General features: G+C 41.4%; 49 protein-coding genes and 3 pseudogenes (2 of these 52 running past the window's edge). 21 read left to right on the plus strand and 31 right to left on the minus strand.

Going from position 1 to position 57,671, the window contains the following annotated elements; translation table 11 throughout:
- From glpE to ACGEDC_RS08705, 4 genes are all read right to left on the minus strand, one after another.
- Window positions 1-82, minus strand: the beginning of a protein-coding gene (gene glpE / locus ACGEDC_RS08690; protein WP_055025824.1) for a thiosulfate sulfurtransferase GlpE. It extends 227 nt beyond the left edge of the window; 82 of the gene's 309 nt are visible here — the first part of the coding sequence; the start codon lies at window positions 80-82; its stop codon lies off the left edge, out of view.
- 106 nt (window positions 83-188) lie between these two features.
- The gene (gene tdh, locus ACGEDC_RS08695; protein WP_065110303.1) at window positions 189-1,214 is read right to left on the minus strand and encodes an L-threonine 3-dehydrogenase; all 1,026 of its coding nucleotides are present in this window, start codon (window positions 1,212-1,214) and stop codon (window positions 189-191) included.
- A 10-nt stretch (window positions 1,215-1,224) separates the two neighbouring features.
- Window positions 1,225-2,418 carry a glycine C-acetyltransferase gene (locus tag ACGEDC_RS08700; protein WP_394497682.1) on the minus strand — a complete coding sequence of 398 codons (1,194 nt, stop codon included), beginning with the start codon at window positions 2,416-2,418 and terminating at the stop codon, window positions 1,225-1,227.
- Between the two features lie 272 nt (window positions 2,419-2,690).
- Complete coding sequence (locus ACGEDC_RS08705; RefSeq protein ID WP_055025827.1) at window positions 2,691-3,347, minus strand: TetR/AcrR family transcriptional regulator; 657 nt, start codon at window positions 3,345-3,347, stop codon at window positions 2,691-2,693.
- A 303-nt stretch (window positions 3,348-3,650) separates the two neighbouring features.
- Here ACGEDC_RS08705 and waaA point away from each other — a divergent pair, with 303 nt between their 5' ends.
- Entirely contained in the window at window positions 3,651-4,940 is a 1,290-nt protein-coding gene (gene waaA / locus ACGEDC_RS08710; RefSeq protein WP_394497684.1) for a lipid IV(A) 3-deoxy-D-manno-octulosonic acid transferase, read from the plus strand.
- A gap of 8 nt (window positions 4,941-4,948) precedes the next feature.
- Here the strand turns inward: waaA and ACGEDC_RS08715 are convergent, their stop codons facing one another.
- A complete protein-coding gene (locus tag ACGEDC_RS08715) occupies window positions 4,949-5,665 on the minus strand; it encodes a 3-deoxy-D-manno-octulosonic acid kinase (RefSeq protein ID WP_394497686.1) in 717 nt (238 codons plus the stop codon).
- Window positions 5,666-5,769: 104 nt separating this feature from the next.
- Between ACGEDC_RS08715 and ACGEDC_RS08720 the strand changes: the two genes are divergently transcribed.
- Window positions 5,770-6,801 (plus strand): glycosyltransferase family 9 protein, encoded by a 1,032-nt coding sequence (locus ACGEDC_RS08720; protein WP_394497688.1) that lies wholly within the window; start codon window positions 5,770-5,772, stop codon window positions 6,799-6,801.
- 38 nt (window positions 6,802-6,839) lie between these two features.
- Here the strand turns inward: ACGEDC_RS08720 and ACGEDC_RS08725 are convergent, their stop codons facing one another.
- The 4 genes from ACGEDC_RS08725 to ACGEDC_RS08740 all read right to left on the minus strand — a co-directional run bounded on the left by ACGEDC_RS08725 (window position 6,840) and on the right by ACGEDC_RS08740 (window position 9,994).
- Window positions 6,840-7,691 (minus strand): glycosyltransferase family 8 protein, encoded by an 852-nt coding sequence (locus ACGEDC_RS08725; RefSeq protein ID WP_394497690.1) that lies wholly within the window; start codon window positions 7,689-7,691, stop codon window positions 6,840-6,842.
- A gap of 33 nt (window positions 7,692-7,724) precedes the next feature.
- Complete coding sequence (locus tag ACGEDC_RS08730; protein WP_394497692.1) at window positions 7,725-7,904, minus strand: hypothetical protein; 180 nt, start codon at window positions 7,902-7,904, stop codon at window positions 7,725-7,727.
- 71 nt (window positions 7,905-7,975) lie between these two features.
- Complete coding sequence (locus ACGEDC_RS08735; protein ID WP_394497694.1) at window positions 7,976-8,845, minus strand: lipopolysaccharide heptosyltransferase family protein; 870 nt, start codon at window positions 8,843-8,845, stop codon at window positions 7,976-7,978.
- 75 nt (window positions 8,846-8,920) lie between these two features.
- The gene (locus ACGEDC_RS08740) at window positions 8,921-9,994 is read right to left on the minus strand and encodes a CDP-glycerol glycerophosphotransferase family protein (protein WP_394497696.1); all 1,074 of its coding nucleotides are present in this window, start codon (window positions 9,992-9,994) and stop codon (window positions 8,921-8,923) included.
- A gap of 149 nt (window positions 9,995-10,143) precedes the next feature.
- Here ACGEDC_RS08740 and ACGEDC_RS08745 point away from each other — a divergent pair, with 149 nt between their 5' ends.
- Window positions 10,144-11,025, plus strand: coding sequence for an adenylyltransferase/cytidyltransferase family protein (locus ACGEDC_RS08745; RefSeq protein WP_225442137.1), 882 nt, complete (start codon window positions 10,144-10,146; stop codon window positions 11,023-11,025).
- 94 nt (window positions 11,026-11,119) lie between these two features.
- Entirely contained in the window at window positions 11,120-11,872 is a 753-nt protein-coding gene (locus tag ACGEDC_RS08750) for a glycosyltransferase family 25 protein (RefSeq protein ID WP_394497699.1), read from the plus strand.
- A 90-nt stretch (window positions 11,873-11,962) separates the two neighbouring features.
- On the opposite strand, the gene ACGEDC_RS08755 is transcribed toward ACGEDC_RS08750, so the two are convergent.
- Both ACGEDC_RS08755 and wecB read right to left on the minus strand, forming a co-directional pair.
- Window positions 11,963-13,096 (minus strand): glycosyltransferase family 4 protein, encoded by a 1,134-nt coding sequence (locus ACGEDC_RS08755; RefSeq protein ID WP_394497701.1) that lies wholly within the window; start codon window positions 13,094-13,096, stop codon window positions 11,963-11,965.
- 13 nt (window positions 13,097-13,109) lie between these two features.
- Window positions 13,110-14,243, minus strand: a complete 1,134-nt coding sequence (gene wecB / locus ACGEDC_RS08760) for a non-hydrolyzing UDP-N-acetylglucosamine 2-epimerase (RefSeq protein ID WP_394497703.1) — start codon at window positions 14,241-14,243, stop codon at window positions 13,110-13,112.
- Between the two features lie 240 nt (window positions 14,244-14,483).
- Here wecB and coaD point away from each other — a divergent pair, with 240 nt between their 5' ends.
- The gene (coaD, locus tag ACGEDC_RS08765) at window positions 14,484-14,975 is read left to right on the plus strand and encodes a pantetheine-phosphate adenylyltransferase (RefSeq protein ID WP_055025835.1); all 492 of its coding nucleotides are present in this window, start codon (window positions 14,484-14,486) and stop codon (window positions 14,973-14,975) included.
- Window positions 14,976-15,038: 63 nt separating this feature from the next.
- Complete coding sequence (locus ACGEDC_RS08770) at window positions 15,039-16,565, plus strand: capsule assembly Wzi family protein (protein WP_394497706.1); 1,527 nt, start codon at window positions 15,039-15,041, stop codon at window positions 16,563-16,565.
- Window positions 16,566-16,668: 103 nt separating this feature from the next.
- On the opposite strand, the gene mutM is transcribed toward ACGEDC_RS08770, so the two are convergent.
- The 8 genes from mutM to ACGEDC_RS08810 form a co-directional block, all read right to left on the minus strand.
- A complete protein-coding gene (gene mutM, locus ACGEDC_RS08775) occupies window positions 16,669-17,484 on the minus strand; it encodes a bifunctional DNA-formamidopyrimidine glycosylase/DNA-(apurinic or apyrimidinic site) lyase (RefSeq protein WP_394497708.1) in 816 nt (271 codons plus the stop codon).
- A gap of 85 nt (window positions 17,485-17,569) precedes the next feature.
- The gene (locus ACGEDC_RS08780) at window positions 17,570-18,025 is read right to left on the minus strand and encodes a hypothetical protein (protein WP_119968071.1); all 456 of its coding nucleotides are present in this window, start codon (window positions 18,023-18,025) and stop codon (window positions 17,570-17,572) included.
- 172 nt (window positions 18,026-18,197) lie between these two features.
- Window positions 18,198-19,184, minus strand: a complete 987-nt coding sequence (gene moaA / locus ACGEDC_RS08785; protein WP_055025838.1) for a GTP 3',8-cyclase MoaA — start codon at window positions 19,182-19,184, stop codon at window positions 18,198-18,200.
- 23 nt (window positions 19,185-19,207) lie between these two features.
- Entirely contained in the window at window positions 19,208-21,022 is a 1,815-nt protein-coding gene (locus ACGEDC_RS08790) for a bifunctional molybdopterin-guanine dinucleotide biosynthesis adaptor protein MobB/molybdopterin molybdotransferase MoeA (RefSeq protein ID WP_394497711.1), read from the minus strand.
- A 39-nt stretch (window positions 21,023-21,061) separates the two neighbouring features.
- Window positions 21,062-21,646: a molybdenum cofactor guanylyltransferase MobA gene (mobA, locus tag ACGEDC_RS08795; protein ID WP_055025840.1), complete on the minus strand. Its 585-nt coding sequence runs from the start codon at window positions 21,644-21,646 to the stop codon at window positions 21,062-21,064.
- A complete protein-coding gene (locus ACGEDC_RS08800) occupies window positions 21,630-22,340 on the minus strand; it encodes an energy-coupling factor ABC transporter ATP-binding protein (RefSeq protein WP_119968074.1) in 711 nt (236 codons plus the stop codon). The genes mobA and ACGEDC_RS08800 overlap by 17 nt, the downstream gene beginning before the upstream one ends.
- Window positions 22,337-23,044 carry an ABC transporter permease gene (locus ACGEDC_RS08805; protein WP_055025842.1) on the minus strand — a complete coding sequence of 236 codons (708 nt, stop codon included), beginning with the start codon at window positions 23,042-23,044 and terminating at the stop codon, window positions 22,337-22,339. The genes ACGEDC_RS08800 and ACGEDC_RS08805 overlap by 4 nt, the downstream gene beginning before the upstream one ends.
- Window positions 23,044-23,865 carry a substrate-binding domain-containing protein gene (locus ACGEDC_RS08810; protein WP_055025843.1) on the minus strand — a complete coding sequence of 274 codons (822 nt, stop codon included), beginning with the start codon at window positions 23,863-23,865 and terminating at the stop codon, window positions 23,044-23,046. The genes ACGEDC_RS08805 and ACGEDC_RS08810 overlap by 1 nt, the downstream gene beginning before the upstream one ends.
- Before the next feature lie 300 nt (window positions 23,866-24,165).
- Here ACGEDC_RS08810 and ACGEDC_RS08815 point away from each other — a divergent pair, with 300 nt between their 5' ends.
- Entirely contained in the window at window positions 24,166-25,548 is a 1,383-nt protein-coding gene (locus ACGEDC_RS08815; RefSeq protein WP_055025844.1) for a sigma-54-dependent transcriptional regulator, read from the plus strand.
- Window positions 25,549-25,551: 3 nt separating this feature from the next.
- A complete protein-coding gene (locus ACGEDC_RS08820; protein ID WP_055025845.1) occupies window positions 25,552-27,684 on the plus strand; it encodes a sensor histidine kinase in 2,133 nt (710 codons plus the stop codon).
- 931 nt (window positions 27,685-28,615) lie between these two features.
- On the opposite strand, the gene ACGEDC_RS08825 is transcribed toward ACGEDC_RS08820, so the two are convergent.
- The 3 genes from ACGEDC_RS08825 to ACGEDC_RS08835 form a co-directional block, all read right to left on the minus strand.
- Window positions 28,616-29,071: a GNAT family N-acetyltransferase gene (locus tag ACGEDC_RS08825; protein ID WP_055025872.1), complete on the minus strand. Its 456-nt coding sequence runs from the start codon at window positions 29,069-29,071 to the stop codon at window positions 28,616-28,618.
- 257 nt (window positions 29,072-29,328) lie between these two features.
- Window positions 29,329-30,006, minus strand: a complete 678-nt coding sequence (locus tag ACGEDC_RS08830; protein WP_055025846.1) for a 7-cyano-7-deazaguanine/7-aminomethyl-7-deazaguanine transporter — start codon at window positions 30,004-30,006, stop codon at window positions 29,329-29,331.
- A 252-nt stretch (window positions 30,007-30,258) separates the two neighbouring features.
- A complete protein-coding gene (locus tag ACGEDC_RS08835) occupies window positions 30,259-31,617 on the minus strand; it encodes an isochorismate synthase (RefSeq protein ID WP_372038179.1) in 1,359 nt (452 codons plus the stop codon).
- Between the two features lie 346 nt (window positions 31,618-31,963).
- Between ACGEDC_RS08835 and ACGEDC_RS08840 the strand changes: the two genes are divergently transcribed.
- From ACGEDC_RS08840 to ACGEDC_RS08850, 3 genes are all read left to right on the plus strand, one after another.
- Window positions 31,964-33,142, plus strand: coding sequence for an HD-GYP domain-containing protein (locus ACGEDC_RS08840; RefSeq protein WP_394497717.1), 1,179 nt, complete (start codon window positions 31,964-31,966; stop codon window positions 33,140-33,142).
- A 143-nt stretch (window positions 33,143-33,285) separates the two neighbouring features.
- Window positions 33,286-33,915 carry a paraquat-inducible protein A gene (locus ACGEDC_RS08845; RefSeq protein WP_394497719.1) on the plus strand — a complete coding sequence of 210 codons (630 nt, stop codon included), beginning with the start codon at window positions 33,286-33,288 and terminating at the stop codon, window positions 33,913-33,915.
- 115 nt (window positions 33,916-34,030) lie between these two features.
- Window positions 34,031-34,225 (plus strand): hypothetical protein, encoded by a 195-nt coding sequence (locus ACGEDC_RS08850; RefSeq protein ID WP_167692871.1) that lies wholly within the window; start codon window positions 34,031-34,033, stop codon window positions 34,223-34,225.
- 97 nt (window positions 34,226-34,322) lie between these two features.
- Here ACGEDC_RS08850 and ACGEDC_RS08855 read toward each other — a convergent pair whose 3' ends face one another.
- On the minus strand, window positions 34,323-35,255 hold the full coding sequence (locus ACGEDC_RS08855; RefSeq protein WP_394497722.1) for a YeiH family protein: 933 nt from the start codon (window positions 35,253-35,255) through the stop codon (window positions 34,323-34,325).
- A gap of 191 nt (window positions 35,256-35,446) precedes the next feature.
- Between ACGEDC_RS08855 and ACGEDC_RS08860 the strand changes: the two are divergent.
- From ACGEDC_RS08860 to ACGEDC_RS08880, 5 genes and pseudogenes are all read left to right on the plus strand, one after another.
- Window positions 35,447-36,891 (plus strand): annotated as a pseudogene (locus tag ACGEDC_RS08860) (sigma-54 interaction domain-containing protein).
- 185 nt (window positions 36,892-37,076) lie between these two features.
- Window positions 37,077-38,617: pseudogene (ccoG, locus tag ACGEDC_RS08865) on the plus strand (cytochrome c oxidase accessory protein CcoG).
- 210 nt (window positions 38,618-38,827) lie between these two features.
- Entirely contained in the window at window positions 38,828-39,670 is an 843-nt protein-coding gene (locus ACGEDC_RS08870) for a formate/nitrite transporter family protein (RefSeq protein ID WP_065110285.1), read from the plus strand.
- An 81-nt stretch (window positions 39,671-39,751) separates the two neighbouring features.
- Window positions 39,752-40,579 (plus strand): PP2C family protein-serine/threonine phosphatase, encoded by an 828-nt coding sequence (locus ACGEDC_RS08875; RefSeq protein ID WP_394497725.1) that lies wholly within the window; start codon window positions 39,752-39,754, stop codon window positions 40,577-40,579.
- The gene (locus ACGEDC_RS08880; RefSeq protein WP_394497727.1) at window positions 40,534-41,472 is read left to right on the plus strand and encodes a serine/threonine protein kinase; all 939 of its coding nucleotides are present in this window, start codon (window positions 40,534-40,536) and stop codon (window positions 41,470-41,472) included. Before ACGEDC_RS08875 ends, ACGEDC_RS08880 begins: the two co-directional genes overlap by 46 nt.
- 96 nt (window positions 41,473-41,568) lie before the next feature.
- Here the strand turns inward: ACGEDC_RS08880 and cynS are convergent, their stop codons facing one another.
- Window positions 41,569-42,009 carry a cyanase gene (gene cynS / locus ACGEDC_RS08885; RefSeq protein WP_394497729.1) on the minus strand — a complete coding sequence of 147 codons (441 nt, stop codon included), beginning with the start codon at window positions 42,007-42,009 and terminating at the stop codon, window positions 41,569-41,571.
- Between the two features lie 235 nt (window positions 42,010-42,244).
- Complete coding sequence (locus ACGEDC_RS08890) at window positions 42,245-42,763, minus strand: hypothetical protein (protein ID WP_055025856.1); 519 nt, start codon at window positions 42,761-42,763, stop codon at window positions 42,245-42,247.
- Window positions 42,764-42,969: 206 nt separating this feature from the next.
- On the opposite strand from ACGEDC_RS08890, the pseudogene ACGEDC_RS08895 reads away from it, so the two are divergent.
- The 3 genes and pseudogenes from ACGEDC_RS08895 (at window position 42,970) to ACGEDC_RS08905 (ending at window position 47,155) form a co-directional block, all read left to right on the plus strand.
- Window positions 42,970-44,492 (plus strand): annotated as a pseudogene (locus ACGEDC_RS08895) (DUF3612 domain-containing protein).
- 165 nt (window positions 44,493-44,657) lie between these two features.
- Window positions 44,658-45,278, plus strand: coding sequence for a YqiJ family protein (locus ACGEDC_RS08900; protein ID WP_394497732.1), 621 nt, complete (start codon window positions 44,658-44,660; stop codon window positions 45,276-45,278).
- 125 nt (window positions 45,279-45,403) lie between these two features.
- A complete protein-coding gene (locus ACGEDC_RS08905; RefSeq protein WP_394498292.1) occupies window positions 45,404-47,155 on the plus strand; it encodes a flotillin family protein in 1,752 nt (583 codons plus the stop codon).
- 159 nt (window positions 47,156-47,314) lie between these two features.
- On the opposite strand, the gene ACGEDC_RS08910 is transcribed toward ACGEDC_RS08905, so the two are convergent.
- Together ACGEDC_RS08910 and ACGEDC_RS08915 are read right to left on the minus strand one after the other, a co-directional pair.
- On the minus strand, window positions 47,315-48,028 hold the full coding sequence (locus ACGEDC_RS08910; protein ID WP_394497734.1) for a type 1 glutamine amidotransferase: 714 nt from the start codon (window positions 48,026-48,028) through the stop codon (window positions 47,315-47,317).
- Window positions 48,028-48,741: a hypothetical protein gene (locus ACGEDC_RS08915; protein WP_394497736.1), complete on the minus strand. Its 714-nt coding sequence runs from the start codon at window positions 48,739-48,741 to the stop codon at window positions 48,028-48,030. The genes ACGEDC_RS08910 and ACGEDC_RS08915 overlap by 1 nt, the downstream gene beginning before the upstream one ends.
- Before the next feature lie 498 nt (window positions 48,742-49,239).
- On the opposite strand from ACGEDC_RS08915, the gene ACGEDC_RS08920 reads away from it, so the two are divergent.
- Together ACGEDC_RS08920 and ACGEDC_RS08925 are read left to right on the plus strand one after the other, a co-directional pair.
- Window positions 49,240-51,159, plus strand: a complete 1,920-nt coding sequence (locus tag ACGEDC_RS08920; RefSeq protein WP_394497738.1) for an alpha/beta hydrolase family protein — start codon at window positions 49,240-49,242, stop codon at window positions 51,157-51,159.
- 469 nt (window positions 51,160-51,628) lie between these two features.
- Window positions 51,629-53,581: a BCCT family transporter gene (locus ACGEDC_RS08925; protein ID WP_394497740.1), complete on the plus strand. Its 1,953-nt coding sequence runs from the start codon at window positions 51,629-51,631 to the stop codon at window positions 53,579-53,581.
- A 115-nt stretch (window positions 53,582-53,696) separates the two neighbouring features.
- Here the strand turns inward: ACGEDC_RS08925 and ACGEDC_RS08930 are convergent, their stop codons facing one another.
- The 4 genes from ACGEDC_RS08930 to ACGEDC_RS08945 all read right to left on the minus strand — a co-directional run.
- Window positions 53,697-54,617: a helix-turn-helix transcriptional regulator gene (locus ACGEDC_RS08930; protein ID WP_065110277.1), complete on the minus strand. Its 921-nt coding sequence runs from the start codon at window positions 54,615-54,617 to the stop codon at window positions 53,697-53,699.
- Between the two features lie 276 nt (window positions 54,618-54,893).
- A complete protein-coding gene (gene gorA / locus ACGEDC_RS08935; RefSeq protein WP_055025864.1) occupies window positions 54,894-56,249 on the minus strand; it encodes a glutathione-disulfide reductase in 1,356 nt (451 codons plus the stop codon).
- A gap of 272 nt (window positions 56,250-56,521) precedes the next feature.
- Window positions 56,522-57,085, minus strand: coding sequence for a hypothetical protein (locus ACGEDC_RS08940; RefSeq protein ID WP_394497743.1), 564 nt, complete (start codon window positions 57,083-57,085; stop codon window positions 56,522-56,524).
- A gap of 141 nt (window positions 57,086-57,226) precedes the next feature.
- On the minus strand, window positions 57,227-57,671 hold the 3' portion of the coding sequence (locus ACGEDC_RS08945) for a hypothetical protein (RefSeq protein ID WP_394497745.1). 290 nt of this gene lie beyond the right edge of the window; 445 of the gene's 735 nt are visible here — the last part of the coding sequence; its start codon lies beyond the right edge, outside the window; it ends in the stop codon at window positions 57,227-57,229.

Raw genomic sequence — 57,671 nt, forward strand, 5'->3', positions numbered from 1 at the left:
GGATATCGACGATTTGGACATCACTTGAGTCTGCTGTCATATGGATTAATTCATTGATTGAAAGGTGCTTAAATGTGCTCATGCTATACCGCTGCTATGTGAAATGAGATAAAAGTAATAACTGAAGTATCTAATAAGGGGCTGTCTTGATACAACCCCTTTATTATTGCGGTAATTTACGATGGGAATTAATCCCAGTTTAAAATGACCTTACCTGACTGGCCTGAACGCATAGCATCGAAGCCTTGTTGGAAGTCATCAATTGAGAAGTGATGAGTAATGATAGGTGATAAATCTAAACCAGACTGGATTAGACTTGCCATTTTGTACCATGTCTCAAACATCTCACGACCGTAAATACCTTTAAGGATAAGCCCTTTAAAGATCACTTTACTCCAATCAATGGCCATGTCGCCACCAGGAATACCTAACATGGCAATTTTGCCACCGTGGTTCATGGTATCGAGCATAGAATGGAACGCAGAAGGAACGCCTGACATTTCTAACCCGACATCAAACCCTTCGGTCATGCCTAAGTCATTCATGACATCTTTTAAGTCTTCTTTAGCCACATTAACCGCACGAGTTGCGCCCATTTTTCTGGCTAAATCGAGACGATACTCATTGACGTCTGTAATGACCACATGACGAGCGCCAACGTGCTTACATACGGCTGCAGCCATAATACCAATAGGGCCAGCACCAGTAATCAGTACATCTTCACCGACCACATCAAATGATAATGCTGTGTGGACAGCATTACCGAATGGGTCGAACACAGACGCTAAATCATCAGAAATATCATCAGGAATTTTGAATGCATTAAATGCAGGTATCACAAGATATTCAGCAAATGCGCCATCACGGTTTACACCCACACCTGAAGTGTTGCGGCACAAATGGGTACGGCCACCACGGCAGTTACGACAATGACCACAGGTAATATGACCTTCACCTGACACGCGATCTCCGACGGTAAACCCACGGACTTCTTGGCCCATATCGACGACTTCACCGACGTACTCATGGCCCACTACCATAGGCACAGGAATGGTATTTTGTGACCACTCGTCCCAGTTGTAGATATGCACATCAGTGCCACAAATAGCGGTCTTACGAATTTTAATTAATAGATCGTTATGGCCCATTTCAGGTTTAGGCGCATCAACCATCCAAATACCTTCTTCAGGCTTTAACTTGCTAAGTGCTTTCATTGTTTAGACCTTAAATAATGCCCATTTCTTTACCAATGCGGGTAAAGGCTTCAATCGCTTTATCGATTTGAGCACGCGAGTGTGCTGCTGACATTTGTGTGCGAATACGTGCTTGGCCTTTTGGTACAACAGGGAATGAGAATCCGACCACGTAAATATTTTCAGCTAAAAGGCGATTTGAAAAGTCGCTTGCCAATTTAGCATCACCAATCATGACAGGAATGATGGCATGATCTGCTCCTGCTAAGGTAAAGCCTGCTTTGGTCATTTTTTCACGGAAATAACGGCTGTTTTCCCATACTGCTTCACGAAGAGCATGACCAGACTTCAGCATTTCAAGCACATGAATTGATGCGCTAACAATTGAAGGTGCTAAAGAGTTAGAAAATAAGTAAGGACGTGAGCGTTGACGCAACCAATCAATGACTTCTTTTTTGCCCGAAGTGAACCCACCAGATGCACCGCCTAACGCTTTACCTAGTGTGCCTGTGATAATGTCTACACGATCCATTACTTGGCAAAATTCGTGAGTTCCACGGCCGTTCTCACCGACAAAACCAACTGCATGAGAGTCATCAACCATAACCAGTGCGCCGTATTTATCAGCTAAATCGCACACACCTTGAAGGTTAGCAATAACACCATCCATTGAAAACACACCGTCTGTCGCAATAAGAATATCGCGAGCACCCGCTTCTTTTGCTGCTTTTAACTGTGTTTCTAAATCAGTCATGTCGTTGTTGGCATATCGGAAACGCTTGGCTTTACATAAACGGACACCATCAATAATTGATGCGTGGTTTAATGCATCAGACACGATAGCATCTTCAGGGCCTAGTAAGGTTTCAAATAGACCTGCGTTGGCATCGAAACAAGAAGAATACAAAATAGTATCTTCCATGCCTAAAAATTCACTGAGGCTATTTTCTAGTTGTTTATGGATATTTTGTGTTCCACAAATAAAACGAACAGATGCCATACCAAAACCATGAGTATTTAACCCGTTTTGAGCAGCATTAATTAATTCAGGGTGATTTGCTAGGCCTAAATAGTTGTTGGCACAGAAGTTAATGACTTCTTCACTATTTACATTAATCGCCGTTTGCTGGGCTGAAGTGATAACACGTTCACTTTTGTATAAGCCTTCAGCTTTAACGTCGACAAGTTGTTGATTTATGCGGTCGTAAAATGAGGTAGAGGCCACCTGATTTCTCCTAAATATAGTTTTAATATGGAAATCTTTGGCGGCATTCTAACCTTAATTTTACTGGCTCTACAGTGTTTTTTTAACCTGCGTAGCGATATAAAAATGATTAGGGCTAGGGCTGTTTTCACATTAGATATACTAATCATTAACACCGTTTTGTTAAGTGCTGAATAATGAAGGGCTTATCATGTTAAAAGTCAGTGAACCGCCAATTTACAGCTATATTTTAGTCGTAAAAAGGCGGTTTGTATGCGTATGTTTGCTGGGTTTTATGCTGCTGCGTCACGTTCTTGAGACGCTATATCAAGATAATGTTGTTCAAGGCGGGTGAATGTTGGCTCTGAACTTTGGGTTGAATAGGCTTTGAAGATCATCAGCACTCGTAACAAGCCCTCATATAGCGTGGCTTTAGTGATAGTAGATGTACTTGATTGGGTTAATTGATAGCTTATCCAAAAACTGACCATCATCTTTATCGTATCGGCTAAAGCAGTAACCTTGGCGTCTTCTATCTCAAGAAAACCATCACTAATTAACTTACGTAATACATCGCTTGAACGACGTAATACCTGTTCTTGCGCAGTTAAATATCGTGTTTTAAGTGCTTCATCACGGCTTAATATGTCTGCAAGATTGGCGTACATGAAACGGAACTGCCATAAGGTATAAAACATGGCGTCAAAATAGCCCATCAATAGCTCAATATCGACTGTCGTGTCTTCATATGGCTTAAAGCCAGACTCTAAGTGACTTTCGTACAGAGCAAAAATAGAGTTGATGATGTCCTCTTTATTGCGGAAGTGATAATAAAGATTTCCAGGGCTTATTCCGAGATGAGCGGCAATATGGTTGGTGGTAATATTACGTTCACCGTGTTCATTAAAGAGTTCAAGACTGGCAAAAACAATTTTATCGCGGGTTTTCATATCGGTTCCAATTATCAATTGCTAACTATAGGAGTCTTGGTGACCCAATAAGACGCTTAATGCATATCCTTATGAATCTTATATTAAAACACACTTACATCTGGTCAGTTCAGCCTTAATCACATTGAGAACTACGTCTTGATGCCCAATGGCAGTTTTGAAGGCGACATAAACAACAGCATTTAGGTTATACAACATAGCTCACTATACGAAGAATATGTTGCTGTAACACTTATTTATGTGGTTTTGGTTTATGTTAACATTGTGTTTATCTGACAAGCAAAATTGATTAAGACTCTTTTCATGACTCGTGGCCTATATTCTATCCTCTTATACCTATTATCACCTTTAGTGGTGCTATATTTTGCTTTTCGTGGCCTCAAAAGTCCTGCGTATCGTTTACGTTGGGCTGAGCGTTTCGGTATTGCGCGCCTTAATGAAACGGATGTGCATATTCATAGTGTTTCAATGGGTGAAACGCTGGCGGCGATTCCACTGATTAACCATCTAATGGATCAATATCCCAATCTATCTTTTACGATTACCACGACCAGTCCAACCGGTTCAGATGAAGTGCGTAAAGCGTTTGCGCAGCATTTAGGTAACCGGGTGCAGCATTGTTATTTGCCATTAGATTTTAGCCTGAGTGTGCAGCGTTTTTTAGGTCAAGTTAATCCGAAACTAATGGTAATTATGGAAACTGAGTTATGGCCGAACTTAGTTCATTTTGCCCGAAAGCGCGGGGTTAAAGTGGTGTTAGCTAATGCAAGGTTATCTGCAAAATCAGCGGCTAAATATCAAAAGAAACCTGCGTTAAGTCAGCCTATGCTAACCAGTTTAGATGCGATAGCTGTGCAAACAAGCACAGAGGCGGAGCGATTTGCGTCTTTAGGTGTGCATGCTGAACAGTTACATATTTGCGGTAGCTTAAAATTTGATTTACAGATTGATGAGGGTAAACATCAACAAGCCAAAGCGTTACGCCAGCAGTGGGGGCGAGTACAAACGCCAATATGGGTCGCTGGTAGCGTACACCCTGGTGAGTTTGAAATAATGCTTGCTGCTCATCAACAAATATTATCCCAATACCCGAATGCACTTATGATTATGGCTCCACGTCATCCAGAGCAATTTAATGTGGCAGCGGTAACAACAACGCAGTTTGGTTTATCACTAGCAAGACGCAGTATGAATGAACCTGTGAGCGAAAATACGCAAGTGCTATTGGGTGACACCATGGGTGAATTGCTAATGTTATATGGCACAGCTGATGCTGCTTTTGTTGGCGGGACGCTGATCGAAAATGGCGGTCACAACCCGCTTGAACCTGCAGCAATGGGGTTACCTGTCAGTGTCGGACCGCACCATTGGGATTTTGCAGAGATTACTGAGTTACTACAAAAAGCAGGTGGATTAACTGTGGTATCAGATGCTGAGCAGCTCGCATTGCAGCTATTAGCTTACTTTGATGATCAACATCAACATCAAAATGCAGCTAATGCCGGCTTAGGCGTGGTAAGCCAAAACCGCGGAGCCCTACAAAAGCAGCTTGATGTTATCGAGGAGCAATTAAAACAGGCGCAGATGATATAGATATCGTATCAATTATTAATGTTAGCCTGATAACCTTTTAATAATGCTTGCCAATGTTCAGAACAAAAGTTAAGCGAAGCGAGTTTGGTTTTTTCTTTATTAAATGAACGTAATAAACGCGCTAAGTTTGCTTGTTGCCATGCACTTGCGGGTGTTTTTATTTCACCCCGATCAAAGTCGATGAGGTAAAATTCGCCTTTAGCAAACAGAATATTTTTAGCATTCAGATCGGCGTGATAAACCCCGCGATTATGAAAGGTCGCGATTAATTGACCTAATTGTTGCCATTGCTCATTTGTCATCGTTTGAGTGGATAAATAAGCGACTAAATCTTTGGCTCCATCAATGAGCTCGATAAGTAAATCAGCGCGGTACCAAATACCGAATCGTTCAACATTGGCTGCAATTGGGCGAGGAACAGGCAAACCTTCTGCATGTAGCTTTTCTAATAAGGCAAGTTCTGCAATAGCTCGAGTGCGTTGCATGCCCGTATAAATGTAAGCATCTCGGCTTAGCTTTTCTATTAACCCACCTCGCCAATAATGACGAAGCACCCATTGTTGTTGATTGTACTCAACAAACGAAGTGGTATAACGCCCTTTTGATTGACCGATGACAGCATTGCGCTGTTGCCAATAATCGGCTTGAAACTGAGCTGGAGTAAGGTGTTGTGCAAGAGGTTCGCACCATGCGATAACCCCATTACCTGTTGATTCAATTTGCATAGGTCAATTAATAATGCGTTGATTTGTCTGTGGCTAAAAAAGATATTCTACATTAAGATCGAATGCTTGTACTTATATTCCCTTTGCATTGATAGTGGTAATCCATGAAAGCAGACTTTTCGTCAATGAAATCATTATGTTTACTCCGTTTATCCGCTATTGGTGATGTATGTCATGCTGTGGCAATGGTGCAAGCGATTCAACGTCAGTATCCTGATTTAGCCGTGACTTGGGTGATAGGCAAGGTTGAATATCAGTTGCTCAAGCATTTGCCTGACATCCGCTTTGTTATTTTTGATAAATCTCAAGGTTGGCGAAGTTATGGGAAGTTACGTCAAGACTTAGCGGGGCAGAGGTTTGATGTTTTGTTGCACATGCAGGTGGCGCTAAGAGCAACCATCGCTTCGTTGTTGATTTCGGCGAAAGTGAGAGTGGGCTTTGATAAAGCACGCGCTAAAGAAGGACAGTGGTTGGTGACCAATCATGCCGTCGAACCCTTGGCAACCCCTCATGTGTTAGAAGGCTTTATGGGGTTTGCTAAAATCATTGGTGTGAAAGACTTATCGCCGAAGTGGAATATTCCAGTATTAGAGTCAGATAGCGAGTTTGCAAATGAGCTGATTGCTGAAACTGAAAAAGTGTTAGTTATTTGCCCAGCAGCAAGTAAAGCAGAACGTAATTGGTTACCAGAGCGTTATGCTGCAGTGGCTGATCATGCCGTATCAAAAGGCTATCGGGTCATATTGTGTGGCGGCCCTAGTCAGCTCGAAGTTGATTTAGCGGCATCAATTAACCATTTTGCCTCGCAATCGATAGAAAATAAGGTGGGGCAAACCACACTGACTCAATTATTAGCCGTGTTAAATAGGGCCTCTGTAGTGATTGCGCCAGATACTGGCCCTGCTCATATGGCCGTTACTCAAGGCACCCCAGTGATAGGGTTATACGCACACTCTAATCCTGGGCGAACAGGGCCATATATGTCCTTAATGCAAGTGGTGAGTGTGTATGATGAGGTGATTCGTAAGCAATTCCCTAACATGACGATCCCTTGGGGGAAACGGGCTAAAGGGGATGACTTGATGAGCCTGATAAGCGTTGAGAAAGTGATTCAGCAGTTTGATAGTATGACTTAGCAATCTAATGATTGCTAAGTTTCTATTTTAAATTAAATTTATAGCCACTTTCTACCAATTGTAGGTTTACCAATTAAGTTTAAAATGATTTGAGGTATATAGCTTTTTTTAGCAAGGTTTTTAGTAAATAAATTCCATGCATCTAATTTCATTTGACGCTTCTCTTCTGCAGAGACATTATCCGAATATAATTGACAATAGTCATCTACATAACGAATTTCTCTACTTGGACACTTAATACGGTATCCTCGGCCTGCGTAATGAATAAAGTCAGCTTTCTTATAACCTTCTTGGCCTAAAAACTCCATGCGGTTAAATTCGGGAGCAACGCACTGGTTAGAAATTTTATGTTTTTGTATGATGTAATTAACGTAAGTCTGATCGTAAAACTTTACGTGGTTACAGACTTTTTGCATTCCATCTAAGGTAGCTAATTCAAATAATTTACAAGGCTTAGAAATTAAAAACATGCCAAAATTATAATAACTAAGCTGACCGTTTACTTTATTCCACCCATCTACTTTACCTAACGCTGCAGATATTTGGCTTATGGGTAAATTACGATCAAGATGCTGACCTTCGTCGAACATGTATACGGTATCAAGGTCTTGATACTCATCAAAAATATTGCGTGCATGAGGCGTTACTAAGATATCAGCATCAAGGTATAACACTCGGTCGTAGTTTTTTAAAATTTCTGCCGTAAATAACTTTTCTGGCCAAGCCGGACTCGCAGAGTACAGCGGATTCTCAATATTAATTTTGTAATGCAATTGATCTGAAATAATAAGATCAGCACCGACTTTATCTGCGTATATTTTAAAGCTTTCTAGTGCAGCTTTATACATTGGGTTATCCCCAATGGCGAGAGTGAAAATAGCCTTTTTCATATAGACCTTGTAAATTTAATAGGGTTAAAATATTTAGTGAACCATTGTTAGGTATTGCTGGTAAACGGCTTCAACACTGATATCTGACACATGGCCCTTACCTTCAGTTGCATATAATACGTGAGACTGTTTACTTGCTGGCGGAGCCCAATAGGGCTTTTTAGATCTCATCATAGAAATTAAAGGGCGTTTAGCTGCAAATGCAAAATGCAAAATAGCTGTATCGACGGTGATGACAAAGTCCGAATGAGAGATCAGTGATGGTAATTCAAAGAAGTGATCTTCTACTGTGAATACGACGACTTGAAAGAAGTCTGGGATGTAAATTCATTTACTTTTTGCACCGTTTCATCAAAATTCTCTTTAGTAACATTAATAATGAAGCGCCCGTCGGTTGACACTTTTGCAAGTAAAGTTATTAATTCAAAGAGTTGTGATAAGTGCCAATCTTTTTTGGTATTTGTCGATAAATGATTGAGGAAATATAATTTTCCTTGTCTATCCTGGTTATTAAATTTATTTAATAACCATTTTTTACTTACACTATCCATTTGATTTGGTATGTCTAGTGTTGGCATAAATTGTGATTTATCGAGTGTAACGTTACATATTTTATTGAAAACGGCATAAAACCTATCAGTAATATGATGATTTTTATCTAGTTCACTAGTATCTAGCGCAATAACGTGATCACTATGCCTAAAAATCAAGCGATTAAACAATCCATTGTAAGGTTGCTTAGTGATACTTGAAACAATGAATGCTTTTGGCGCTATTTCTCTTGCTATTTGTGAATAACGAGCACTTTTACTTGCAGAATGACAGATAATAATGTCGTAGTCATTAGCTTTAGCTTGTTGGATCTGTGCTTGATGATCTGAAGCCGATTTAGTACAACCGTAGCTGATATTAAACGAGGAGTCTGAAGCTATCCATTGTTGCAAAATTGCGCTTCTAGATAACCGCCAACTTGTGTCTGTACAACGGTTATCGTCTAGCCAAATATCCAATGTGATATGCGGATTTTGAGCTTTAAGAGCAATTAAAAATGTTTTTAGATATAGAAAGTCACCTAATGCTAGTGGCGACATGAATAACATTCGCTGACAAGATTGTAATTGTGATGCAGAGATTATAGCCATATTTTTATTCATTTATCATTGAATCAACCGTTCAATAATTCCTATGTAAGTAAACCAGTTAACGAATTTATCAATTGTGGTAATTCTTTACGCTGATGGATAATTCTCAAGGTATTCAACGATCCGCTTTGATGCTTTTCCATCTGTGGGGCCAACATGTTCATCCGTATATATTTGCCTATTGGCTTCGTATTGTTCTGGGTGGGCTAATTGTTGTGGAACAGCAGAAATCAACTCAGAATATTTGTTTACATGTAACCCTATATCGCTATAAAGCACATTATCTTTACCGAAGCGCTTTACAAAACGAAAGTGAAAAATGCCGCGATATGACCATTTGAGTTTAAAAAAATTGCATACGATAACCGGTTTTGCCAATGCGGAAAACTCGAATAAAGTACTGGATGCTTCACTGAGTAAAATATCTGCATTCTGCATAAAAGGGAGCAGTGAAATATCTTTAGCAGAAGCAACATATACATTACTAAATGCTGACCATTTCTTTAATTTTAGCTGTTGATTTTTGAATTTATCTCTCATCTGGGTTAACGAATGAGGTTTAATAAGAATATTGTAATCTGCAAAATCTTTCGGCCAATTATCAGGAAAACATTCTAAGGAGCTCGGATTAAATGTCGGAGCGTACAGAATCGTTTTCTTATTACTATCTAGACCTATTTTGTCTAAATCTAACCCAGGCTCTTGATGATTAATGATTGGGTCTAATTTTGAAAACCCGACCTGAACAAAGTTATCGTCAGGGTAAAATTCTTTGATTTTGGCTAATCGCAACGACCCTTCAATAAATCTTACTGTCATCGGAGTGATAGATTTATGGTAATAAGAAGGTTTAGGTCCTATACCGTGGCCAAGTTGAGCCGTTTTTGAGTACTGATGGATACTGTCGAGATAAGTACATTTATTACCGAAGAAAATCCAGTCAGGTTTTTGAGCGAGGTAGAGTGTTTCTGCTTCACTATCATCATTAACCCAAAGGCACTCTAAATCTAATTTATTAAAAATTTGCTGAACGACATCCTTCTCATTGCGCTCATGATAACAAACGAGTTTAACAGAATGACCTTGTTTTTTTAATTCTTGAATAATAGGAACGTACTGGGGAAGATAATACACATTGAGAGTATCGAAAAAAATTAGCATGATATTCCTATTAATTATGCTTCAAAGATGTTTACAGTGTTTAATTATATGTTAGTTAATCTTAAGCAATCAAATTCCAACTACCGATTTGTTACATTGGTACTTTCAAACAGACTAACTCGTAGACGGCTTTACAATATTGAACTAAAATGTTTCCCACAATTCTACTGTGTACTGAATTCATGCCTCAAGTAACGCTTAAAAAATTTGCCTACCCTGAAAGTCTTATTAAATCTTATCAGCACTGGGATTTATTACTCAGACCTGAACAACCAACATTAGGTTCAATGGTGTTGATATGTAAAGAGAGTGTGCATCAATATTCTTCGATTTCAAAAGAAGCTGCTGACGAACAGTCACTAATCATCTCTGATATCGAAAGAGTGCTAAAAAAGCGTTTTGATTATACAAAAATTAACTATTTGATGCTGATGATGGTCGACCCTGACGTACATTTTCATGTGATACCGCGTTATGAGTCACCTGTTGAATTCTGCGACAAAGTGTTTACTGATAAACAATGGCCGAACCAGCCGAGTCTTGCCAATGAATTGCAACTTGATGATATTTATCAGCAAGAGTTATTAAAAACCCTCAAAAGTGACTTCATTTCTCTTGAGTCAAAAGAGACAACGAAGAAATATCGACGAATGTATACATCTGGGTGTTTTGATATTTTTCATCAAGGTCATTTGAATATTCTAAAGAAAACCAAAGAGCTGTGCGATTATCTTATCGTGGGAGTGTCTACCGATGAGGTGATAATTAATTCCAAAGGTCGCCCTCCGATTATTCCATTTGAAGAACGGATTTCGATTCTGGAAGCCAACCGCTACGTTGATGAAGTGATCCCTCAGGTTGATAAGAATAAGCAGGCAGTAGTTGATCAATATAATATTGATGCAATATCAGTTGGTTCAGATTGGAAAGGGAAATATCCACCAGTTACGTGTGAAATGGTTTATTTTGATTACACGCCTAATGTTAGTTCAACCGTGTTAAAGCAAAAATTAAATATCACGCCAAAGTAGAGTATTACAGACAAAATGAAGAACCATCAATGAGTCGCTTTTTGACTGTGTAGAATATTATATAGATAAGCCCAAGGATGGTAGAAGAGACATTATGCAGTTTAAAGTGTTTGTAATAAATCTTGATAAAAGCACCGAAAGAATGGCTTTTATGCGTCAACAGCTAGAACTACTCAGTATAGACTATGAAAGAGTACCGGCTGTATATGGCAAAGACCTAGATGATGCTGAAATCCACGCTGTCTTCAATGAAAAAGCGAATCTTGCAAAGTACGATAAAGTGCTTAATGTGGGTGAAATTGGCTGTTATCTGAGCCATATAAACTGCTGGAACATGATGGTGTCGCAAGGGTTAGATTTTGCGCTTATTCTAGAGGATGACTCAGTGCTTAACCCTGAGTTACTCTCACTGATACAGAGCATTAGCCAATTACCTTCTTCATGGGATTACATTAAGTTATGTCATGGACGAAAGCAGAAAAAAGTCATTGATAGTATTGAGTTAACAGAGCTATTTTCATTGTCGACTTGTTTAAAGTTACCGTCTTCCACTCGCGGGCAATTTGTATCGTTATCAGGGGCCCAAAAGTTATTAGCTAGCGCCACTCCGATTACGAGACCAATTGATATCGATATACAGTATTGGTATGAAAAATCATTAGCTTGCTATGTCGTTAAACCCTTTCCGGTATTAGAGGCTGATTTTGAAAGTGAAATCTGCACTTTAGAAAATAGAAATAATGCTAAAAAACATCCAGTGAGACGTATTTGGCAAAAGGTGTGTTTTGAAGCGAACGTGCGGATAAATAGAAATAAGTTACCTGATATTAATCAGTTAAAGCGTTAAATATTAATGTTTTTACTTTAAAAGCGACAATAGCAATATTGTCGCTTTTTTTGATTCTTGTGGCTGTGATTTTTAGTCGATAAACAAGATTTAATGACAAGCTTTAGAAGGTAAGCTTTTTATGACATCAACCCAAGCCCGAGACCATTGCGCTTGCGAGCAGACGTGTTTAATTGACTCATATCCATTGATTGCCAGCTGTTGAGTTTGGTTTATATCATTAATTGCTTGGTAAATAACCCGTTCAAACTCATTGGCATTAGGCATAACCATATGGCCGTTATAGCCGTCGATAATTAAGTTTGAAAGGCCTCCTACATTGCTGCTTATTACCAAACAGCCCGCTGCCATAGCTTCAATCATGGACAATGATGTGCCTTCTGAACCTAAGGTTGGAATAACCGCTATATGATGTTGCTGGTGGATGTGAAAACTTTCTTGGGCTTGATACTGAGTGATTGTAACTCGAGGATGTTTTGCAAAGGCTTTTTCGAGTAAAGGCTGAAGTGGCCCCTCTCCAGCGAATGTGACCTCGAGGTGTTCAAATTGATTTAACAGTTTTTCAATTACTGGCGCAATTATCGCAATACCTCGGTAGTCAACGAACCGTCTTGCGATGATGAGTTTGAGAGGTTGCGGCGATTGAGCCCATTTCTGTAGCAACTGGTCTGTGGCTAATCGTTGTTGATAAAAATTATAGATGACTTTGATTTGTTGAGCTTGGGGGCTGCACCAGGTGCGATACCAGTTTACAAAGTTATGATCGACGCAAATGAGTGTATCGCTTTTTCTAGCAAATTTTAGATACTTATAATGATTTAACAGCGAAGACACAAACTGCCCTAAAAATGACGAGTTAGTTTGGGGCTTGTCCCATGACACTCCATGTTGAATACCGACTGTGGCGAGTCCAGGTATTTTGACTGCATAAGAATCAGTGGCGAAGATAACCACATCGCCTTCTTTGGCATGCTGTTTAACCCATTGTGCTAATGCAAACTTTTTACTATTTCCCCGATATATGCCTGTTGTGACTCCATTGATAATCACGTCTTCTCTTTCAAGACAAAAAGACGTTTTAGCTGGTTGAATAATCTGAGTTCGCCATTGCTGAGTTTTAAATGTCTCAATGAGGCTCATAATATAGTTTTCAATTCCGCCAATGGTGTGTACCTCACCTTGTGGGGTAAACATTGAGCGATAGATGATAAAAATATTTTTCATGGACTAGCCTGCATTAAATGAGTTGGTAATGGCGCAATATTTGCGTTTGAATTCGTTGACAGGCTTGTCCGTCGCCATAAGGGTTACTAGGTTTTGTATTCTGTTCTTGTTGCTCAAGTAAGGTCGTGACAGCGTTAACGATACGATCAGTATCGGTTCCTACAAGGTTGACGGTTCCGGCTTCAAGCGCCTCAATACGTTCGGTTTTATCTCTAAGCACTAATACGGGTTTGTGAAGTGCTGGTGCTTCCTCTTGGACGCCTCCAGAGTCGGTTAAAATAATATCTGCACGATCCATGAGATAAACAAAAGAAGGGTAATCTTGTGGCGCAATGAGATGAACGTTATCAATATTACCAAGGTATTGATTCACAGGGGCTTGCACCTGTGGATTTAAATGTACTGGATAGATGATAGCGACATTAGGATATGTAGTGGCTATCTTTTGTAATGCCAAGTAAATGTTCTCAAAACCTGTGCCAAAATTTTCTCGTCTGTGGCCTGTAACCAGTATCACTTTTTGATAGCTTACGCTGTTAAGTAGCTCAGTTAATGCCGTTGGCTGAAATCCATTTTCATGATTTGAAGCAACTGTTTGCAGTAACGCATCAATCACGGTATTGCCTGTGACATGGACATTATCAGGTTGATGCCCCTCCGCTAGTAAGTTATTTGCAGCCGTTTGAGTGGGCGCGAAATGGTGTTTAGCGAGTGTGGCTGTCAGTTTTCGATTGGCCTCTTCTGGCCAAGGTGATTGTAAATCGCCGGTTCTGAGGCCTGCTTCAACATGACCCACATCGACTTTTTTATAGAAGGCGGCAAGTGCAGCCGCAAATGAAGTAGTCGTATCTCCATGAACTAACACCAGTTGAGGTTGAAAGTCGTTAATAACATGGCTTGTTCCCTCAATAATGGCGGAAGTTAACCATTCAAGAGATTGTTGCGACTTCATCAAGTTCAGGTCGTAATCAGGGGTAATATTAAATAAGCCTAATACTTGGTCTAGCATTTCTCGGTGTTGACCTGTAACGCAAACTCGCACCTCTAGACTAGGGTGCAGAGCAAGTAGTTTTGCCAGTGGGCTCATTTTAATTGCTTCTGGGCGGGTGCCGAAAACCAGTAAAACTTTAAAGGGGAGTAAGTTCAATTGAATAGCTATACAGGTCGAAATAGGATTAATGTTGATTTTACCTGTTATTTTTTATGATAACCATGAACTGAAAGTATTTGATTTACGTTAACGAGCCATTTTATCGATATTATTTTTGCTGTCATTGTCGGCCTTGTAGTATTATTTGGCGGCTTAGTTGACCGATAATGAACCTTGTTTAGTTCTGAATGATATACTCTTCAACGGACTGAATTCACTGATATAGCGAATACTTACATGCATAGACGTGCAATATATCCAGGAACGTTTGATCCTGTTACCAATGGCCATGCTGATTTGATAGAACGTGCAGCGAGACTTTTCCGTCACGTTATCATTGGTATTGCCTCAAACCCTTCCAAAAAGCCTATGTTCACGCTTGAAGAAAGAGTGGAGCAAGTGAACCTTGTGACGGCACATTTAGACAACGTAGAAGTTGTCGGCTTTACTGGATTGTTGGTTGATTTTGCTAAAGAACAACAAGCCAGTGTACTTGTGCGTGGTTTAAGAGCTGTGTCGGACTTTGAATATGAATTTCAATTGGCCAACATGAATCGTCGATTAAGCCCTGATTTAGAAAGTGTGTTTTTAACACCTGCCGAAGAAAACTCTTTTATCTCTTCAACTTTAGTTAAAGAGGTTGCTTTACACGGCGGCGATGTGAGTCAATTTGTGCACCAAGATGTGGCGATTTCCTTGTTAGATAAAATTGCCTCGACTAAGTCTTAGCAACGTAACGTGAAATGGACTTTTCAAATACGTTAATCTTTTTAATTACCTATTAAGCACAGCATGAAACTATCTCAGCCGTTATCTCAAAAGTGTACGTTATCAAAACGATCTATTAGAAAACATCTCACCACACTGAGCCTGGCTGGGTGTTGTTTAAGTGCTTCTGTTGTGGCTGCCCCATGGGTCGATACTTCTGATATTTATCTTCGTGCCGACATTCAAGCGCTTGCCGATGCAGGAGTGATTACCGTACCCATTAATACTTTTCCGCTCATGTGGTCAGGTATCGGTAATGATTTGAGAAAAGCTGAGCCATCAATTATGTCTCCGGCGCTAGTTGATGCTTTTGCGAGGGTTAACTTTTACTACCAAAATGCAATTGAAAATAGAGGTAATACGACAATTGCCGCAACGGCAGCGACTGATGAAGCTCGCTTTCAGCATTTTGGCTCAGATTATCGTGAAAAAGGTGAACTCACCGCTTCCCATGAATATCTTGGCGAGCGATTCGCTTATAAGGTTACAGCGTCAGCAAATTACGAACCACAAGATGATAAGACATTTCGATTAGATGATTCATATATGGCTGTGGTGTTAGGCAACTGGATTGTTACGGCAGGCACCATAGAGCAATGGTGGGGGCCGGGGTTTGATTCTGGTTTACATAAATCAAATAATGCCCGTCCAATGCCTTCGTTAATGGTCTCTCGTAACAATGCAGAAGCTTTTGAGACACCTTGGTTATCATGGTTAGGCACTTGGACACTAACTGGTGGCATCAGCATGATGGAAGAAGAAAGGTATGCTCCTCATGCGTTGTTATGGAACTTACGAGCTTCTATTAAACCGTTAAGACAGCTTGAAATTGGCCTATCTTGGACCACACAATTTTGCGGTGAAGGTCAGGAGTGTGATTTAGATAGTGCATGGAAGTCCATTACAGGGCAGCGTGATTGTCGCGGCTTTGAAGATGGTAATTGTTCCAATTATGGTAACCAAATGGCAGGCTTCGATGTACGCTACTCAGAAACCTTCTGGGATGTCCCTGTGGGGATCTTTTTAGAGCGTACCTGTGAAGACTCTAAAGGCGACCCATGGGAAATTGTCGATTGTGGAAAAATGTACGGCGTAGATACCCGCTTTAGTTTCGACTCTCAACAGTACAAATTGTTTTTTGAGTACACAGACACCATGGTTTATTGTGGTGAAGATTCGACCAAGTTTAATTGTTTTTATGAGCATAGTACCTATAAAAGTGGCTCACGTTATCATGGCCGAGCCTTTGGCAGCACTTACGGCAGCGATGCACAGGTATATGCTTTAGGGTTAGTAGGGCAATTTAAAAACAGCCATGCATTTACCTCAATATTTAGGTATGCACAGTTAAATAAAGATGGAGAAAGTCCAAGCCATGGCTGGGCGCCGCAGCCGCCTAAAGAAGATTTGTTGATGTTAGAGCTGTCTTACAGAATGCCACTGATGAGCGGTATGATGACCTTTGGCGGAACCGTGTCACAATCTGAATTTGAAGTGGAAGACTCTGAAACCGACGGTACTTTATTTACGCGCTACGAGTACAAGTTCTAAGATGATTTGCTAAAAAAGCCTCAACATTGTTTGAGGCTTTTTATTAGCGTTATTCCATTAAATTACTTTCTGAAAAAATTCCACAGGCTAAAGTCTAGTGAGCTTAATGGCTTTGGCACACACCACAAAACACCGTAGTCCGCTGCCCCAGCTTTATTTCACTGAGTAAGTTACCACATGCGGTGCAAGTTTCACCGCCGCGGCCATAAACATGGAGCTTTTGCGCAAAATAGCCGGGTTTACCGTCTGCGTTGGTGAAGTCTTTAAGTGTTGTGCCGCCTTGTTTAATTGCTTGGGCAAGGATTTGTTTTACTTCAGCGACCAATATTGTCAGCCTGTCTATATCAATGTTGCCAGCCGCTGCTTGCGGGTGAATTCCGGCGGCAAAAAGTGCTTCGTTAGCGTAAATGTTTCCTACACCCACCACGATGTGGTTGTCCATTAAACACAGTTTGATGGCTTTCTTTTTATTGGTTAATGCCTGTTGTAAATGTTGTGGATTAAAGCCGTCACTAAGAGGCTCTGGACCCAATTTTGACAGTAGCGGGTGTCCATCTTCTGGCAGTTCATACCAAAGCCAAGCCCCAAATCGTCGAGGGTCGTTGTATCTCAGTACTCGGCCATTTTCTAATACGAGGTCGATATGATCATGTTTCTCGACGGGAGTGTTCGCTGGCAGGATGCGTAAGCTGCCAGACATACCAAGATGGACAATGGTAATCCCCGCATCGGTGTCGATTAATAAGTATTTGGCTCGGCGGCGAACCTGCTTAATGGTTTGCCCTATAATGTTTTTACAAATATCAGGTACAGGCCAACGCAAAGAGGCGTTTCTAATGACTAAATCGCGTACGGTTTGATCAACAAGATGCGGTGATACACCTTGCTTAGTGACTTCTACTTCTGGTAATTCAGGCATATGAATCCATTTTATTGTCTATTAGCTAAGTTTGACGCTGGTGGCGTTTACTTGGTCTTTATCGTTACTCACTAGATGATGATAATTATTGGGTTGAGATAATCGGTGCTAACTCATTGCGTAAGCTTGGTGGTATTTGATACCAATTGCTTGATGCCGATTGTAAAAGCCCTTCAGCAGGATAGTACTGCCAATGTTGCGCTTGTTGTTGATGATTTATGGCAATGGTCAATGTTACGGGGGCGGTAAGCAATTGGATCTCATTCGCAGGCATTTGAACCGCTGAAACCATTAGTTTTGACCAAGCAGTAGCAAGGGGTTGGCAATTGAGTACGCTATCGTCACAACGCCATTGAGAGGCTGACTTATTAAGCCAAATACCATTAAATTGCAATTGGGTTAACTGGTTGCTTTCATCAAATAATGCATGAGCATCATCTGGCATTTTATTGGTTTTGGAGTCGATAAAGGTTAACACTGCAACCATAAAGACACAGGCAATGATGAGAATGTTGTTCCATTTTTTTCGAGATAAAGCCATAAACTAATGCATTACTGCTTGTGAGTCCGATCGTGTCCCTAAGTGTATAGCAAAATACTGGTGAGCAAAAAGTGAATAGTTATCGTTAGTTGAAAATGGCGTTGACTGAGTCATCTAAAAAAAGGTGATGCATTATTTAGCATCACCTTTCGTTAACTGAAGTTGATGTTCACTAGCCGCCTGTTGAATTCATAAAACGTAAGATTTGCACGTCATCATCGGTGCCAAAGTAATGTTCTTTTGGCTTGTGTTGAATTCCTTCTAATATGGCCTCTTTGAGTTTGCCGATATCCCCTGGGAATTCACGAACGATTGACTTCAAGTCCACTGAGTTCTCATTGCCTAAACACAACAATAAACGACCTTCTACCGTCACGCGAACACGATTACATTCGTGGCAGAAATTATTACTGTGAGGTGAAATGAAACCGATATGAATATTGCTGTCGGCCATTTTGTAATAGCGAGCAGGCCCGCCAGTACGTTTACTTGATGGAATTAATGGATAAGCTTCTTCAATTAGCCCTCTCACTTCTTCACTTGAGCAGTGACGACTACGTTTGCGCTCATCCATTACACCTAATGGCATTTCTTCAATGAAAGCAATATCTAACTCACGGTCACGGCAAAAATTGATTAAATCAATCACTTCGTGATCGTTTTTGCCACGTAAAATCACCGCATTGATTTTGATGTGTTTAAAGCCTGCGGCTTTTGCTGCATCAATTCCCGCAATCACTCGTTCGACTTTGCCATTGCGAGTCATTTCGGTAAAGAGATCAGGGTTTAAGGTATCTAAACTGATGTTTAGGCGCTTAAGGCCTGCATCATGCATTGGCTGAGCAAGCTTACTTAAGCGCGAACCATTAGTGGTCATCGACAAGTCATCTAAGCCCGGTAGTTGACCGAGTAACTCAATTAATTTGTCACAGTCGGTTCTAACTAAAGGCTCACCGCCAGTTAAGCGAATTTTCTTTACACCTAATTCGGTAAAAGCTTGTGCAATCCATGCCAGTTCTTCAAGGCTTAATACCTGTTCTTTTGGTAAAAAGCTGGGATCTTCACTCATGCAATATACACAGCGAAAATCACAACGGTCAGTGACCGATAAACGTAAGTATTCTACTTTTCGGTTAAACTTGTCGACTATTAAACTCATGAATTAGCACATCTTTTGGTTAGTTATAACAGTTCAGCAAAAGGCTGAATGTAGACTTGTTGGCCTGGCATAACTGAATCTTCGGCTTCGCCGATAACAATCAGACAGTTTGCTTTGACCATTGAGTTCAACATCCCTGAACCTTGCGCCCCAGTCGAGGCAACATGTAAACGTCCATCATTGCTTAAATGATACTGACCACGAACAAATTCAGTTCGTCCTGTTCTACTGCGCAACATAGTATCGGTAATAGCTGGTAAATACTGTGGTGTATAATTGATTTCGCCAGCGAGTTTTCGAATAGCAGGTTGAACAAACTGTAAAAATGACACCATTACAGCCACAGGGTTACCTGGTAAACCAAAGAACAAACTCTCATTCACTTTTCCGAATGCGAGAGGGCGACCTGGACGCATGTTAATACGCCAGAAGTTAATTTCGCCAATCTTCGCGAGGACAGTCTTAATATAATCTGCATTTCCTACAGATACGCCACCTGAACTGATAACAATATCCGCATCAACTGATGCCTTTGACAATGCGGTTGTTAATGCTTCTTCGCTATCTTCGATAATGCCTAAATCAATGACATGGCAACCTAACTTTTGCGCCATTGATTTGATGGTGTAGCGGTTTGAGTCATAAATGCAGTTGGCTTTTAGTGGCTCACCTGGTTGGCTGACTTCATCGCCTGTAGAAAATACGGCAATAGTAGGCTGTTTGACCACATCGGCAGTGGCTAAACCCAATGAGGCTAATAACCCCTGTTCAGCGGCATGTATGCGGTGACCTTTTGCTAATGCTAAGGCATCTTTAGCAATATCTTCACCTGCTAAGCGTACATGTTGCCCCGCAATAACTGGCCCTTGTAGCTGTACTTGTCCATCTTGCTCGACGACTAATTCTCGAGCTTCAACGGTATCAGCGCCTTGGGGTACGGTTGCCCCCGTCATAATGCGCACAGCTTCACCTGCCGCTAAGGTGCCTGGGTACTCGTGGCCTGCCAGCACTTCACCCATTAATGTAAGTGGTGCAACTGGGTGTTCAGGGCTGTTATCTTGACTATAAGCAAAGGCATAACCGTCCATTGCCGAGTTAGTTTGTTGTGGTACGTTTACGGGAGAAATCGCATCGCTTGCCAGTACACGGTTAGCGGCATCATCTATCGCAACTTGCTCACTGTCAGTGAGTGGCTTCACCATCGCCATTAATTGTTCTAAGCCTTGAGCAACAGATAAGAACTTTTGCTCGTCTGATACTGGTGTTGCTTCAGCAGGTATCGGCAGTTCAATGTCTGGTGCTTGCCAGTTTGTTTGGTATTCAATTACAAAGTCAGCAATTTGGCCGACATTATTTAAATCTAAACGAGTTAACTCTGCTGGCGTTTCAGTTTCGTCACAACAGGCAATAGCCACAATGTTGTCATCATGAGTATGAATAAGGGGCTTGCCGTGCGCTGAGCGGTGTAATTCAATTTTTGGTAGCTCGAGCTTTTTAAAGCCTTCAACTAAAACGATATCGACTTTATCTGCTTCAATTTGCGCTAATAAATGCGGTAGTTTTGGATCGCCCTCAACAGCATCTTCAGTCATTAACGCCCAACGAACATGTGAAGCGACCAACATTTGTTTAGCGCCTGCTTTGCGCATTTCGTAGCTGTCTTTACCTGGAATATCGACATCAAAATTATGGTGGGCGTGTTTTATTACCGCTAGACGCACCCCGCGGCGGTTAAGCTCAGGAATAAGTTGTTTTAATAAGGTGGTTTTACCGGTGCCGCTATAGGCACAGAATCCGAGAACGGGAATATTAAGCGGATTGGAAAACGGTATACTCATAAAGACCTCATTGTTGACTTTTCGCTGTGTTGCCACAGGTTATTTGGCATTCTCGATGACAAGTTTTTGTTCAAGTGTATTCACATTCACAAATGCATTTGGTTGGTCAGCGAAACTGGTGACCACATACTTGTGTTGTTCATACCAAAGGAAAATTTTACGATCGCCTGCATCTAAAAATGCCTGCATAGAATCTTTTAAGTGTGGTTTGAGCAGTAAAACCACTGGCTGATGATGTTCACCGTCACTGGCGACCACAATATCGGCATCGGCTTCTTTAAGCGATGCATACATACGTTCACACAAATCAGTCGGGAGCATCGGACTATCACAAGGCACCACTAGCAATAAGTCAGCATCGGTATTGTTCATGGCTGTGACCATTCCGGCTAATGGGCCTAAATAACCGCTTTCTTGATCGCTTAATACATCAAAGCCTAACTCAGCATATTGCGCTTGGCTGCGATTAGCATTAATCATTATACGATCAACTTGTGGCTGAACCCGAGCGATAGTATGAGCAATCATTGGCTTACCGCTAAGTTCAACTAAGCCTTTATCAATACCGCCCATTCTTCTGGCCATACCGCCAGCTAAAATCACCGCATCAATTTGCACTGACATAGTGAAACTCCTGAGATTGTTCAAAGCGAGGTATATGGTTACTTTCAACAACTTTGTGCTCTGATATATGCCAGTGTTTTTGGCATAAAGCTGTTAAACCGCAAGTTTGATGGCTACTAATTAGCAATCCTGTACCATCTTGTTTGAGCTGATTTATCATCGCAAGTACTAATTTTTGCGATTGCTTGTCCATATTGGAAATTGGTTCGTCGAGCATGAGCAATTTGGGCTGAGTGATCCAGGCTCTAGCAACTGCCAAACGTTGCCGCTCACCGCCAGATAAATCAGTTGCATCGCTTTTTAATAATGCGCCCAGTTGTGCCATGTTAATTGCTTGCTCAACTCGCTCTTGTTGTTGCTGAGGTGATAACTGACTTTTTGGTAAAGCATAACGAATATTATACTCTACAGAACCATCAAATAAATAAGCATGCTGATGTAAGTATACCGCCTTGCCAAGCAATGAATTTTTGCGCCACCATTTTGTTGGCTCAAAACCTTCAGCTGTAACAGTGCCAGCGCTAGGTTTAATAATGCCAGCAATCAATTTCATCAATGTTGATTTGCCTGAGCCATTGTCGCCTTGAAGGTAAATAACATCCCCTTGGCAAAATGTGAGTTGCTCAAATTCAAATAACAGTCTGTCTTTAAAGTTTTTACGTATATTTTTTGCAACTAATTTGACTGTCATTATTGGCTCCTAGGCATGGCTTTACCACGCAATGAACCGATAGCGAAATTAATCACAATCGCCAAGATTAATAAAACCAGTCCTAGTGCAATAGCTTGGGCAAAATCACCCTTACTGGTTTCAAGCGCAATGGCAGTGGGAATATTTCGAGTATGATGCAGAATATTGCCACCGACCATCATCGAACAACCAACCTCAGTTAAAATACGGCTAAATGCGGCAATCACAGCCAATAATAATGGCACGCGGAGTTCGCGGCAAACCGTCCAAATAGCTCTAGACCAAGATGCACCTAAGGTGCGTGAGGTTTCGTAAGCACGTTTATCAATACTGCTAAAGGCTGCTTGAGATAATGCAATCAGTACTGGCGCACAAATCATCATCTGACCGAGGATCATACCTTGTTGAGTAAACAACCAGCGTAAATCGCCCAAAGGACCGTTTCGAGTTAGCAGTAAGTAAGCAAGTAAGCCTATGACAACAGTAGGAATTGATTGCAAAGTTTGAACTATGTTAGTGACAAACCAGCGACCAGGAAATTGGTATGATGCAAGCAGAAAGCCAAGCATGATTGACGGGATTAATGTAATGATTAATGCCGCAAAAGAAACCGAAAAAGATACACTTATGATAGACCATACGTCTGGGTCTAAAGAAAGCAGCAAGCTAAAAGCTTGCTGCGTTAGGGCTAACCAGCCATCATTCATTACTTATATGTTGCCTTAAACAATTGTTCTCCCTGAACTTTGAAATCATTAATCATCTGTTGTGCTTGAGGGCTAATAAACCAGTCGCTCAAAGCTTTTGCTCCTTGATGATTTAAATCAGGATATTTTTCTGCACTAATTAGCATGATTTGATAAGGGTTGGCTAATGCAGCGCCACCTTCAAAAGTGATTGCTAAATCTAATTTAGATTTATAAGCAACAAACGTACCACGATCAGTTAATGTGTAAGCTTGTTTCTCATCAGCCATTAATAATGTCTTGCCCATGCCTTGGCCAATTGAAGTATAGCCTGAAAAATCTGGGGTAACAGCAGCTTCTTTCCAAATTGCGAGCTCTTTCATATTGGTGCCTGAATTGTCACCACGAGAGATAAAGGTGCTCTTGCTTTCTGCTACTTTTTTGAACGCTTCAACAACATCTTTGCTGCCGTTCATTTTGGCTGGATCATTTTTAGGTCCAAGCACTACGAAGTCATTTTCCATAATGCCACGAGGGGTTGTGCCATAACCTTCATTGATAAATTTTGCTTCCGCAGCTGGAGCGTGAGTCATGACTACGTCTACATCTCCTTGACGTGCAAGCTTTAATGCTTTGCCCGTTCCGGTCGCAATCACTTGTACTTTGTAACCAGATTCAGCTTCAAATGTCGGTAAAATTGCGCGTAATAAACCTGAGTTATCTGTGCTGGTTGTGGTTGCTAACTTAATCGTTTCTGTCGCTTCAACTGAATCACTGACCATTGCACTACTGATTAGTGCCATACCTAAAAAAGCAGTTAAACCTGACTTTAAATTAAACATTTTATCTCCTTGATAAAAAAGTAACCTGCTATACAACGTGATTGTGTTGCTGATGGTTTTTAATGAACTCGGGCAACGTTGCCCGTAACAAAACTCACAGAGCAAGAGGTATGCCAAAAGTAACAAAAAAAATATGGATCACGACTAAAATAAAACTGTGATCACCCTCACATCGCAAGTTTCGGTTTTATAGACAAATTGTCTCAAAACGAGGATTCTGCAGGGCAAACTGACCTATTTATGGGTTTTTAGTGATACGATAATGATTAATATAGTCAAAATGTCCAAAGTAGAAGCCATATGAATAATAATGAATCAAACTCAAAACCACTTCCGACAGCGGTATCTGTTTTGATTGTTGACGATGAGCCAGGCATGCGCAGTTTTTTAAAAAAGGCGCTTTCCAAGAAGTTCGCATTAGTTGAAACCGCTTCTACCATTGCAGAGGCTGAAAAGCTTCGTAGTCGTGGCCATTTTGATTTATTAATTGTTGATATTCGCTTACCAGATCGTTCAGGTATTGAGTGGCATGAAGCACTCAATGAAAAAGAGCGCCGTTCAGATATTATTTTTATGACCGGTTATGCTGATATGGACGTAGCGATAAAAGCACTGCGTGCTGGCGCATCCGACTTCATCATGAAGCCGTTTCACTTAGAACAAATGATGACATCAGTTGACCGCTGTATTGAGCGCCGTTTATTAAAGCGTGAAAACTTCATGTTACGTCGTGAGTTATCAAGTGGCCACTCAACCACTATGATTGGTAATAGCGACGCCATGATGGAGGTGAAACAAGTTATTGAACGTGTTGCGCCAACCAATGCCGTGGTATTGATTGAAGGTGAATCTGGTACAGGTAAAGAGCTCGTTGCAAGGCAATTACATCAACTTAGCGGACGTACAGGCCCGTTTGTACCCGTTAACTGTGGTGCTATTGCGCCAGAATTGTTAGGTAGTGAGCTTTTTGGTCACACCGCAGGAGCCTTTACTGGAGCAAAAGGTAATCGAGAAGGATTATTTAATTTTGCCACCGGCGGAACGATTTTCTTAGATGAAATTGGTGAAATGCCAATGAAAATGCAAACCGCACTACTACGTGTGCTTGAGCAAAAAGCGATTCGCCCTGTGGGCAGCGAAAAAGAAGTGGCGATTGATGTCAGAGTTGTGGCTGCAACCAACCGAAAATTATCCGAAGAAGTGGCAGAAGGAAATTTCCGTAGCGACTTATATTACCGCCTTAATGTGCTTAATATTCTTATTCCTCCATTACGCACTCGCCCTGAAGATGTCATTGAATTAACGCATCATTTTACTTGGCAACTTGCACGTGAGTTAGGCGTAAAAGAAGTTGTATGGAGCCATGAAGATTTGTTAGTGCTGCAACAACATGAATGGCCAGGTAATATTCGAGAATTACGTAATATGATTGAGCGATGCATTTTATTGGGCAAGCCGCCTGCAGAATATTGGAAAAAATCCCAAGAGACAGAAGTAGTGACTCAAGCGGGTTATCCACTAAGCTGGCCATTAAAAGAAGTTGAAAAACAGCATGTCATGAGTGTGGTTGATGCCCATAATGGCAATAAATCTGCTGCTGCACGTGATCTAGGGGTTTCTCGTAAAACGTTAGATCGAAAATACAAAGAATGGTTCGAAATCGAATCGGATAAGGAAGACTAAATCGTGTCTGTTTTTCGTCAGTTCTTCGGTGTTAGTTGGCAGCAAATGCAAGCCAAGGTGCGTTATCGTATTTTGATTCTAACCTTGCTTCCTATTTTGCTGACGTTAATTAGCCTCGTGTTTATTACGATTTATTGGAATATTAGTTATACAGGTAAGCAGTTGTTTATGAAGGTTAAGGCTGACTTGACCGTTGCCATAAACACCTTAGAACAAGTGCAAAAGCAGCAAGAAATACAGTTGCACAATGTCAGTCAATCTTGGGATTTTCAGCAAGCATTTAAACGAATCCAGCAGGGTGACAAAGAGCCTATAGCGATAATTGACGGCTATTTAGCACAACAAAAAAAGATTCTTGATCTAGATGTATTGCGACTCATTAGAATTGAAGAAGCCAATGCTGATCCGGACTTGAGGCAGCTATTACCCAAAATCAGTAATAATCAGGCTTATTCTGGGCTAATGGTGTTATCTGCTAAAAGGTTAGATCGGCTTGACCCCAATTTAGCCGATCTTGCTAGAGTACCTTTGTCTGCGACTTTGCGAGCACAAGAACCGCAAAAGTCAGAAGAGACTCGTGGCATGCTCAGCCGGACATTATTACCGATAGTTGATCAAGATGGGCAAGTGAGCTGGTACCTTGATGGGGCCACATTATTTAATCGTGATACGGCTATTGTCGATCATATTCGAGATTTAGTGTACGACCAAGGTACACTGCCAGAGCGCTCGATTGGTACTGTGACGATTTTCTTAGATAATGCCCGTGTCAGTACCAATGTGCCGATGGATTTGTTTTCAACTAAGCAAGCCGCGCAATCACGTGCTTTAGGGACACTGGTATCTGATGAAGTACGACAGAAAGTCTTGGTTGAAGGCACGCCGTGGGTAGACCGAGCATTTGTACTAAATGACTGGTTTATTTCTGGTTATTCGCCGTTAGAAGATGTACGTGGTAATCGAATTGGCATGATCTACACAGGCTTCTCTGAAGCTCCTTTTATTCATACTTATATTCTCAATATTATCGAACTCGGCACGATATTAATGTTAGTGCTTTTAGTCTCAGGTTTTTTAGTATACCGAGGTGCTAACAGTTTATTAGAGCCTATTGAGCGCATCCATCATGTTGTAAAAGCAGTACAGTCTGGTCGAGATCTTCGCATTGGTGAACTTGGCTTAGACAGAGATAATGAACTGTCTAATTTGGCAGAGCAGTTTGATCATATGCTGGATTTACTGCAGAGACGTAATCTTCAAATTCAAGCCGCAGCAGAACAATTAGAAGTGAAAGTAGAAGAACGTACTCGCAGCTTACAAGACAAGACAGAAGAGCTACAACGTAACGTTGCTTTACTCAATGAGACTCGTCAACAACTTGTCACCAATGAGAAATTAACTGCTCTTGGTGAGTTAACCGCTGGTATTGCTCATGAGATTAATAACCCAACAGCGGTGATCCTTGGCAATATGGAGCTAATGAAATATGAACTTGGATCCAATGCGAATGTGGTTGAAGAAGAGATAGAGCTAGTCATTCAGCAAGTCGGACGGATCAGCACTATTATTCGAAGCTTGTTGCAATACAGTCGTCCAGGTGAATTTAACGCTCCGCTTGAAATGCATCAAGTTCAATCCATGATTGAAGAAGTATTAGTATTGGTTCGCCACTCGATTGAAAAACAAGAAGTTGAGTTGATTCAAGAGATTAATACCACTGCAGATGTTCAAGTCAATCGCCCTCAAGTTATTCAAGTCTTGATTAATCTAGTGGTCAACGCAGCCCATGCAATTGAAAGTAAAGGCCGCATTTGGATAAGAGCCAATGATTGGGTTGAGCAAGGGCAAGTCGTGGGTGTAAAAGTTGAAGTGGAAGATGAAGGTGTCGGGATTGCGCCAGAAAGATTAAGTCGTATTTTTGATCCGTTTTATACCACACGCAAAGATGGTACTGGTTTAGGTTTGTCACTGAGCTACGGTATTATTAAGCGCATAGGCGGCACAATTGAAGTGAAGTCGACCTTAGGTAAAGGAACTGTATTTACCATTGGTATGTATCACAAAGCTAAAGAAGAACAAGGTGATAACCCTTATGAAGGGCTACATTTTGGAGATACTAAGCGATTAGATGACTAATTAAGGCTAAATAACGTCGACTGAATTTATCGTCAATAATAGATAAAGTTGAGCGTTAACTTAGACGAGAAAAAAATAGACAAAAAAAGCCGGATGATGAGTCCGGCCACAAAGAGTGTGTGAGCAATGTCGTGCTTGCATACTCAGAGGGGATTAATAGGAGATGAAGCTATTAATTTGATTACTGAGTTTTGGAACGCACATAAATAATAATCATTCTCATTATCGTTTGCAAATATTAATTGGGCTTTTTCACTTACTTTACATTCCCTTTACATCCAGTTTTTTTACAATGGCAAATTCAGCCCGTTACAGTGGCATTCACTTCCTTGATTTACACATAAGCATAAGAAGTTCGCGCCTAAAATACTGAAAGGTATTTGTGTGGGGACAATGAGTGATTTTAAGCTTTAGAGCTGTCAGTATCTGAAAAACAGGCAAAGAAAAGCCAGGTGATGAGCCTGGCTATAAAGAGTGTTGGAGCAATGTCGTGCTTGCATACTCAGAAAAGTTAATAGGAGATGAAGCTATTAATTTGATAACTGAGTTTTGGAACGCAAATAAATAATAATCATTCTCATTATCGTTAGCAAGTTTTTATTACATTTTGTTATCGGCTTTACATAGTGTTTACATTGGGGGGTAATCATTGTGTGAATTGCAGGCAAGAAAAAGCCAGGTGATGAGCCTGGCTAAAAGAGTGTTGGAGCAATGTTGTGCTTGCAGACTCAGTTAGGTTAATAGGAGATGAAGCTATTAATGTTGATAACTGAGTTTTGGAACGCAAGTTAATAATAATCATTATCATTTGCGTTTACAAGGTAATTGCTCAATTTTTTTCCAAATATATGTCTACATTAGGCGCTAACCATAATCGTTAACCGGTTAGCACTAACAATAGGGAACATAACTCTTTGTTCAAATGTTTGTTTTATAGCACTTTTTGAAGGTGAAGTTTGTTTTTGTCGATGCTAGGGTGGCTTTCAACTTGCGTAATTTGGTACTGATTAGCTACCAACATATTTAGCATGGCTTGAAACTGATTACGGGTTTTCACTTCTAGGCGAGTATAGCCTTGTGCTTTTGCCCATTTTTCTTGATATTCAAGCATAGACTTTGCTAAACCAAGTTGACGAAAATCTGCATCAACACCACCTAGCCAGCTATAAAAGCAATCTTCTTCAGACTGATAACCTAATTTAAAGCCCGCTAATTCGCCTTCAACATAAGCAAATAGAATTAAACTAGGCTTATCACCTATGCGTTCAACAAGCGACTCGGCACTTTGAGTGCGATCGAGCTCACTAATACGAGACGTTAATAAAGCCAGTTTTTCTGACACTTCAGCTGAAAGCTCTGTATAAGCTTCGATTTGGATATTTAACATTTTATCTTCCGCAGGGCTGAGAACCTTAATACAGCAAGTTACTTCAAGGTGAGTAGACTTTTTATTAAAGAGACCTTCACGTGCTTTCAATTTATCTTTTGCGATGTATTAGCAAATGATTGAAAACTGTGAAAGTCTTTTTGAATCTTGGTTAGCAGCGAATAAACACTGGATTATTATATCTCATCGTACCAGTTGGCGGGCAGGATTGATTGAAAAATGCCGCATTGATCAATTAATCGACAGCTAAGTGATGTTTACGACTTAGTTTCGTTAGTCAAAATCAAATTTTCTGCCGGTGTCTCGATAAGTTTATCACTCAGCACTTTTAACAAAACACCATAAGCAGGCAAAAATAGCCCTAAGCTAACGATTAACTTGAAGCCATAATCGACCATCGCAATTTCAGGCCAATGTTGAGCCATAAATGCGTCGGTTGAAGCGTAAAAGGCGACGCTGAAAAAGACGATAGTATCAACGAGGTTACCAAAAAGGGTCGAGGATGCTGGTGCTATCCACCACGCTTTTGCTTTACGTAATTGAGCAAATACTGTGATGTCCATGAGTTGTCCTACGAGATAGGCCACAAAGCTTGCAAAAGCAATTCGGAACACAAATTGATTCCACTCAACTAATGATGCAGCGCCCTGAAATGCGCCTTGATGAAAGATAACTCCCATCACATAGGAAATCAGCAACGCAGGTAGCATCGCTTTAAAAATAATACTCCGCGCGGCTTTCTGGCCAAATATACGTACCGTTAGGTCGGTTGCTAGGTATACAAAAGGAAAGCTAAATGCGCCCCAAGTTGTATGGTAACCAAATATTTGAAACGGAAGCTGCACCAAGTAGTTGCTTGCGCAAATAATGATGATATGAAAACTGACTAGAAACATCAGTGCACGGCGACATTGCGCCTGAGATAGTTTTAACATCTTGTAGCCTTTTTATTGGGTTAGACGGGGTGAGGGAACCCGTATTGAATTAAGGATGGCAGTATTATTGTATTGTTAGAAAGCTGATTAGTGATATGCCATAAACTGGCTTAATCATAGCCTATCGGCTGTTGCCAAGGAGGACGCATTATAGTGATCGAAAAATAAGATGCAACTCTCAAGTTCATAAAATGGAGTTAGCCTAAATGAATTGGCAACAACAAAAGTAAATGTCAGCGATGATATGGGAAGTTAGAGCTCCACTAATATGGATAAAATAGTCGCGAGTTTATTTTCTAGTTCTTGCCACTCAGCTAAGGGATCTGAGCCAGCAACAATGCCTGCTCCTGCAAACAAATTAATGCGCCCAGGTTCAATTAATGCACTGCGTATCGCCACGGAAAATTCACTTTCGTATTTGTTGAGATAACCGCAAGCACCAGCGTACCATCCACGGTTATACCCTTCACGTTGACGAATAAAGCTTAGTGCTGACTGTTTTGGCAGTCCGCCGACAGCTGGTGTTGGGTGTAAGCCTTGCAGCAGCTGAAAATCATTGACGCCCGCTTTTAATTCAGCACGAATAGAGCGGTGTAAATGCTGAATATGAGTCAGTTTAAAAATTTTAGCTGATTCGTCTGCGCCAATGTAGTTACTGAGTGGCGTAAGAACATCAACAATTTGCTGCCTGACTAATTGGTTCTCATAACTGTTTTTGGTGTCTTCGAGTAATTGCTTAGCCAGAAAATCATCTTCTTCCTGATTGAGCCCACGCACAGTTGTGCCAGCTAGTGCTTCAGTAAATAATTCTTTTTGCCTGCGTAAGTACAAGCGTTCAGGAGAACAAGAGATAAACGTTCTATCTGGGCTAAACTGAAACCCAAACTGAAAACTATTCGGGTTACGTCCTTGCCAACAGGCCAACACCATCCAAGGATCGACCGCATCATTAATCTCAAGCTGAGTTTGTCGAGATAACACGACTTTGGGTGTCGTTTGATTAAACTTGGGATGAGTGACTTGCTCTACAAGTTCTTTCCAGCGTTGATAGTTTGGCAAATCACTGCGGCCCATTAGGGGCAGTTTATTGGGTGGCGATAATGGCTTTGCTGGTTGAAGTTGTTTAATCGCATCAATCGCGGCATCGCACTCATCAACTTGCGAGTTGTTTTCAAAATCTAAGTTAATGAGTAATTTTACAATTGTACCGTGACGACGTAACTCAATACGCGGTAAGACAAAACGTGTTCTGCCAAAGTCTGGCCAGCACTCTACGGTACGATCAAATGCAACGCCACCATAATAGCGGATATCTTGATTGCTGCTTTTACCTCGTTGAGATTGGTATAAGCTTGAGAGTAACTCATCATCAATCTCTTGCTCTTGTTTGAAATCTTTACAGGCGCCAATGGCGGCAATTTCTTCCTGCTTTTCTCGCCCGTGCCAATAAATACGTGGATATTGGGTTTGTGCGCCCAACCATGACAGTAACGGGATCGACTTCGCTTCGACAGATATTTGCACAATAGGTTCTTTGGCAACGGCCAACTTCATAGCGTTTAGCTTTTCGATTAACTGGCTAAATTGCTCAGAAAAAATTTGGCTAGGCAACAAAGACTCCAAAGGTTGATATCTCAAACAGGTGAAATGATAAAGAGAGGTATTCGTTTTAGTAAATTATGCCTTAAGTTAATGAAGGGTTCAAAAACTGTCAATGCCAAGCCGCTCATGCTGTGATCTGAAATGCTAATATAATCATAGTATCTGCGTTTTTTTAAAAGAGTAGCCTGCTAAGCGACTGTATTTGAAGGGGGTTACAAATTATAACATTTAATTTGGAGTATTTAGTCGAGACAAGATAAAATGTCATTAACATTGTTACATTGTCACTGAATTTCATCATAAGTATTATCATTCTTGTCGGTGTTTTGGTTGTCGTTTGGAGAGTTAATCGTTAATGTCCTCCGTTGAAGAATCTAAAGACGTTATCCGTATTCCCGTTAGCCGTTTAGGGCTCGGGATGTTTGTCGTTGCTATCGATCGCAAAGAGAGCAAAGTGGCTATCAGTAATGCTGGCCAGATAAAACATAAAGATTCGATTGCGAAATTAGAAAAAGCCGGCATTAAAAGTGTGTGGGTAGACGTTGAGCGCTCATCGGATAGCTGTGGCTTGAAGAAAAAGGCTGCTCCGTTAAAGACGCGTAAACCGGTTATCACCAGAGCTACCAAACAAGCGCAAGCTAAAAATATCCTGACCGAAGCAAAGACCCTTGTTCGCAAAGTGCTTTCAGAAACCTATGAAGGCAAAGCGGTTGAAGTTGCCCCCTTTGAAGACATTGCCGATAACATGATTGAATCGGTGATGGATGATGCCGATGCTCTTAAATGTGTGTCAGCGCTTAGAACTAAAGATGCTTACTTACTGGAGCATTCAGTGAATGTCGCATTTTTACTGGTGACTTTCGGTAAACACTTGAACTTAGATAAGTCATTGTTGAAAGAAATGGCTATCGGCGGCATTTTGCACGATATAGGCAAAATTCAAGTTGATAATAAAATCTTGCATAAACCTGGGAAATTGACCGAAGCAGAGTTCGAAGAAATCAAAAAGCATCAAACCTATGCAATTGATATCATGAATGAAACCGTTGGCCTTTCGCAGGTGAGCAAAGATGTGTGCTTGATGCATCATGAAAAGCTAGATGGCAAGGGTTACCCTAAAGGCCTTAAAGGTGATGAAATTCCTCAACATGGCCGCATGAGTTGTATTGTGGATATTTTTGATGCGTTAACGGCTACTCGTTGTTACAAAGAGGCGATGAGCCCAGCGGCAGCGTTTAAAATTTTAATGAGTTTGACGCCTTTTCATCTAGACCAAACATTAGTTTACGAGTTCATTCGTTGTGTAGGCATTTACCCTGTAGGTTCTTTAGTTCAGTTATCTGATGAGCGGGTTGGCATTGTCTGGGAGTCAAAAGGGCGGGATGCGTTAAACCCTGTCGTTAAGTGTTTTTATTCATTAAAACATCGACGCTATACCGAAGTGACCTTTGTGGATTTGAAAAAGTCAGATTTACATATTGAACGAGGTATTTCACCACGTTCACTTGATGTTGATCCAAGTCCTTTCTACTAATTACCTTTCCTAAACAGGATACGACTTTGTAAAGTGCGGTGTCGCCACTGGACTTAATGTTGCGATCCGTTATTTTATGGCGTTTAACGTACTATTTTTCCCTCATTTGATGTGATTGGCTGTGATATTTACTTGGAGTACCTATGAAACCCTTATTTAGCTCATTGGTCATTATATTGTCATTGGCTTTACTGATCCCTGGAGTCACTCAACCCATTTTGACGATACAAGGCAGTATTGAGAAAGCTGAATTGGTAGAAACTGGCGTGACGATGTTTACCGAGAGTTTATCTGAAGGAGCACGTGGTAATGCCCGCAGCATGCTCGACATGGCGGTGAGTATGTTTGGTTTTGATAACCTCGAAGGCGAAGTGGAGGTGTTTTACAAAACCCGCAGCATTGTTGATACCGTGAAAGAACTTTACCTATCTAATAACGTGCTGGTGGCTGGGCTAGTTGGCTTATTTAGTGTGGTCATTCCTGCCACTAAATTATTACTGCTGTTGACGATGTGTATTCCTGCTACGGCAAGGTATCAGTCAGCGGTGAACCGGTTTATCAGTGCAATTGGTAAATGGTCGATGGCTGATGTTTTTGTTGTGGCATTAATTATTGTCTACATGGCTGGAAATGCCTCCGCTGGAATGGGAGAGATGTTAAAAACCACAGCTTCATTCGAAATTGGTTTTTATTATTTTACAGCTTATTGCGTGTTTTCTATTGTAAGTCATAGGCTTGTGTCAGCTTGGATAGCCACAGACAAAAAGACTTAATGCGTTATCTAGCCTGGTAACAGTGGGCAAAAGTCATTATGTGAATAACATAGTAATATTTGATATTGGCAGCGAAATACTGGGATTTAGATAATGGTCTACTTAATTGGAGACCATGATGATGTCCTTGATACAAAGTAAGACCTTTAAAGCTGTTGCGATAATATGCCTTTGCATTATTGCGGTAGTGGCATCTGTGCAAACCTCTGGGCTTACTCGTGCGGTAATTGAGTTATTAGCTTTTGGTGGGTTAATCGCCCTGGCTTTGGCAAAACCTTATATACAGCAAGAGATAAACGAAGAAGAGTGATTAATATTTGTTGTCAGCAATAGTCGGCTTTAGTGCTGAAGAGACCAATTTAACTAGCCTAACTTAATTTACTTTTCAATGAACAACTAAAAAGCGATTAACTCTGCCAGAGAATGACTCCCAACGATATTCCACCAATTGCAATCCACAATAGCACGCCCAATAACAGTGGCTTAGGCCCATTCGCTCGCATTTTACTGACGGTGATACCTGCACCAATTAAAAATAAGCACACGATAAGTAATTGCTTAGAAACGCTAAAGAGCACCTGATAAACAGCTTGCCCCTGAGGAAATAAATAGGCCGTAACTATGGCGAGACAATAAAAGCCAATAAAATATGGAATAGATATTTTTGACTTGTCGCCACCGAAGATAATCGCGCTGAGCAGTGCAATAGGAATAATCCACAGTGCACGAGCCAGTTTAATTGTGGTGGCCGTTTTTAAAGCTTCGTCACCGTAAGCTGACGCAGCGCCCACAACGGACGAGGTATCGTGAATCGCAATCGCACTCCACACACCAAAGTCATATTGGCTTAATGATAATGCATGACCAATTGTCGGAAATAAGAATAACGCGGCTGAGTTTAATAAGAAAATGCAGGCAAGCGATACCGCAATTTGATCGTTCTTAGCATTGATTGCTGGTGCAACGGCGGCAATAGCGCTACCGCCACAAATTGCGGTGCCGCAACTGATTAAATGACCCGTTTTATTATCAAGTTTCAATAGTATCGTTAATCCAAAACCTAACACTAAGGTTAAAAATATCGAACCGACAATTAGCCCTAAATTGTTGCTACTTGCAGCAATTGCTTCAGGTAAGTTGATTCCGAAACCTAAACCAACAATTGAGTATGCCAATAGTTTTTTAGTGAGCTTATTTAAGTCGATATGAGTCGGTACCATACCTAAACTCGCCAATGTAAAGCCCATCAGCAAGGCGATAGGAGAAGAAATTATGGGTGTTAAACAAATCAAACCCATGGCGATAAATAGCCATAGTTTAAATGTGGAAGAGATTTGCATGCTGATGGTGATCGCCTAAATACAGATGCCTTATTGTAGCAAGATGCAGGCTGATGAACGATATTTGATAGTGAAAATCGGTCAACAACTGTATCTATCGAGCTATCTTTTGAAATAGAGCCCATTTATGTAACGAAATATCGTGATCTAATGTAATATGCTAGATATCACGAAAGTTGAGGCCATCAGCGATGAATTCAAAAACCAGTGTCACCACCAGTCACTTTTTACCTGAAAATACCCTTCTCCTTAATGCCATCACGGAAGGGGTATACGGCTTTGACCTTAACGGTAATGCGGTATTTATCAACCCAGCTGCAGAGCAGATGACTGGCTGGAAAAGTGCAGAGTTGATTGGCAAAAATATTCATGATTGTCATCATCATAGCCATGCCGATGGAAGCCCATATCCACAACATGACTGTCCAATCTATCGAACATTGCATGATGGTATTGCGCGGCAGGTTTCAGAGGACGTGTTTTGGCGCAAAGATGGCAGTTGTTTTCCAGTGTATTACAGCTCAACTCCCGTTTATGACCAAGACAAATTGATTGGTGTGGTAGCGATATTTCGTGATGTCAGTGTGCAAAAACACACTGAAACATCGCTGAGAGAAGCGCTTGCGCAAGTACAGGCATTATCAGAGAAGCTCGCCTCAGAAAATCAATATTTACTAACCGAGTTGCAGGGCAAGCAAGGCGCAATGGGCTTGTCAGGGCATAGTGACGCTATTAACCATTTAACTCAGCAAATTAATTTGGTTGCTAATACTGATAGTACGGTGCTTATTTGTGGTGAAAATGGCACAGGTAAAGAACTTGTCGCAAGAAGCTTACATCAATTAAGTCGCCGTAATGAGCAACCCATGGTGAGTGTCAATTGCGCTGCATTTTCAGCATCGATACTGGAAAGTGAATTATTCGGCCATGAAAAGGGAGCCTTTACGGGAGCGACAAGTCGCCGGAAAGGCCGCTTTGAGTTGGCGCATAATGGCACCTTATTTCTTGATGAAATTGCCGAGTTAAGTTTAGAAGCACAATCCAAGTTACTGAGAGTGATTCAAGAGCAGTCTTTTGAGCGGGTTGGCAGTAGCGAAACCATTAAAGTGAATATTAGACTCATTGCTGCCACCCATCATGACTTACAGGCAAGGGTTGAGCAGGGCTTGTTTAGAATGGATTTGTATTATCGTCTAAATGTGTTTCCAATTGTGGTGCCGCCACTTCGTGAACGCCCTGAGGATATCCCGTCCTTAGTTAGTGACTTAGTCACATCGTTAAGTCAAAAGCTCGGAAAAAAATGACTCGCGTCAGTGCTAAAGGGTTGAAAAAGCTGCAGCAATATACTTGGCCTGGCAATGTGCGTGAATTACAAAATCTCATCGAAAGAGAGATTATTTTATCGCAAAATCAAGTGCTAGAATTTAATAGCCTATCGCTTAGCGGTTCGCAACATGCCGATGAAACCAAGCTTAAACAACCGCTAACGATGGCTGAAGCAGAAGCAGAACATATACAGCAGACCCTAGAACATACTCAGTGGCGTATTTCGGGGCCACAAGGTGCTGCTGCAGTGCTGAATATGCCGCCAAGTACGCTGCGCTCAAGAATGAAAAAGCTTGGCATACAGCGTTAAGTTACTGTCGATACGATAAAGTCACGATATTTCACGGAAACGTGATATATCGTGACTTTTTTGTTTGATAAAAATTAGTAAATGTCTATTAATCAGTGTTTTAGGTTTATTTTTGGGTTGGCTCAGGTTTTGCTCTATTAGCTTTGCGAATGAAAGCAAGTTACTAGAGCAGTAGGATCTTAGATATGTCAGAGCCAATAGCGAGTCAGCAAACACCCTCACTATCACAAGTACCATCACAAGTACCAGCACAACCCACGTCTGTGGTGCAGCAGCAACGTATTCCTGTTATCAATATTAGCGATTCGGGAAAGATTCATGTGCGAGAGCAGCAAGGAATATTTCAGCGTCTTAGGTTGCACACTAATACGGTGTTGATTGCGTTATTTTTCCTTATTCCATTTATCAATTTCCAGGGCCGTCAGGCCATTCTATTCGATGTAACAGAGCAGCAATTTTTCTTTTTTAATGTCACTTTATGGCCGCAAGACTTTACCGTGCTTGCTTGGTTTTTTATGGCCGCAGCATTTGCATTGTTTTTTATTACTGTTTATTTCGGCAGAGTCTGGTGTGGTTTTATGTGTCCTCAAACCGCTTGGACAGCTGCGTTTATGTGGGTAGAGGCAAAAGTTGAAGGTAACCATCATCACCGTGCCGCCCTTGATAAAGCGCCAATGTCAGTGAATAAAGTAACTAAAAGAGTTGCGAAGCACACTGTTTGGGCGTTAATGGCATTGGTGACTGGCTGTGGTTTTATGGCTTACTTTATGCCTGCAAGGGCGCTTTATGTGGATATTTTTAGTTTTAGCAGCGGCTTTTGGACAGGAGTTTGGGTTTGGTTTTTTGCACTATGTACTTACCTTAATGCTGGATGGATGCGAGAAATGATGTGTTTACATTGTTGCCCTTATTCGCGTTTCCAAGCAGTGATGTTCGATGCGAATACTAAAACCGTTAGCTATGATGCTGCTCGTGGTGAAAACCGTGGTCCGAGAAAACGTAATAAAAAAGCACCAAGACTCAGGCAACGACAGAGGCTGGCAATGGCTTAGGCGACTGTGTTGATTGTCATCTTTGTGTAGATGTGTGTCCAACAGGGATTGATATTCGAAATGGTCTGCAATATGAATGTATTAACTGCGGTGCCTGTGTCGATGCCTGCAATCAAACGATGAGTAAATTTGGCTATTTGCCCAATTTGATCAGCTTTACCAGTGAAAACGCCCTAAAAACGGGCCGCACTCCGTCAATGTGGTCATTAAAAGCCTTAGGTTATGCGGGTGCATTAGTGGTGATGCTGGTCATGATTGTTTTAGATTTACAAAGCCGAGCGGATATTCAGCTTAACGTTATTCGAGATCGCCAAAGCTTATATCGTGTTGTCAGCTCTGAGCCAACAAACCCCGTCATCGAAAATAGCTATTTACTGAAAATACGTAACAAAACCCAGCAAGCCGCTTTTTATCAGATCAGTGTTAGCTCCGATAAGTTATCTGCTCATGATTTCAAAATAACCAATAACACCTTGGTATTGATTAAAGCGGCTGAGCAACTTGAATACCCTATTACAGTCACCAGCTCGATAAAGCATCCAGATAAACAGGGGTTATCTCAAACACGCGAAGCGCTGACATTTTTTATCACCGAAGTGAACTCGGGTGGTGAAATTGTCCAAGGAAAACCGCTTAATCAAGTGGCTCAAGCTTCACGCTTTTTTAGGCCTTAGTCATTCAACCTTAAGGATAAATACAACTTGATTGAGCTCTTTGATGACGTTCCAATATAGGGCGGGGTGAATAAAAAATGAACTATTATAGTGCTTTAGCTAATTAGCTTATGGTACACCTTTATGTTAACAAGTTGTTTAATTTGACTTTTTTATAGTGGCATAGAACTCGCAAAACATGATCAGAATTAAATCTAGGAGTGTGAAGCTATGTCGTATATTGAACCAAAAGAGTTCGCAGCCAAAATGGTCGATGCTGGTGAACAAAAAATTTTCATGTCAACGAAAGATACATTTGTTCGTGCTTTTATGGCGGGGGCTATTTTAGGTCTAGCGGCATTTTTTGCCATTACAGTGATAGTTAAAACTGGCAGCTTATTAACGGGGTCACTTTTGTTCCCTGTTGGTTTTATCATGCTGTATTTAATGAAGTTTGATTTGTTAACCGGGGTATTTACCTTAGTGCCATTGGCGGTTTTGGATAAACGAAATGGCTGTACCGTCGACCAAATGCTGCGGAATTGGGGCCTAGTGTTTGTGGGTAACTTCGCTGGTGCCCTCACGGTTGCTTTCTTTGCATCGTTTATTTTAACTTATGGTTATAACACTGATGGTGGCGTACTCGCTGCGAAAGTGAGTAGCATCGGTGAGTCACGTACTCTGGGTTATCAAGAACATGGCTTTGCAGGTTGGATGACCATTTTTATTCGCGGCATGTTGTGTAACTGGATGGTATCGATGGGAGTCGTTGGTGCAATGATTTCTACTTCTGCAAGCGGCAAAATGATGGCAATGTGGATGCCAGTCATGCTGTTCTTCTTCATGGGTTTTGAGCATTCAATTGTCAATATGTTCTTGTTCCCATTCTCAATGATCATGGGCGGTGAATTTACGGTTATGGATTACCTCGTTTGGAATGAAATCCCTACCGCATTGGGTAATTTAGTGGGTGGATTTGCACTTGTTGGGTTACCGCTGTATTTAACTCACGTGAAAGAAAGTCCTGTGCGTAAGCGCAAACAAGCAGAAGCTCGTCGTGAAAAGCTTGCTTAATATTGGACACTTAAGTGAGTTCTTACCGTCACACGATTACCTTAATGGCACTGTAATTGTTGTGGCGGCAAGGAAGCTTTAATGCAAAATTTGCTTAAACTCACCATTGCACAACAAAGCGTTTGCGGACTAAAGCAAATCAATCAAGATTGCTGTGGCAGTATGCAACCAGATAATGCCTTGATACATAGTAAAGGTGTAGTGGTTGCGATTGCTGATGGTATTAGTTCTAGTGAAGTCAGTGGTGTTGCCAGTGAAAGTGCGATAAGTAATTTTATCAGTGATTACTATGCAACCTCTGAAGCCTGGTCAGTTAAAAAATCTGCGCTTAAAGTGCTACAGGCACTTAATCATTGGCTATATGCTCAAAGCCAAAATGGCCCGCATCGTCATGACTTGAATAAAGGTTATGTCTGCACTTTTAGTGGGTTAGTATTTAAATCAAATACAGCACATATTTTTCATTGTGGTGATTCTCGCATCTACCAATTGAGCGGGAATAGTTTAGAGCAATTAACGGAAGATCATCGACGTTATGTCGACGATGAAGTCAGTTACCTTAATCAAGCTTTAGGCATTAACCCGTTACTCAATAGTGATTATCACTCCTGCTCGATTAACTTGGGCGATATTTTTGTATTGACCACCGATGGTGTGCACGAGTTTTTAACCACGAGAACCATTGCCAATGCTATTAATGATGCACTAGAGCAAAACAGAGATTTAACCAATGTGGCGCAAGAGCTGGTTCAGCAAGCGCTTGATGCTGGTAGCGATGATAATTTGAGTATTCAAATTGTGCGGGTAGATTCTCTACCTGATCCAGACGTCAATGAGTTCAAACAGTTATTGAATCGACTCCTTTGCCGCCACCATTACATAGCGGCCAAGAATTCGAAGATGTGGTGATTCAACGTGAACTATATGTGAGTAGTCGCAGCCGAGTTTACCTAGCTCAAGATAAAGCCTCTGGTCAGCGTGTAGCAATTAAGGTTCCTTCTGATGAAATGCGCCAAAATGAAGACCACTTAGAAACCTTGTTAATGGAAGAATGGGTAGCGCAAAGGGTATCTAACACGCATTTATTAAAACCTGTTAAGTCGCGTGTTCCTAAGGGTTACCTTTACACGGCAACAGAGTATGTTGAAGGCTGCACGCTAGCTCAATGGATCCACGATCATGAACAGCCCGATTTAGATTCAGTGAGAACGATAGTGGTTCAAATCGCTCGGGGGTTACAAGCTATGCACAGACAAGAGATGGTGCACCAAGATTTACGCCCTGAAAACATCATGATCACCACTGAAAGTGTGGTCAAAATTATTGACTTCGGTGCGACAGCTGTTGCAGGAATCATTGAAACTCAAGGGATTGATGATCACATTTTGGGAACGGCCCAATACAGTGCTCCTGAATATTTTGTGGGCGAGCTTGGCGATGGTCGCAGTGACATTTTTTCTTTGGCGGTAATAACTTATCAAATGCTGACTGGTCAGCTGCCCTACGGGGTGGATGTTGCCAAGGCAACGACGTTAAAAGCGCAGCAAAGCTTACGCTATGTTCCTGCCCGAAGTAGAAATGCCGCAGTACCTCAGTGGGTAGATTATGCCCTTGAAAAAGCCCTTGAAGTGTCCCCGTCAAAACGCACTGCTGAAGTATCGGAGTTTATTTATAACCTTAAACATCCTCACCCTAAATCAATACGTGAGCACACGCCTTATATTGATAAAGACCCCATTTTATTTTGGCAGCGTTTATCTTTCTTATTAGCTCTAGGGTTAGTGATAGCCTTATTTTATTAAGCACGACCTTAATGCTTGTCTGTATTAACACAGCAGCAAGAGTACTGCGTTAATACAAACCCGATATTGAGCTTTTATCAGGCTACCAAGGATTAATTACCATGCTTTATAAGGTAAAAACTTACCGTTCATGGTAATCACGACCCTATCGCCCTTAGGATCAGTTTGTTTTGCAACATCCATTGAAAAATCAATGGCGCTCATTATGCCATCACCAAATTGTTCCTGAATGACTTCTTTTAATGTGTCGCCATATACACCAACCACCTCATAGAGGCGATAGACCAGTGGATCTTGTGGCACATCATGTTGCCATTGTTTGGTTGGGTAAGCCGTGAGCGCAGCTTGTGAACCTGCAGGAAGCTCAAGTAGCTGGCACAATTTATTGGCGACGTTCTCTGGCATGCTGTTCATGCCTAAACATGCTGAGGTGACCCAAACACAGCCCATTTCTAACTCATCTGCAATATTTTGCCAACTTAGTTGGCGGGCATGTTTCGCTAAAATAATCGCTTCAACCACTTGTTCTTTATTCATTATAAATTCCTATAGGCATGATAAACGTCTATAAGAACGCGCAAGAGTTAGACCACTATTAAATAATATATTAATCAATAGGTTAATTTTTTATAGGATAGGAGTACGGCTATTTTAGTGCATTATTAGCTAATTGTTGGTGCGACAGGAGAAGACGTTTTTATTCACTGACAAAAAGGCCGGCAATAATGCCGACCTTGAGAGTGCAATGTAATCTAGCGGCTTATTGCGCTGATTAACGTTGATGCATTGCGTATTCAGTGCCATCTTTTGCAGTAAATACTTTGCAGTTACCTTCAGTAGGTAGGCAGCGAGAATGCAGCATACTAACCCATTGTTTATATGGCGTTGGTAAGTTTTTAATTGGCAGCGCCACTTGAATATCTTCAATATGCGCAGGATCTTTCGAGCCTAACTCGCCATTTCTGTCAAAGCTGACTTCAACATGGGTATCGTTATTTTTAAGGACAATCGATGTTGGTTCGCTTTTATGACCTGTTAAAGCAACAAATTGACATGGGTTCTGTAAACCACATTGGCTACCATCTTTCATAAAGGCTAGAAGATGAGTGTAGTAAATAACATAGCTACTCACATCGGCGTGTGAGCCTTCAGTAAGTGGGAAGTTGTCATCTAAAAATACCTTTGCATTGTTAATTTTGTCTGCGTTGGTACTGGTTGCCACAAATTGTTCCTCAATGAAGCTGTTAAGGTTGTGAGCGGCTGTGTTGGTGTGCATTGTTGTCATAGTCATAACCTTATCCTCTTCGCTTGGGTCATTACACGGGGCTAATTAAATATTCATATCATTAGGCCGTGCTTACATCTTTTGTTATCGATTGCCTTAGTCGCAATGGGAATTAAAATGATGAACACTGTTTCCCGATTGCTTAATTTGTAGTCTAGTGTATTTTTCACTACAATTTCACAATAAAAATTTTACAGTGTGAATTTTACAAAATGCGTAATGAACAAAGCTTGATGAGAAAGTCACATTTCCTGGGTACAAAGATTCGAAATCTGCGTAAACGTAATCATCTGACAATGGAAGACTTGTCAGCCAGATGTATACGTGTAGATTCGAGCTCTGCGCCTTCGGTGTCGTATCTATCAATGATAGAACGAGGTAAAAGAGTGCCCAGTGCTGGCATGCTGGCGGTGATTGCCACCGTGTTCCAAAAAGATGTCGATTGGTTTTTAGATGACATGCCAGAGGAGCAATCAATCACCCCAGAAAAGGGACGCCGTGGCGGTATTAGCGGTATGCCACTCGAACCAAGCTTTTTATTTTCTAATGACATTTTACAAATCGCGATACCTGAAATGCTGTCACAAACAGGCACATCAGGTCGGCAGTTTGCTCAGTTATTAATTCGCGCACACCAAGAACACCATCAAAATCATTTCCCTGATTTAGAACGCGCCGCTGAAGAAATTGGCAGAAAACAGATGCCGCTAAGCGCTGATGAGATGCTTAGCATTGCTAAGAGTATGGGACTTAAAATCAAATGGATTGATGAAGTTCCGACTGAAGTGTTAGATGAAACTGGCGCTCGTTCTTCTCGGTTAACCACTTCTTTTTTGAACCACCGGCGACAATTTTTATCAATAAAGCGCTCAAATCCAATGCGCCAAGGCTTAAATATGACTTGGCTGTGCACATTGGTCATTGCGTGCTCCACAATAAAGACGGCTTGAAAAGTGTCATGACATCGGGGCGTCGAGTTGAGGTGGATGATGATGCAACTGTGCAGTCAAACACACTTAATGCCCAAGATATCTTGCATGCATGGCGTGATTTTGAATCAAGCTTTTTTGCAGGGGCATTACTCTGCCCTAAAGTGCCATTCAGACAGCTATTAGATCGTCACGGCTACGAGATTGATATCCATAAACAGTTACAGGTGTCGGCGTCGGTTGCCATGCGCAGAATGACAGTTGTCTCTCCTTACCCTCATTGGCATTACTTTGATGCTTATGCACCAGGTAAACTTAAAGCGGTCTATCGCGGTAATGGCATTCCACTGCCTTGGGGCAATATGCGAATAGTTGAAGACCCTTGCCACCATTGGGCTGTATTTAGGAAAATTAACGAACCGACATCGGGAACATCTGCTCAAATTTCAATATTAAATGTAGGTAATGAGCCGCGAATTTACTGTTGTGAATCAATAAAAGTTGATGATTCAGCGGGTAATCCACATGTGTTATGTGCAGGGATAGATTTAAACCCCGCCATTGAAGCGCAAGGTAAAGATGCTGCAAAAATTACAGAAGATTTAAAGCAAACGTGTGTTGAAAACGGCGGCTTAGTCGCCATTCCAAAACACATCAAAGCAGATCTGGTTAGCGTGGCTAAAATCTTGAATATAAATTGGATTGAACGTGGCATAGAAAACGATGCCAGAGTGATTTGCTCCCGTGGCGCAGTATGCCCACGACAACCTAGCTGCTATGCCAGTGGTCAAGCACAGTGCGAATAAGTCGGTCATCACAAAGACTGATAATCTAATTCACTTCTAAGGAAGTTTTTGTTAAGGTGATGTTGCTTTTGACAGATATAATCTAATTATATTAATTACTTATTAACTTGGCATAGGATGACTGCCAGGGTTGAGTGATTAATCTAGCTGTAAAGGAATACAGTCATGCTCGATTTTTTACTCATAAACGCCAATACCCCATTTGCGATTGCGATGACGATGGTGTTGATGCTTGCACTGTTAGAAGGTGTTGGCTTAGTGATAGGCTTTAGCATTTCAAATCTGATAGACCACCTTTCTCCTGTTGAACTTGATGTCGATGCCGACCTTAATGTGGCTAATACTGGGCTGACTCCATTAGTTGGTTGGCTGTGCCTGAATAAGTTACCGTTATTAATCTGGCTAGTGTTATTGCTTACTTGTTTTGCACTCATTGGCTACAGTTTAAATTTTATTAGTTATCAATACGCTAGTAATCTACTTTCCCCAATGATTAGTGCTCCAATTGTATTTGTACTGAGTCTGCTCAGCACATCCATCATTGGTAGACCTTTGGCAAAAATCCTCCCCAAAAATGAATCCCATGCCGTTTCTAATACTAGTTTTAGTGGTTTATTGGCCAAAATTACCGTGGGCACTGCCAGAGTAAACAGTCCTGCAGAGGCGGTGCTGGTGGATCAACATGCGCAGAAACATTACGTGATGGTCGCGCCAGAGTTTGCAGAAGAAAGTTTTAACCAGCATGACCAAGTCGTGTTGCTGAATAAAAAAATAATATTTGGATAGCTGCAAAACTCGATAGTATTTAGCCGTTTATTCATGAAACCAAGATTTTTATAGTAGTAATACAAGGAAAGAAAATGGAAGGGATTGAATTATCAGCAGGGTCAAATACCACCTTTATTTTAATAATGTCTGGCGTGGCAATGTTGGCGTTTATCACCATAGGGTTAATTTTTGCCAAACTCTATATTAGAGCCACTAAGGAAATTGCATTTGTCCGAACTGGTTTAGGTGGGGAGAAAGTCGTTAAAGATGGTGGCACAGTGTGTTTACCTGTGTTGCACGAAACTATTCCGGTCAATATGAACACATTACGCATCGAAGTTGAGAAAACACAAAAAGATGCGCTGATCACCAAAGATAGAATGCGTGTCGATGTTAAAGCGGATTTTTACCTTCGTGTGGCACCAAGCCAAGAAGGCATCTCGATGGCTGCGCAAACTTTGGGTACACGTACCATGCGCGTTGAAGAACTTAAAGTGTTAATGGAATCAAAATTTGTTGATGTACTTCGTGCTGTGGCTGCTGAAATGACCATGACTGAAATGCATGAGCAGCGTGCTGACTTTGTCCAAAAGGTTCAGCAAAATGTGGCCAATGATTTAGAGAAAAACGGACTCGAACTTGAGTCTGTTTCATTAACTGGCTTTGACCAAACAGACCTACAATTTTTTAATGAAAATAACGCATTTGATGCTGAAGGTCGTGCACGTCTTGCAAAAATCATTGAAGAAAAACGTAAAGAAACCAATGATATTGAACAAGAAAACCGCGTTAAAATTGAGCGTCGGAATTTAGAGGCAGAGCGTCAATCTTTAGAAATTCAAAAAGAAGAGGAAGAAGCTCGTTTAAGCCAAGAGCAAATTTTGGCATTTAAACGTGCAGAGCAAAAAGCGGAAATTGCTAAAACGCGTGAAAATAAACAGCGAGAAGAGCGCGAAGCTGAGATTGCGAAAGAGCAAGCGATTGAAGCGGCAGAAATTGAAAAATCAAAAGACATTGAAACCCGTGAAATTGCTAAAAGAAAAGCCCTTGAGCAAGCTCGTATTCAACAGCAGCGTGATATTGAAGTCGCTGAACAAGATAAGCAGATTGCGGTAGCAGAAAAATCAGAAGAAGAGTCAGCTGCACGTGCTAAAGCCGCAGATGTTGAAAAGGGTAAAGTTGAAAAAGAAGAGGCCGTAATCACAGCCAAGCAAGTGGCAATGGCAAATCGTCAAAAAGAAATTGAAGTCATTGATGCGAAAAAAGAAGCAGAACGTGAAGCCGTTGGAATTACTGTGCAAGCCGCTGCAGATAAGCAAGCGGCTGAAGATAAGGCAACAGCCATATTAACTGAAGCTCGTGCTGATGCTGATGCTAAAAAGCTAAAAGCCGAAGCGGATGAAAAAGTCTTTGCAGTTGAAGCAGCAGGTAAACAAGCTTTGTATGAAGCAGAAAATACTCTGAAAGATGAGCAAATTCAGCTGCAAAAATCCTTGGCTGTACTGCAAGCGTTACCAGAAGTGGTTGCTAATGCAGTCAAACCACTAGAAAACATTGAAGGCATTAAGATCTTACAAGGTTACCACGGCGCTGGCGCTGCAACCGCAAATGGTAACCAAATCATGCAGGGACAATCTGGTGGCGTAGCCGAACAAATCACAGCGGCAGCATTAAACTATCGTGCGAATGCGCCAGTAGTCGATGCCATGTTACAGGAGCTGGGGTTAGTCAATGGCGACACTGGCACGTTAACCGATTTATTAAATGGCGAGAATAGTTTGACCGATCAAACCCGTGCAGCGATTAAACAAGCTAATATTCAGACGGCTATGCCATTGAATAGCGCCGAATCTGAGGTGGTAAATAACACTGTAGCTTCAAGTCCAGCTTCATAGCGCCACACATAACAAAGAAGTGAAGAGATACTGTTAAGTTGATCATTGTTAGCTTGCAGCATTGAATTCATTGTTTGTATCGACAAGGCGGTAACAGTCAGTTACCGCCTTTTTCATTAACAGCTTATCGCTGTATTGTCCCGATTAGCGTTACTATCCTTAGTCATCGCTCGTTATTGCAGAACGAAACACAGTATATAACAAGTTAAAAAACCAGTGTTGTAACTGTGTCTGTTCGTTCATACGTGATTTAGCATATAAATCTTCTGGGCACTGCTCACTAAATGCTTGTTGTAAATAAGCCAGTTGCACAGCGTCCCATTCGGGATGAAATTGAATGCCATATTGCTGTTGATGCCGAAACATCTGTTGAGGACACAATGATGAGTAGGCTTTTATCTCAACCGATTTATGGGTTAGCGGAGCTAAGTGACTATCAAAGTTAAACCCAAAATAATGCCATTGAGGTACGGCCAAATTAATCAAATTTTTGTTCGCTAGACTTGCTGAGCATACGTTGGCATTAACTCTGAGATCATACCAACCTAATTCAGCCTGTTTAAGTGGGTAAATCTTAGCTCCTAATACCGATGCTAATAGTTGCGAGCCTAAACAAATACCGATTAGCGGTTTGTTGATTTCAATCGCCGAGTGAATCAAAGAGCGCTCTTTTTGCATCCATCTTGGGTTATCTTCTACATCCATAGGGCCGCCCAAAATGATGATGCCATCAAATTGGTTTAGATCGGGCAAGCAACCATCGGGCGCCATGAAGCGGGTGATCTTATGTCCCGACAGTTTGCACCAGTCAGAAATGCGCCCTGGTCCTTCAGCCTGATGGTGCTGAATGATTGCCAGCGATAATGAAACCATTACTGTAACTCGCCAGTTTCTAGATAGATTTCAATAATGTGCTCGAGGGGAATTGATAGCTGATCCGCTAAATCCTTTGGACTAGGATGCAGTTTACCTTTGAGTGGCACGGTTATTTGAGTCGTTCTAATGAAATCATGTTGAATCACTCGCAGCAAGTGGTCTGCTTCAGGACGATTTTCAATGACCTTAACTAAGAACTGGTTTGGGCTATCTTCAGTTGGTGTAATGACTCGATATTGTGCATTTGGCGCCTTATCTTGCCCTGCCTTCATGCTTAATTCGGTGAACATAATGATGCGATCAATGATGAGTGATTGTTGAGAAAACTGGTTAATGCCTCCTCGCTCAAAGTGACCTTTTACAACATCAACTTGCAGTTGTTCGATTGGGTCGGTTGCCAGAGGGCTGAGACGCATTAAGTCAAAAGGCTTGGGTACAATAGTCCAAAGCTGCTCTGGTGCTGTCGCCATTGTTTCAAGCTGCTGCTTTATTGCATGATCAGTTTCAGGATCGGCAAAGTGAAATTGCATGACCATTTGTACATTGTGGGGATGGTGATACATAGGCAAATGTGAGGCAAATAAGCCATCTTTTCCGCCAAATAGAGTCATACCATGTAAGCCCATATGGCTTTCATTCGCAGAGGCTGCGGGGGATATGCAAAAAATGAGGCTGGTAACAATAACGCAAAAGTAATGAGAGATTCTCATATGGGCTCCTATCTGGAAGTTAGTCAGAAGGGGCCGTCCCCGGATGGAAGCCTGTTTGCCAAATTCATCAATTCGATGTGATTGATTGTGGTGCTCAACAGGTTGAGGTCGTCCTCAGACACAATTTTACTACAAATTTTTAACGATGAACATTGCCACTATCCCCTCAATATTTGGACGTCACTTTTTGCATTCAGTGATTAACAGGGGAAATTCCGTCATGACTCAGCCAGTGTTATTAACTATTGAGTCAACCTAGCCTAGTGAGAGATGTTGTTTTGTCAGTTAAATATGCCAAATAGCAGCTAATCTATTGAATCAATGTGGGTATCGCTGCAAAATTAATTGAAACATGAATATCTATGTTTAGGAAGTATGATCCCAAGGAGTTAGGGAATATCGCATTACCTCAATGTTATTTCATCTACTTCTTGTGCCATATCGCTTCAAGGTTTTAAGGATAAAGCTGTCTCTTTGAGATGGATTAAAGGAGTTTCCATGATGTACATCAAATTGATGATATGGGGAATGCTATTGTGCATTTCAGATATTTGTCTCGCGGCTTCTGTCGAAGATTATTCACGCCATAGTGATTACTACAATGTAAAAATATCCCCTGACGGCAAGCATTTAGCTGTTTTAATGAATGATGAAGGTCGAAAGAGACTTGCCTTTTTACGCACCGACAACTTTGAAGTTACTTTTGCGCTCAATTCCAGTGGTCGGGATCAACCTGCAGAATATTACTGGGTCAATAATGAACGTGTCATCGTTCAAGTGGTACAGAGCCGTGGCAGATTAGAATTACCGATTAATTTAGGTGAAATCTTTGCCGTTAATTATGACGGTAGTAAGCGTAAAATGATTTTCGGTATCCGATCTCAACCAGGTATTGTGTTGTCGGGATACGGTGGTTTTTTATTGGATAAACTTGAAGGTGATAACAAGCACGTTTTAATTACCAAACGTTTGCTAAGTCGAAATGGCGATGTGCTGCCTGAAGTGACTAGGCTTAATGTCTATACAGGCAAGGAGCGTAAAGTTAAACGTGCGCCAATTTCTTACAGCCAGTTTTTAGTTGATAATGATAGTGTGCCTAGGTTTGTTGTGGGGGTAGATAAAAACCATGACACTAAAATGTACTACTCAGAGGGTAAAGGAGAAGATTGGCAGGTGTTTAATACAAAGTTTGACGGTGAGTTTACTCCGTTGACTTTTAGTAGTGATAATAAGTCAGTTTACGCATTAAAAACTGAAGAAAATAAACCGAAAGGCCTGTATCGCTACGATTTAGATACTCAAAAAGAAACGTTTTTGTACCGCAGTGATATTGCTGATCCTACCTATGCTATTAGCTCTGATTTAAACGAAGTGTATGGTTTGAGAGTAGATGAAGACTATTCTAGCTATATTTTTATTAAACCTGACACCCAAGAAGCCAAACTCCATAAAGCATTAATTCAAGCGTTCAATGGCGACAGTGTCGAAATTACCAGTAAAACAAAAGACGGTAAGCAAATGGTGGTGCGTGTTTCTAGTGACCGCAATCCCGGCTCATTTTATATATTCGATACAGACACAATGAGTGCACGTTATTTATTGTCGAGCAAACGATGGATTAAAAAAGAGCAGCAAGCTGAAACGGAACCTTTTCGAATTAAGTCTTCTGATGGTTTAGTGCTAAACGGTTACCTAACCCTTCCTATCGGAAAAAAACAAAATTTACCCACAGTGGTATTGCCTCATGGAGGCCCGCATCTTCGAGATTATTGGCGATTCGATCCCCAAGCTCAAATGCTCGCAAACGCCGGTTATGCTGTCATTAAAGTGAACTTTCGAGGCTCAGATGGTTACGGAAAACACTTTATGGAAGCTGGCTACGGCGAGTGGGGAACGGGTATTCAAGATGATATAACTCAGGCATTAAATTATGCGATTCAAACCGGTGTGACCGATAAAAATCGTGTATGCATCTTTGGTGCGAGTTTTGGTGGTTATAGCGCTTTACAAAGTGCAATCCGAGAGCCGGATATGTATCAGTGCGCAATTGGCTACGTAGGGGTTTATGACCTACCTATGATGTTTGATGAAGGGGATATTAAGACATTAACTTGGGGAGGGTCTTACCTGAATAAAACTCTCGGTACTAACCCTGCTGAACTTATTGCCCAGTCTCCAAGTCGTAATGTCGATAAACTTAACGCGCCAGTACTTATTATTCATGGTGAGGATGATCAACGTGCTCACTTTGAGCATGCGTTAGCACTCAAAGAAGCGTTAGATGAAAAAGGCCATCCCTATGAATGGTTAGTGAAAGATAAAGAAGGACACGGTTTTTATAATGAAGAAAATATTCTAGAGGCCAACAAAGCGATTTTAGCTTTCTTAGAAAAGCACATTGGTGATTCGGCAAAGTAATCCATCGCTGATAACACAATAAGCCCGGTAAGCCCCGCAATCTGTGGTGAGTTTATCGGGCTTTATTATTCTCAATATGTTGAGTTTATTGTGCTATTGATTAGCTAGTCTATGACTTTCTTTACCTGCTAGATAACCAAATGCCAGCCAAAATCTTGTAGGTTTTTGTACAGGAAATAACCGCTAAATAAGCACATGGTTACCCTTAAATCTTGGTGAGATCTCGCTCACAATCTGAATCGATTGTTAATATAAGTTAGTCGACATTTTACGTGATTAACATTATTTTAGCGTGCCTGTGTTGCCGTTAATGTCACAAACATTAAACGACCTGGCGTTTTATAGAAAACGGTTCACGCACAGTATTCCAACTCTTCAAACAGTAAACCAACCTGGCTGTCTCGCAGCACGGGGGAAGCACTTGTGGTGTGGACTCTCTTAATCAGTTTTATTGTTTCGGACAAATAAAATGAACAAACACTTCGAGCTTATTGATAAACCGACTTTTTTCGGTGCGTTGATATTACTTTTTACTGTGGTTATCCCTTTACTTATTTTCCCAGTTGAAGGGGCACAGTGGGTTGCTATCGCTAAAACATTTATGACAGATAAACTGGGCTTTGCCTATTTAGGTCTAGGTATTGCTGCTTTTTTCTTTATGATTTATATCGTTTTTTCAGATATAGGTCAGATTAAACTAGGGGACCCTGATGAGTCACCTGAGTTTGGATTAGCCTCATGGGCAGCCATGCTGTTTTGTGGTGGTATTGGCGCAAGCATTTTGTATTGGGGCACCATTGAGTGGGCCTATTACTACCAGAACCCACCTTTTCAATTAGCGGCGGGAAGTGAAGAGGCAATTCGCTGGGCTGCGACTTATGGCTTGTTCCATTGGGGACCTATCGCTTGGTGTATTTATATGATCCCAGCTATTCCAATTGCGTATTTTTTCTATGTGCGCAAGCAGCCAGTATTAAAGGTGTCAGCTGCACTAATGCCTGTAATTGGTGAAGCCAATAGCTTTGGTAAGCTTGGTAAAGTGATTGATGTATTGTTTATTTTTGGTTTATTAGGTGGTGCAGCGACAACATTAGGTTTAGCAGCGCCATTAATTAACGAAGGCATTAGTTATTTGTTTGGCATCCCTGCAACAACGGGTAGTCAAATTTGTGTGTTGATGTTGTGTACGACTATTTTTGCCTATTCAGCTTATATGGGCATGGATAAAGGCATCAAAATTCTCAGTAATATCAACTTTTGGGGCGCATTAGGCTTGTTAGTCTTTGTATTGGTTTGTGGCCCAACAATTTTTATGCTGGAAACCGGTCTAGACTCCATTGGCCGAATGCTATCTAACTTTTTTGTTATGGCAACATGGGCTGAACCGTTTGGTGGCCTTGGCACCTTTGAAGATACTCACTTCCCACAAGATTGGACAATTTTTTATTGGGCTTGGTGGCTGGTATTTGCGCCGAGTATGGGCTTGTTTATTGCTCGAATTTCTCGTGGCAGAACCATTAAGCAAATGATCACCGGAGCAGTCTTTTTTGGCTCTTTGGGTTGCTCAATGTACTTCATTATATTGGGTAACTATGGTTTGTCTTTGCAGTTATCTGGGCAACTTGATGTAGTGGCCCTGTTGAATAGCGAAGGGGCAACTAGGGCCATTTTCGCTATTTTAGAACAGTTGCCATTTAGCACCGTGGTCATCGCTGTCTTTACTTTGTTGTGCATCATTTTTACTGCGACAACGTTCGATTCGATTTCCTACATTTTAGCCTCAGTAGTACAAACCAATGTGACCGAAGATCCGATGCGTTGGAACCGATTATTTTGGGCGTTTACATTATCCTTTATGCCTTCTGCTTTGATGTTTATGGGAGGCTTAGCTACCTTGCAAACCGCCGCAATTGTTGGTGGTTTACCGCTCCTTGTTATTGCTGTGATGTTGATGATTTCAGGTGTTAAAGCCGCGTCATTGGATTTAAGCCATCAAGATGACTATGTCGATCCTGTGATTAATATTTCTGATTTACCCGATGTTGATCCTTGGAGCAAAGAAGGCCAAGCCTTAGCACGCTTTGAATTGTTACGTGACAATGCTATTGATGCTGCCAATGTCGAACGAGAAGCCAATGAGGCAATATGGTTGCTGAAAAAGCAGTTACGTCGAGAAGCATTATCACGTGGTGAGTCGAGTGTAGAGTTAGGCAATGCACCCGATGATATTATCGAGCAGCTACAACAATTAACCGCTGATGCGGCAAAAGCCAAAGAGTCTAAACTTGCAGCTTCAACACTGGCGCAAGAAGCCAGAACATCATTTAATGATTTGATGCGCAGCAAAGAAGAACAAGAGTTGCTACTCGAACAAGAGGAAGTGAAGTTAGCGATTCAAGCCAGATTAAACTCATCTAATTAAAGATAAGTAACGACTAATAAGATGGCTAACACAGGATGAGTTAGCCATCTCTTTTTAATTTTGCTGTTTGCGTTGTGCATTGATTAGTAGAAGTCTTACATAGCCAAGCAGCAAGTTACTCTTGGCCGTTCCACAATAATTTGCCTGTATTGGTGAGGTCGTATCCGCCTAACGTGGCAGCTAGTCTGATGGATTCTGGTTGTTGCAGTAAATCTAGCAACTGCTGCAATTGGCGTCTAAAGTAAATGCCCTGTGGCATCACTAAATCAAAGGATTCCGTTAAAATTGGCACAAAGCTTAATCCGCTTTCAAGCGCTACAGATTGGCAACCAAAACCGATATCGGCATTATGTCGTGCGATATAACCTGCTAATTCCCGTTCGCTTTGCGCCACCAAGGTAGAGTTAAGGTATTTGAAGTTAAAACCTTGTTTTAACAACCATTGCTCTAGGTGTTGTTGGCTACCAGAGCCTGCTTGACGAGCGACCCAACGCCATGATTTAAATGAGGTATTGGTGGCAGCGTTTGCTAAGGCTTCGTATTGCTCAAACGTCTCTGAGCGCATCATTAACCCTTGTTTGCGGTTATAGCCATGCACCAACAACCATTGTTTATGATTTGGGTAACTGGTTAATAATTCATGATAACTCAGGCTATCGTCTTCAAGGCTTCCCCAATGCAATGCACAGATATCAGCATACCCTTGAGATAATACATCTAACCCTAAGCCTGAACCTGTTGAACTATAGCTAATGAGTTCAGTGGTACCTACTTGTGACATGGTTTTAGCAACCAACATAGACAGTAGTGGATCGTCGCTGCCCGTGATGTGCATTCGATCAGATAGCATTCCGCTATGACAAGATTCCATCAGCCACCGATCTACCAGTATTTTGGGAAATAGCCATTTCCCCGTGGCTTTTGTGGCTGGCAAAATGCGCTCATTGGCCATTGAGCTGACCGAGTCTTCATCGAGCGACAAGTACTCTGCAACCTGAGTTAAACTCATGTAGGTCAATTCGTTAGCTTGGGTCATGCAATATCCTTAAAGAGCGTATTTCTGTTTAAACAATATGTGTTAAACGTATTTGTCGATTATAAAAAATGTGCGGCCAAATAGCACTGCTTGTATATCAAGAACCGTGAATAGATATCGTGAATAGTGACTTTGTCTATAAAACTGCGGTTTGAGTCACAACGGCTTAGCTTTTTAGGTAAAGCAATTCAGTGAGTTCTGTGGAAATTAGGCACAAAAAAGGCGAGAAATTATTCTCGCCTTTTGATGAGTTGAATCCGTCAAATGATTCAGTGCTTAGCGCATAGTAACAAACTCTTCTGCGCCAGTTGGGTGAATTGCAACAACTGCATCAAAGTCTGCTTTTGTCGCGCCCATTTTCATGGCAACACCAAAGCCTTGGAGGATTTCATCCATACCAAAACCAATGCCGTGAATACCCACAACCACTTCATTTTCACCTGCGCAAATCAGCTTCATTTTACACGCTTGTCGGTGAGCTGTGATAGCGGTGTACATTGAAGTAAAACCAGAGGTATACACTTTAATGTTGTCTTCGCCGAACTGTTCAACTGCTTCTGGTTCAGTTAATCCCATAGTACCAATTGGTGGGTGACTGAATACGACCGTTGGGATCACGCTGTAATCCATTTTAGCGTTCGGCATGTTGCCAAAGAGGCGCTCTGATAATAAGCGACCTGCTTTGACTGCAACAGGTGTTAATTCAACGCCGCCTTCCATGATGTCACCGACACAATAAATACCTTTTGCTGTCGTATTTTGTTGCTCGTCAGTGACCACGTAGCCTTTGTCATTCAGTTTCACATCAGTGTTTTCAAGGCCAATGTTTCCTGTAGAAGGAGAGCGCCCAATAGCCCAAATTAAGCTATCAACAGTGATACTTTCACCATTTTCAAGTTCAAGGGTTAGGCTGTCATCTGCATTTTTAACCACAGCTTTTGGAATGCTGTGCGTGTGCAGGGTTGGGCCATCTGTCGCCATCGCTTCTACAAGCGTGTCGGTCAAAATAGGATCAAAATTACGTAGTGGGGCATGTTTACGTACTAATAAATGCGTTTCGCTACCGAGTGCATGTAATACGCCAGCAAGCTCAACGGCAATGTAGCCTGCACCCACAACAGCAACACGTTTAGGTTGCTCACGTAATGCAAAGAAGCCATCTGAATCAATACCGTATTCAGCGCCAGGAATATTTGGAATAGTTGGCGCACCACCAGTGGCGATAAGGATATGATCAGCCGTGTAATGCTCGCCATTGACTTCAATGGTATTACCGTCAACAAACTTACCGTAACCGTTCAATAGGGTGACATTATTACTGGCAAATCCGCGGCCATATGCCTCATGAATACGGCCAATATAGGCTTCACGGTTATCGACTAACGTATTCCAATTAAAGTTGTTCACTGTAACGTCAAAACCGTAATCTTTGGCGTATAAATGCATGGATTCAGCAACATGAGCGCCATACCACATGACTTTTTTCGGTACACAACCCACGTTGACGCATGTTCCGCCAACATGTTTTGCTTCAATAACCAAAACTTTTGCGCCACGCATTGCCGCGCGATTACCTGAAGCGATACCACCACTACCTGCACCAAGGCAGATATAGTCATAATGTTGAGCCATGTTAACCCTCTCTATTATTGATACTTGAATCAGATTGCTAATACGGCAACCTGACTTTTATTAAGCGTTTATGTGAGTTTGACAATTTTTATTGCAGCCATTGTAGGGGGAATGTCATCACAAGCTAGTTTCTAAGACCGTAAAGTCGGCTAATTTATTGCAGCGAAAAGCTGACACTGTACCTGCAAACGCTCAATCAATGGTGCTTAAACTTGAGAAAGTAACGCATTATTAATTCAAGTACGCTCACTCAGTATGACCAAGTACTAGGTTTATCGGCGATATTGACATTCAGCCTGTTGGCCTTGAGCTGGGCCTGAACCTTGGCAGTCCATACATTGCCACTCATCTTGTCGATGGGATAATTCAGTTTGCAAATAGCTGGCATCTTTATTGTGCTTGAGTTGTGTTGATAATTGTTTGATGCGATTAGCCAACCAGCGGCAGCTCGGATCGTTGGCAACCACCATCTTGGGAGAAACCTTGGCGGCAGAGGTATCGCGCATTGAGATTGGGTTTGATGACACTTGTATGGTGTCCGCTCTATCTAACTGCATTTCATCTGCAGCATATTCAAGCGCACTTTGTGACTGTGGTATGGCGATGGGTTGACCTTGGCTGTCTAGCACGCTGCCAATGGGAAGCGCATTTGTGGGGTTCTGTTGATTGATATTTTTTGATTGACGCAGCTGGGTTAAATCACTTGCTTGCGTTTGAATACTAAACAATAGCAATACAGTGATAATAAAAGGGGCAACCAGTGTATGAATATGATGGGGAAATTGGCGGATAAACCAATAGCATAATAGGCGATATGATCCCTGAGTGTGTTTCATCAGCATTCCTTTGCTTTAGTTAAACGAGTACCACATCATGTGGTACGACTCACTTAGCTTAGAAGGGAATAGGGGGATTTGCCAAACACAGAGATGTTTTAGTCTGAGCTAAGTGTCAGGCAATATAGGTATTACTGATAATTAAAAGCGCCAAGTTAAGTAAATGCCACCAAAGCTTTCGTCTAAACTCCCTGTATAACCTTCTGCTTTCGCCTCTTGTTTAATATCATCCATGGCGATGACATGGCTGAATTGAGCACTAAGAGCAAGGTTATCTGAAATTTCATAATTGGCTTCAATTCCCATTTGGAAATGGTTTGCCCCATTATGCTCTTCAGTTGCATATTGAAAATCAAATCCTTGGGTAATATATGGCGTGACAGTAAATCGCTCACTGAGTTGCCAAGGGCTATGGAGGCTCACTTCAACAAAGTAGCCGCCAGCTTGCGTTGAATAGGTATAAGCAACAGAAGGGACTAACCATTCAACGGCGGTATAAGTCATCTCAGCAAAAAACTCGTTGTCGTTAGCGCGTTCATCGCCGTAAAACTCAAGGCGTTGATAACCTATAATGGTTTCTAGATTG

The organism is Shewanella sp. ENK2, from assembly GCF_043568515.1.
GTDB classification, from domain to species: domain Bacteria; phylum Pseudomonadota; class Gammaproteobacteria; order Enterobacterales; family Shewanellaceae; genus Shewanella; species Shewanella japonica.

Excerpts from the sequence above, each read along its gene's own strand:
- ACGEDC_RS08750 (WP_394497699.1), top strand. The coding sequence starts at position 11,120 with ATGCAGTTTAAAGTGTTTGTAATAAATCTTGATAAAAGCACCGAAAGA.
- tdh (WP_065110303.1), bottom strand. The coding sequence starts at position 1,214 with ATGAAAGCACTTAGCAAGTTAAAGCCTGAAGAAGGTATTTGGATGGTT.
- ACGEDC_RS08855 (WP_394497722.1), bottom strand. The coding sequence starts at position 35,255 with ATGCAAATCTCTTCCACATTTAAACTATGGCTATTTATCGCCATGGGT.
- ACGEDC_RS08870 (WP_065110285.1), top strand. The coding sequence starts at position 38,828 with ATGTCGTATATTGAACCAAAAGAGTTCGCAGCCAAAATGGTCGATGCT.
- ACGEDC_RS08930 (WP_065110277.1), bottom strand. The coding sequence starts at position 54,617 with ATGACCCAAGCTAACGAATTGACCTACATGAGTTTAACTCAGGTTGCA.
- coaD (WP_055025835.1), top strand. The coding sequence starts at position 14,484 with ATGCATAGACGTGCAATATATCCAGGAACGTTTGATCCTGTTACCAAT.
- ACGEDC_RS08940 (WP_394497743.1), bottom strand. The coding sequence starts at position 57,085 with ATGAAACACACTCAGGGATCATATCGCCTATTATGCTATTGGTTTATC.
- ACGEDC_RS08920 (WP_394497738.1), top strand. The coding sequence starts at position 49,240 with ATGATGTACATCAAATTGATGATATGGGGAATGCTATTGTGCATTTCA.
- gorA (WP_055025864.1), bottom strand. The coding sequence starts at position 56,249 with ATGGCTCAACATTATGACTATATCTGCCTTGGTGCAGGTAGTGGTGGT.
- ACGEDC_RS08910 (WP_394497734.1), bottom strand. The coding sequence starts at position 48,028 with ATGGTTTCATTATCGCTGGCAATCATTCAGCACCATCAGGCTGAAGGA.
- ACGEDC_RS08815 (WP_055025844.1), top strand. The coding sequence starts at position 24,166 with ATGAATAATAATGAATCAAACTCAAAACCACTTCCGACAGCGGTATCT.
- mutM (WP_394497708.1), bottom strand. The coding sequence starts at position 17,484 with ATGCCTGAATTACCAGAAGTAGAAGTCACTAAGCAAGGTGTATCACCG.
- ACGEDC_RS08805 (WP_055025842.1), bottom strand. The coding sequence starts at position 23,044 with ATGAATGATGGCTGGTTAGCCCTAACGCAGCAAGCTTTTAGCTTGCTG.
- ACGEDC_RS08780 (WP_119968071.1), bottom strand. The coding sequence starts at position 18,025 with ATGGCTTTATCTCGAAAAAAATGGAACAACATTCTCATCATTGCCTGT.
- ACGEDC_RS08745 (WP_225442137.1), top strand. The coding sequence starts at position 10,144 with ATGTTTCCCACAATTCTACTGTGTACTGAATTCATGCCTCAAGTAACG.
- ACGEDC_RS08755 (WP_394497701.1), bottom strand. The coding sequence starts at position 13,096 with ATGAAAAATATTTTTATCATCTATCGCTCAATGTTTACCCCACAAGGT.
- ACGEDC_RS08740 (WP_394497696.1), bottom strand. The coding sequence starts at position 9,994 with ATGCTAATTTTTTTCGATACTCTCAATGTGTATTATCTTCCCCAGTAC.
- cynS (WP_394497729.1), bottom strand. The coding sequence starts at position 42,009 with ATGAATAAAGAACAAGTGGTTGAAGCGATTATTTTAGCGAAACATGCC.
- waaA (WP_394497684.1), top strand. The coding sequence starts at position 3,651 with ATGACTCGTGGCCTATATTCTATCCTCTTATACCTATTATCACCTTTA.
- ACGEDC_RS08790 (WP_394497711.1), bottom strand. The coding sequence starts at position 21,022 with ATGAGTATACCGTTTTCCAATCCGCTTAATATTCCCGTTCTCGGATTC.
- ACGEDC_RS08720 (WP_394497688.1), top strand. The coding sequence starts at position 5,770 with ATGAAAGCAGACTTTTCGTCAATGAAATCATTATGTTTACTCCGTTTA.
- ACGEDC_RS08735 (WP_394497694.1), bottom strand. The coding sequence starts at position 8,845 with ATGAATAAAAATATGGCTATAATCTCTGCATCACAATTACAATCTTGT.
- ACGEDC_RS08890 (WP_055025856.1), bottom strand. The coding sequence starts at position 42,763 with ATGACTATGACAACAATGCACACCAACACAGCCGCTCACAACCTTAAC.
- ACGEDC_RS08850 (WP_167692871.1), top strand. The coding sequence starts at position 34,031 with ATGATGATGTCCTTGATACAAAGTAAGACCTTTAAAGCTGTTGCGATA.
- ACGEDC_RS08900 (WP_394497732.1), top strand. The coding sequence starts at position 44,658 with ATGCTCGATTTTTTACTCATAAACGCCAATACCCCATTTGCGATTGCG.
- ACGEDC_RS08845 (WP_394497719.1), top strand. The coding sequence starts at position 33,286 with ATGAAACCCTTATTTAGCTCATTGGTCATTATATTGTCATTGGCTTTA.
- ACGEDC_RS08830 (WP_055025846.1), bottom strand. The coding sequence starts at position 30,006 with ATGTTAAAACTATCTCAGGCGCAATGTCGCCGTGCACTGATGTTTCTA.
- ACGEDC_RS08925 (WP_394497740.1), top strand. The coding sequence starts at position 51,629 with ATGAACAAACACTTCGAGCTTATTGATAAACCGACTTTTTTCGGTGCG.
- ACGEDC_RS08705 (WP_055025827.1), bottom strand. The coding sequence starts at position 3,347 with ATGAAAACCCGCGATAAAATTGTTTTTGCCAGTCTTGAACTCTTTAAT.
- moaA (WP_055025838.1), bottom strand. The coding sequence starts at position 19,184 with ATGAGTTTAATAGTCGACAAGTTTAACCGAAAAGTAGAATACTTACGT.
- ACGEDC_RS08915 (WP_394497736.1), bottom strand. The coding sequence starts at position 48,741 with ATGAGAATCTCTCATTACTTTTGCGTTATTGTTACCAGCCTCATTTTT.
- ACGEDC_RS08875 (WP_394497725.1), top strand. The coding sequence starts at position 39,752 with ATGCAAAATTTGCTTAAACTCACCATTGCACAACAAAGCGTTTGCGGA.
- ACGEDC_RS08725 (WP_394497690.1), bottom strand. The coding sequence starts at position 7,691 with ATGAAAAAGGCTATTTTCACTCTCGCCATTGGGGATAACCCAATGTAT.
- mobA (WP_055025840.1), bottom strand. The coding sequence starts at position 21,646 with ATGTCAGTGCAAATTGATGCGGTGATTTTAGCTGGCGGTATGGCCAGA.
- ACGEDC_RS08905 (WP_394498292.1), top strand. The coding sequence starts at position 45,404 with ATGTCTGGCGTGGCAATGTTGGCGTTTATCACCATAGGGTTAATTTTT.
- ACGEDC_RS08825 (WP_055025872.1), bottom strand. The coding sequence starts at position 29,071 with ATGTTAAATATCCAAATCGAAGCTTATACAGAGCTTTCAGCTGAAGTG.
- ACGEDC_RS08770 (WP_394497706.1), top strand. The coding sequence starts at position 15,039 with ATGAAACTATCTCAGCCGTTATCTCAAAAGTGTACGTTATCAAAACGA.
- ACGEDC_RS08840 (WP_394497717.1), top strand. The coding sequence starts at position 31,964 with ATGTCCTCCGTTGAAGAATCTAAAGACGTTATCCGTATTCCCGTTAGC.
- ACGEDC_RS08715 (WP_394497686.1), bottom strand. The coding sequence starts at position 5,665 with ATGCAAATTGAATCAACAGGTAATGGGGTTATCGCATGGTGCGAACCT.
- ACGEDC_RS08810 (WP_055025843.1), bottom strand. The coding sequence starts at position 23,865 with ATGTTTAATTTAAAGTCAGGTTTAACTGCTTTTTTAGGTATGGCACTA.